The organism is Roseivivax halotolerans, from assembly GCF_900115815.1.
Classification (GTDB): domain Bacteria; phylum Pseudomonadota; class Alphaproteobacteria; order Rhodobacterales; family Rhodobacteraceae; genus Roseivivax; species Roseivivax halotolerans.
The window spans coordinates 1-57,671 of sequence record NZ_FOXV01000007.1; the positions used below are offsets into that span (position 1 = coordinate 1).

Below are 57,671 nucleotides of genomic sequence, written 5' to 3' on the forward strand. Positions count from 1 at the left end.
TAACATATAACAAATACCGCGGGATGGAGCAGTCCGGTAGCTCGTCAGGCTCATAACCTGAAGGTCGTAGGTTCAAATCCTACTCCCGCAACCAGTTCGAATTTAATCTAAGCCGATGCAAGTGCCGCCCTTTCCGGGCGGTTTTTTCACGTTCAATCATGACTTCCATACTCAGTCGGTTCGCCGGATTCCGGCAGACCTCGCGATGACCTCTCTGCCCAACGGACGTTACCCTGTTTCGGCCTTCGCGCACTTCCGGCCCAAGCCAGGACTTGCCGCCGCGGCAATCCAGCGCTTTCCTTGCGACTGCGGCGCGCTTCGTTATCATCGTAGGTTCAAACGGGGACAGGAAGCCCCGGAAAAGACACAGGGAGATATCCTATGAAATCGACCGGCATTCTTGCCGTGGCGCTTCTGGCGTCCACCGCCCTGACCGCGCAGGCCGAAACACTGCGTTGGGCGCGTGCGGGTGACAGCCTGACGCTCGACCCCCATGCTCAGAACGAAGGGCCGACGCACACCTTGTCGCACCAGATTTACGAGCCGCTCATCATCCGCGACACGTCGGGTGAATTCGAGGCGGCGCTGGCGACCGACTGGGCGCCGAGCGAGGACGACCCGAACATCTGGGTGTTCAACCTTCGCGAAGGCGTCAGCTTCCATGACGGTGCCGACTTCACCGCCGAGGATGTGGTCTTCTCGATCAACCGCGCGAAGTCCGAAGATTCGGACATGAAGGAGCTGCTGAACTCCATCACCGAAGTCCGCGCCGTGGATGACTACACCGTCGAGTTCGTGACCGATGGGCCGAACCCGATCCTGCCGGCGAACCTCACCAATCTGTTCATGATGGACAAAGGCTGGGCCGAGGCGAATGACGCCGTGGACGTTCAGGACATGGAGGGTGGCGAGACCACCTACGCCGCCACCAACGCGAACGGCACCGGCCCATTCACGCTCGTCAGCCGAGAGCCCGACGTCCGCACCGTGCTCGAGCAGAACCCTGACTATTGGGGGATGGACCAGTTCTCGATGGAAGTGACCGAGATCATTTACACTCCGATCCAGAACGCCGCGACCCGCGTTGCCGCGCTCTTGTCGGGCGAGGTTGACTTCATCCAGGATGTTCCGGTCCAGGATCTCGGCCGCGTGAACGACACCGATGGTCTCGTGGTGAAGACCGCGCCGCAGAACCGGACGATCTTTTTCGGGCTCAACCTGGGCGCGGACGATATCGCCAATGACGATGTCGAGGGCGAAAACCCGCTCGCGAACGTCAATGTGCGCCGCGCGATGAACCTCGCCATCAACCGCCAGGCCATCCAGCAGGTCGTGATGCGTGGCCAGAGCGAGCCTGCAGGCGTCATTGCACCACCCTTCGTCAATGGCTGGACCGAGGAGCTCGACGAGGTCACGACCGATCTCGAGGAAGCGCGCAGCCTGATGGAAGAGGCCGGCTACGGTGACGGTTTCTCGATCCAGCTCGACTGCCCGAACGACCGTTACGTCAACGACGAAGCGATCTGCCAGGCTTCGGTCGGCATGCTGGCGCAGATCGGCATCACTGTGAACCTCGATGCCAAGCCCAAGGCGCAGCACTTCCCGCTCATCACGAATGACGAGACCGATTTCTTCATGCTCGGCTGGGGCGTTCCGACCTACGACTCGGAATACGTGTTCAACTTCCTCGTGCACACGCGCGGCGACGAGCGTGGCAGCTGGAACGCGACCGGCTACTCGAACCCTGAGCTCGACGAGAAGATCGTCAGCCTGGCGTCGGAGACCGATCTCGAGGCGCGCAACGCGACCATCGCCGAAATCTGGAACACGGTTCAGGACGAGCAGCTTTACCTGCCGCTACACCACCAGGTTCTGAACTGGGGCATGACCGACAGCGTCGGCATCGAAGTGAGCCCCGAAGATGATCCGAAGTTCAAGTATTTCGAGATGAACTGATGGGCCGGTGCGCGCAGATACGCGCGCACCGACGCTAGATATAGCCCGGCGCGGAATTCCCGCGCCGGGCCTTCCCAATCAAGAGGATTGTCGCCATGAGGACCTCTCTCGTTATTGCTACGCTTGGCGTGTTGGCCGCTCCGGCTTCGGCCGAAACCTTCCGCTGGGCGGGGCAGACGGATCCCAACACGATGGATCCTCATGCCGGAAATTCCGCGCCTGTCCTGGGTTTTCTGAACAACGTCTACGAAGGGCTCGTTCGGCGCGATCGGAACATGGCGATCGAACCAGCGCTCGCGACCGAGTGGGAGCCGCTCGAGGACGGTGCCGGCTGGCGGTTCCATCTGCGCGAGGGCGTCACCTTCCACGACGGCGCGGACTTCACCGCCGATGACGTGATCTTCTCTTACGAGCGTGCGTCTTCCGCAGAGGCCGATACGGCAAGCTGGTTCGCCGGTGTGACCGAGGTCACCGCGCCGGACGAGTACACCGTCGAGATCCGCACCGACGCGCCGAACCCGATCTTCCCCGATTCCATCGCCAACTGGATGATGATGGATCGCGGTTGGGCCGAGGCGAACAACGCGACCCGGCCCAATATCGAGCAGGGCAGTTACGCGACTCTCAACACCAACGGCACCGGCGCCTACCGGATCACGGAGCGAGAGCCGGCTCTGCGTACGGTCCTTGCGCCGTTCGAAGAATGGTGGGGCGACGATCGCGGCAACGTCACCGAAGGGATCTTCACGCCCATCGAAAATTCCGCGACCGGCGTCGCGGCGCTTCTGTCGGGCGAAGTCGACATGATCGAACCCGTGCCGGTGCAGGACGCCGAGCGGATCGACAACGCAGAAGGTGTCGATCTTCAGCGCGGCGTCGAGGCTCGGGTGATGATGTATGGCTTCAGCCAGGACAAGGACAGCCTTGTCGGCGGCGACGGAGTAGAGGGAAATCCGTTCCAGGATCCGCTGGTCCGCCAGGCCGTGGCCCATGCGATCAACGTCGATGCCATCCGCCAGACGATCATGCGCGGCTCGGCCGAGCCCACGGCGCAGCTCGTGAGCGCGGCGATGCGCGGCTATTCCGAGGGTCTCTCCGAACGCCCAGCCTATGATCCCGAACGTGCCCGCGAACTCCTGGCCGAGGCGGGATACGAGGACGGTTTCTCGTTCCTTCTGAAATGCCCCAACGATCGTTACATCAACGATGAATCGGTGTGCCAGGCCACGGTCTCGATGCTCGCGCAGGTCGGCCTTGACGCGCAACTCGATGCGATCCCGGTGCGGAATTACTGGCCGGAACTCCGCGCCGACGAGTACGATATGTATTTCCTGGGCTGGTCGCCGGGCACCTTCGATGCGGAGCATCCGTTCCGCTTCCTCGTCCACACACCGCAGGAGAATATCGGCACCTGGAATTTCGGCGGCTATTCCAACCCGCGGGTCGACGAGTTGATCCCCGCGATCCAATCCGAGATCGACGAGTCGGCGCGGCAGGAGATGCTCGACGAGATCGCTGGCATCGTGCAGGACGAGATGGTTTACGTGCCGCTCTACGTGCAGCCGCTCCTCTGGGGGACGGCCGAAAATATCGAGCTCACCCAACGCGAGGATAACTTCTTCATCCTGCGCTGGGTCACGGTGAACTAGGGAAAACATGCTCGCCTACATCATCAGACGGGTCGCGCAATCTGTCCTCGTGCTTCTGGTCACGGGATTCGTTGCCTTTTCCATGTTCAGCTTCGTGGGCGATCCGATCGACAACATGCTCGGTCAGGAACGCACGCAGGCCGACGTGGAGCGGCTGCGAACCCAGCTTGGCCTCGATCAGCCGTTCCCGGTCCAGTACTACAAGTTCCTCGAACAGGCGGTGCAGGGCAATTTCGGGCTGAGCTACCGGCAAGGGCGGCCCGTCTCGGAGATCCTTGTCGAGCGCCTGCCCGCGACGCTGGAACTTGCAGCCGTGTCCGGACTTCTGGCGCTTGCTGGCGGGATCGGATTCGGCATCTTCACGGCGATCCGAAGGCGCGGCCCGTCGGCGAGCACGATCATGACGCTCTCGCTGATCGGGGTCTCGCTGCCGACCTTCCTGATCGGGATCCTGCTGATCTACCTTTTCTCGGTGGAGCTTGGCTGGCTGCCCTCCTTCGGACGGGGGCAAGTCGTCGATCTCGGCTGGTGGAGCACGGGTTTTCTGACCGAAAGCGGCCTCAAAGCCCTCATCCTTCCGGCGATCACGCTCGGCCTTTACCAGATGACGCTTATCATGCGGCTGGTGCGGACCGAGATGCTCGAGGTTCTCAGGATGGACTATATCCGCTTCGCCCGCGCGCGCGGCATCCGCGAGAAATCCATCAACTTCCGCCATGCGCTCAAGAACACGCTGGTGCCGGTCATCACGATCACGGGCTTGCAGCTCGGCTCGATCATCGCCTTTGCGATCATCACCGAGACGGTGTTCCAATGGCCGGGCGTCGGGCTTCTTTTCATCAACGCGATCCAGTTCGTCGATATCCCGGTGATGGCCGCCTATCTGATGATGATCTCGGTCATGTTCGTCGGCATCAACCTCATCGTCGACATGCTTTACTTCGCGATCGACCCGCGTCTGCGCGTCGACCGCACGGCAGGAGGACACTGAGATGTCCGAGCTTCAGACAGAAATCGAGACGAAAGCCAAGACGAGTCCCGGCCGGCTGGCCCGAGCCTGGGACAGCGATCTGGCCTATTCGTTCCGGAACAATCCCGTCGCGATGGTCTCTGCCTTCGTCGTGTCGCTCCTGATCCTCGCGGCGATTTTCGCGCCTTTGATTGCGCCGCACGATCCGTTCAATCCCGCGACGCTGAACCTGATGAACGGCTTCACACCACCGGGGCAGGCGAACCAGTTCACGCAAGAATATTTCCTCCTCGGCACCGACGATCAGGGCCGGGACGTGTTCTCAACAATCCTCTACGGGATGCGGATTTCGCTCTTCGTTGGCTTTGCCGCTGTCATGCTGGCGCTGGTTATCGGTGTGCTGCTGGGGCTTCTCGCAGGCTATCTCGGCGGCTGGGTCGAGACGATCATCATGCGGATCGCCGATATTCAGCTCACCTTCCCGGCGATCCTTGTCGCGATGCTGATCTTCGGTATCGCCAAAGGGATCACGCCGCCCGAATACCGCGACCAAATGGCGATCTGGGTTCTGATCCTCGCCATCGGCCTGTCGGACTGGGTGCAGTTCGCCCGCGTCGTGCGCGGTGCAACACTGGTCGAGAAGAACCGCGAATACGTTCAGGCCGCACGGCTGATCGGGCGTTCGCCCTTCTCGATCATGGTGCGGCATATCCTCCCGAACGTGCTCAACCCCGTGCTCGTGATCGCCACGATCAGCCTTGCGCTCGCGATCATCGCGGAGGCGACGCTGTCCTTCCTTGGGGTCGGCGCGCCGCCGACGAAGCCCTCGCTCGGCACGCTCATCCGGATCGGGCAGGAATTCATGTTCTCCGGCGAGTGGTGGATCCTCTTCTTCCCCGCCGTCACGCTTCTCGCGCTGGCCCTGTCGATCAACCTTCTGGGCGACTGGCTGCGCGATGCGCTCAATCCGAAACTGAGGTGATCCGATGACCACCCCCGTCCTGTCCGTCCGCGATCTCGTGGTGGAGATCCCGACCCGACGCGGTGTGCTGCGACCCGTCGACCAAGTGAGCTACGACATCCATGCCGGCGAGATTCTCGGCGTTGTCGGCGAGTCCGGCGCGGGCAAGTCGATGACCGGAAACGCGGTGATCGGACTGCTCGATCGGCCGGCCCGGATCGTCTCGGGCGAGGTGCTTCTGTCCGGCGAGCCGGTGCATGCGCTGAAAGGCGAGCGGCTGCGCAAGCTGCGGGGCAAGAAGATGGGCATGATCTTCCAGGATCCGCTGACCTCGCTCAATCCGCTGCTGACCATTGGCGAACAGCTCACGGAGACGATCCTCGAGCATCTCGACGTCACCCAGTCCGAAGCGCGCGAGCGTGCGATCGCCGCGCTCGACGAGGTGGGGATCCCGGCGGCGCGTCAGCGGATCGGCTCATACCCGCACGAGTTTTCCGGCGGCATGCGGCAGCGCGTGGTGATCGCGCTCGCCCTCTGCGCCGAGCCTGACCTCGTCATCGCCGATGAGCCGACCACCGCGCTCGACGTCTCGGTTCAGGCGCAAATCGTTGCGCTTCTGAAACGGCTTTGCCGCGAGAAAGGCGTCGCGGTGATGCTCGTGACGCATGATATGGGCGTGATCGCGGAGGCTGCCGACCGCGTCGCGGTGATGTATGCGGGCCGTCTTGCAGAGCTGGGCCCGGTCCGCGAGGTGATCACCAACGCGCGGCATCCCTATACGGCGGGGCTCATGGCCTCGACCCCGGTTGCGAGCCAGGGCCATCGCCGCCTACGGCAGATCCCCGGCGCGATGCCGCGTCTCGACAACCTGCCTTCGGGCTGCGCCTTCCATCCGCGCTGCGACCGCGCTGAGCCGCGCTGCCGCGAAGAGCCGGGGCCGAGCCTCGAAGCCTGCGACGGCCGCGCCGCCTGCTGGTTCCCCCTGACCGAAAAGACCGAGGTCTCCGCATGAGCGCCATCGTCAAGGTCGAGGATCTCACGCGCATCTTCGACGTCTCCAAACCCTGGCTGAACCGGGTGATCGAACGCAGCCCGCGCGCGCTTCTGACCGCCGTCTCGGAGGTCAGTTTCGAGATCGAGGAGAACTCCGTCTACGCGCTCGTGGGCGAGTCCGGCTCCGGCAAGTCGACCATAGGCAAGATCATGGTTGGGCTGGTCCCGCCAAGCCGCGGCCGCGTGGAAGTTGATGGCGTGGATCTTGCCACCGAGACCGACCGCGCCAAGGTCGATGCGGTTCGCGCAGATATCCAGATGATCTTCCAGGATCCCTACGCCTCGCTCAATCCTCGATGGACGGTCCGCGACATCATCAATGAGCCGGTCTCGATCAAGGGCGGCGACACCAAGGGGCTCGCCGAACGGCTGCTTGAACAGGTCGGCCTCTCGGCGGTCGATGCGGGCAAGTATCCCCACGAATTCTCGGGCGGGCAGCGTCAGCGTATCTGCATTGCGCGCGCGCTGGCGGCCGGACCGCGTATCATCGTCTGCGATGAGCCGACATCGGCGCTCGATGTCTCGGTGCAGAGCCAGGTTCTCAACCTCATGTCCGACTTGCGCGAAGAGCTGGGGCTGACCTATCTCTTCATCAGCCACGATCTAACCGTCGTGCATCACATGGCTGACAAGATTGGCGTGCTCTATCTCGGCGGTCTTGTCGAGGAGGCGCCGCGCGACCGGCTCTTCGATGCGCCGAAGCATCCCTACACCCAGATGCTCTTCGATGCCGCACCGCGCATGGACGCGTTCGGGCGTGAAGTCGATCCGCCGAAAGGCGAGATTCCGGACGCGATCAACCCGCCGCCCGGTTGCCCCTTTCATCCGCGCTGCCCTATCGCGGTCGACCGCTGCCGCGAAGAACGTCCCCGCCTGCGCCCCATCGGCGAGACCCGCGTGGCGTGCCACCTGGCGGAATAGACCTCTGCAACGCGCGGATTGATTAACGCGCGTTAACCACCGCACGCGAGCCTGATCCTCGATGTATCCGTCGATGAGGTCTCGCGCATGTTCACGTCCGCCGCTCTCGGGCTGCCTTTCATGGCACCCTCCCAGGCTCAGAAACACGTCACGTTCAACGAAGCGCTCCGGCGGCTTGATCTTGTCGTGCAGCTCTCCGTTCAAGGCCGCGACGACGCGCCTCCGGAAGCGCCTTCGGAGAATACGCGCTTTATCGTCGGTGCGTCCCCCTCGGGCGCATGGATCGGCCACGCGAATGACATCGCCATTTTCGAGCCAGGCGGTTGGACCTTCACCACGCCACAGGAAGGCTGGCAGGCTTGGATCGCGGGGGAAGGGCGCTTCGTCGTATGGACCGGCGGCACATGGCAGGCGCTCGAGCCCGAGCTTCAAAATCTGCCCGGTCTTGGCATCAACGCGACGAGCGATGCGAACAATCCGCTGATCGTGGCGGGGCCGGCCTCGTTGTTCAACAATGTGGGCGGCGGCCATCAGGTCAAGATCAACAAGGCGGCACCCGGCGAGACGGCGAGCCTCTTGTTCCAGACCGGTTGTGGCGGCCGCGCAGAGATGGGAACGACAGGGTCGGACGCATTCACCATCAAGGTCAGCGCCGATGGCGGCACGTGGCACGACGCGCTGGTCTTCGATCCGGCGACAGGCCATGCAGGCGGTGCGGCGGTTCAGTCACAGCCGGATGATACGACGCCGGGCAGACTGATGAGGGCCGATTGGGGATATGGTCCGGGCACTCTTCTGGGGCAGGTCGCGCAGGCCGCCGGCAAGCCGACTGGAGCGGTTCTTGAGGCAGGCGCGACCTACCTCCGTCTTGCCTGCGGCACGCAGATCGTCTGGGATACCATGGCCCTCACGCGGAGCGATGCCGCGACCCTCTCCGCGCACTGGACCTTTCCGCAGATGTTCGCCGGGTCGGCCTTCGTGTCCGGCAGCCTCGATCCGGGCACCGCGAACATCACTCCCGGTCTCGATGCACTTGGCGCTGTGACATGCACCGGCGGCGATGGCGCGGGCACCACGATTTCGCTGCGCCGCATTGCCGGACAGACCGATTTTGCCGCCGTCGATACCTGCACGCTGCGGATGACGGCGATTGGTCGCTGGTTCTGACTTCGTGGTAAACAAGCGCTTGCCGGACTCCTGACGATTGGCCCGAAACGCCCGGTTTCAGCCAGGATCGCGCCCCGCCGCTTCCCTCGTTCGACCAGAGCTTCAGAACTCGGGTTGAGTGGATAAAGGGTGCGCCGATGCAGGCGGTCTTTTCGCATGACGGTACGGTCTTCGCCTCCAGCGGGGGGCAACTCGATGGAGTGCGGAGCCTCGCGCTGCACCAAGGACCGGACGGGGTCACTGTCCAGGTCCTCTCCGGTGAAGATGTCGCAACCCGTTTGACGAGCTGGGATCTGCGGGGCGGCGCGCCGATAGCCGAGGCGACATCGGTGCTTACGGCCGGACCGGTGGCAGGCGTTGCGCCGGACATCACGCCTGCCGTGCTGCCATCAGGTCAGGAGGTTGCGCTCTTGACCGGTGTGGCCGGCGGTCTCGCGATGGTTCGCATCAATGCCGACGGCTCATTCGGGGCGCCCGTTGCGATCAACGCCGCCGCGGCTGGCGTGCCGGCTGACCTGTCCGATATCGCCGTCATGGACAGCGGGGAGGGGCTCTTTCTTTACGGGATCGCGCCGGGCAGCCGCAGTCCGATGGTCTGGGAAATCGGACCGACCGGGACGCTGACGGTGCTGTCCTCGGGGTCTCGCGGCAGCGCGGACGGGCCAGGTTTGACCGATATCGAGATCGCGAATGGCATGCTTGTCGCCGCTGGATCCGACGCGACATTCTTAACGATCTACGACATCCAGCCCGACGGGCGGCTTTCGATGGCGGCGCAGCTTGGTGAAGCCGACAACCCCGGCATCGCGGGGTCGATCACGCTCGAGACCTTGCAGATCGGAGAAACCTCCTTTGCCGTATTGGGGGCAGCCGGGTCGGGCACGCTCACTGTCTATGGCCTCGAGAGCGGGAGGCCTCGACTGACCGACCATGTCATTGACACGCGAGACAGTCGGTTCGCGAATGTGACCACACTCGACAGCGCCGTTTTGCAGAACGAGGCATTTCTCGCTGCTGCTGGCTCCGACGATGGCGTGAGCCTGTTTCGCCTGACCGCTGACGGCCAACTCGTTCACCTCGGCGTCGTGGCGGACAGCGTGTCGACGGCGGTGTCAGGCGTTTCGGATCTCGAGCTGTATATCGAAGGCGGCTCCCTGCATCTTGTGACGCTTGGCGTGTCCGACCAGGGCCTCAGCGCCTTTTCAATCGCGCTGAGCGGGATATCCCACATGGATGAGGCCGGTGCCGACACGCTGATCGGGCAGGCTGGAGCGGACCTGTTCGTGATGATCGCGGACGCCGATCCCGACCGTATCGTTGCTTTCGATGCGAGCGAGGACCGGCTCGATCTGTCCGGCTGGGCGTTTTACCGCGATCCGTCGCAACTTTCGATCAGCCCGACCGCAAGCGGTGCCGAGATCCGGTTCATGTCCCTTGTCGGCGAGGAGGTTCTCGTGCTGGAGAGCGCTGGGGGCGGCCCGCTTTCGGCTGATGCCGTGATCGCGGCGATCCTTCCTCAGCCGGACCGCTTCCTGCCTGACTGGCTGACGCCGGTTCTGACCCTCGAGCCCGCCGATCCGCCGCAGGATCTGGCCGGAACGCCCGGAAACGACAGCATCGAGGGCGGCTCTGGCAACGATACGATCATAGGGCGCGGCGGATCGGACCTGATTTCGGCTGGGGCGGGCAATGACACGATCAATGCCGGGATCGGGGCGGATACGATCTTCGGCGGAGCGGGGGCCGATACGGTCACGGCGCTCGACGGCCATGACTGGATCGAGGGAGGAGACGGCGATGATCACTTGTCCGGTAATGCGGGCTTCGACACGATCTTCGGTGATGCCGGAGACGATCACATTCTGGGTGGCAACGCGCCCGACTTACTGAACGGCGGCAGCGGCAATGACCGGATCTCCGGCGATGACGGCGCAGACACGCTGCACGGGGGGGAGGGCGACGACATTCTGACCGGCAATGCCGGCACGGACCTCGTAATGGGCGAGTCCGGATCCGATACGATCTGGGGCGGGATCAACCACGACACGCTGGATGGCGGTGAGGGCCGTGATTTGCTTTACGGCGAAGGCGGCAACGATGTCTTGCTGGGTTCGGGTGACGCGGATGAGCTTTGGGGGGGTGGCGGCCAGGATGACCTCAGCGGCGGAGGCGGTGACGACACGCTTGATGGCGGGCTCGGTCATGACACGCTTCAAGGCGATTCCGGCAACGACCGGCTGATCGGGAAAAACGGCTCTGACATTCTCGATGGTGGCGCTGGGGATGACACGCTTTTCGGAGGCTCCGGAAACGATACGCTGTCGGGTGGCGGCGGCAACGACATCCTCGACGGCGGCGACGGCGCCGATGTCTTCATCTTCGCCGAAGGTGTCGCGGTCGTGACCGCATTCCAGAACGACGTCGACATGCTGCTTCTGGATCCTGCGCTTTGGGGCGGAGCGGCGTATGATGCGGCGGCGATGCTGTCTTTTGCAGAGGCAGTCGATGGCGCAACGGTATTCACTTTTCCCGGCGGCGAACGCCTGGTGATCGAAGGTCTGGTCAATCCGGATGCGCTTCTGAACGACATCGGGCTTTTGTAAGCTAGCGCTCGAAGAGGTCCCGTTGCATGAGGCGCAGGAGCACAAGCCCGAAAAGACAAAGACACCCCGAGACCGCCAAGACGTAGCCCGGATTGACATAGGATGCACTGTAGCCGGGATAGGCCGCCTGCCGCGCAAGACCGGTCGCATGAACGAGCGGGTTCCATTCCAGCCAGCTGCGCCACGGATCGGGCAGTTTCTCGTGCAAGAGGATGACGCCCGAGACGATGACCAAGGGACGGGTCAGTACGGACCAGATGCTTTGCCACATGGGATGCGCGGTGACCGGCACCGCCAGCGCGACGCCGGTCGCAAGGCCGAAGCTCATCGCCAGAACGTAGGACATCGCGAGCGGTGGAATGTCGATCCGCGTCATCGGGGCGAGCGAGATGACGAGCGCGCCCAGGATAATCACGCCGACGATGAGCTGTGTCAGTGCGGCAAGGCAAGCTGCACTGACCAGCGGACCCAACAGGCTGACCCTCGGATAGCCGAGGAGCGGCCGCGAGCGGTTGAGTGCTTGTGCGACGGCGTTGCTGACCGTCAGGAATGCAAAGAACGGCAAGATGCCCGTCGCGTAGAATAACGCAAAGCTCGTTCCGAGCGGCGGCGCACGGAAGCCAGCCTGAAATACGAGGCAGAGAAACGCAATCCCGGCGGCTGGTTCGAGCACAGCCCAGAGATAGCCGCCCGGATTACGACCATATCGGGTTGCCATCTCGCGCAGCATGAGCGCGCCGATGGATCGGAACGTCGCGGAGAGAAGCGGTGGATGCGACCCAAGAGTGACTGTGGAGATCTGATCGACGCTTCGGTTCATGACTCGTTATCCACTGAAAATGCTAACGCTGGGTTGCCCAAGCCACGACAGCAGCATCAGATCAGCACGAAATCCGCTTCGATTTCGGTGAGCGTTCGTATCCCGTCAAAGGTGATTTCGCCGCCATCCGCGAGTATTATCACAAGATCATTGCCCACGGTTTCGGCATCAAGGCCGGCGACGCCGTCCGGTGCGAGGCTTGCCTCGAGGTGAATGACGTCGATGCCCGGCTGGTAATGCACGATCACGTCCTGTCCTCCACCCGGTGCGAAGACGAAGACATCGGTACCGATACCGCCGTGCAAAAGATCGTCGCCGTCACCGCCGACCAGCGTGTCGTTCCCTGCTTGCCCGAGAAGCGTGTCGTTGCCTTCACCGCCATCGAGTCGATCGAAGCCGTCCCCGCCTTCAAGCCGGTCGTTCCCCGCACCGCCCATCAGCACGTCGCGATTGATCCCGCCTTGCAGCAGATCGTGCCCCGGCCCGCCATCCAGCGTGTCTGCACCTGCCTGGCCCAAGAGCGTGTCCGAACCATCGTGACCTTGAAGAAAATCCGCTCCATCACCTGCCTCCAGCCAATCATCGCCGCTGCCGCCCATCAGCGCGTCCGGGCCTATGCCGCCTTTCAGCACGTCGTCCCCTGCGTCTCCCGATAATGAATCCGCACCTGCCTGCCCCAGGATCGTGTCATCGCCCGCGCCGCCCGAGACGGTGTCGAAGCCGCCCGCGGCCTCGATCCAGTCCGCCTCGTCGCCGCCGTGGATCTCGTCGAACCCTGTGCCGCCGAAGATCGTGTCATTCCCCCCTCCGCCCGAGAGGCTGTCATTTCCGCCGCGACCCTCGATCATCTCGGCGCGCGCATCGCCTGCCAACAGGTCCGCACCGCCACCGCCCATCAGGGCCGCGGGTCGCAGCACCGCATCGTCCGCTTCCACGTCGAGCCCTACATTGCTGGCCGCGATCGTGACCGTTTCGGTGATCTCGCCTTCGAGCCCGCCGCCTGAGAAGGTGACGACATAAGTTCCGGGCGGCAGCTGCATCTGGTAGCCGCCGGACGCCCAACTGGTCGTCACGTAGGTTTCGCCGCCGCCGCTGGCCGTAACGGTCACGCCGCCCAGTCCCTCTCCCGGATCGTAGAAGTCGTCACCGTCCCGATCGTCGATCACGACGCCGACGATCTGCGCCTCCGGCGACCAGGTCGTTCCGAAATGCTGGGTGACGATCTCGGTTTCGACGCGCGTGTCTGAATCGGCATCCGTCACGATCCCGATCCCGATCTCCGTATAGGTCGGGCTGAGGATCGCGATGCGATGTCCTGCGGGGGATTGCATGCCGCCCGGACCATAGCCCCAGTCGATCAGGAAGGCGGCATGCCCGTGAAGCGGCCCGTCAGAATAGGCATAGACATTTTCGGCCAAGGCGCGGGCATCGTTATAGCCCGCCTCCACGATCCGTTGATAAAGCCCGGGCTCCCCTGGCAGGTTGTGCGATTGCTCGTCGTATTCGACGATGAGAAGCGAATGCCGCTCAGCCGAGATGGCGAGCGATGCGTTCCAGGCCAAGGGCGGTACGGGAGGAAACGCGGCAAGCTGATCCTCGAGCAGTGACAGGGACACGCCGAAGTAAGCGAGCGCCGCCTCGGTACCGGGAGTCGCCTCTGCGAGGAGGCGGTCATAGGCGCCGGCGGGGTCGGCCCGATCGCGGTTGATCAGGCACAGGTAATATTGTTCCGCCACGCTGGGCGTCACGTCGGGTTGCGGAATGTAGATCGGCATCGCCTTCGCACCTGGACAGATCCCGCGAAGGCTAGCGCACTACGATCTAACGCCCGGTTGAGAAAACCGTTTCCGTTTTACTCAAGCCGTTTCAGTCCGGATAGCCGGGGCGGCCGATCGCGGAATAGGCCTCGAATCCCGCCTCTCGGGCATCCTCGGCCGAGTAGATGTTACGCAGATCGCCGAGGCGGGGCGTGTTCATGCCGTTCGCGATCTGCTTGAGATCGAGGGCGCGAAACTCGTTCCATTCCGTCAGGATCACCAGAAGATCGGCGTCTTTCGCGGCGACATAGGGATCGCTCTCCCAGGTGACGCCGGGCAGAAGCGCCTCGCCCTCGCGGCGGCCTTGCGGATCGACGACACTGACCTTGGCGCCGCCTCCGACCATCGCGGGGATGATCGTGAGCGACGGCGCATCGCGCATATCGTCCGTATTGGGTTTGAACGTCACGCCCAGAACGGCGATTTTCCGGTTGTTGAAGCTGCCATCCGACAGGTCCAGCAACTTGTCCACCATCCGCCGCTTGACCTCGTCATTGATCTTGATGACGGCTTCGGTGATCTGCATCGGCATGGCATGATCCTGGCCGATCCGTGCCAACGCCTTGGTATCCTTCGGAAAGCACGAGCCGCCATAGCCGGGACCCGCATGCAGGAACGTCTTGCCGATCCGCCCGTCGAGACCCATTCCCTTGGAGACCTGTTTCACATCCGCGCCGACCTTTTCGCACAGCGCGGCGATCTCGTTGATGAACGTGATCTTCGTCGCGAGAAACGCATTGGCCGCGTATTTGATCATCTCCGCGGATTCGAGATCCGTCACCACGATCGGGAAATCGCGCAGATAGAGCGGGCGGTAGATTTCTTCCATGACGCGGCCCGCGCGCTCGGACTCGACGCCGACGACAACGCGGTCGGGCTTCATGAAATCGTCGATTGCCGCGCCTTCGCGCAAAAATTCGGGGTTCGAGGCCACATCGAACTCAAGATCGGGATTCGCCGCGGCCATCGTGTCGCGAACCTTGGCGTTGGTCCCGACCGGCACGGTCGATTTGGTGACGACGACGATGTAGTGATCTGCCGCTTTCGCGATCTCCTCGGCAGCAGCCATGACGTAGGTCAGGTCCGCATGTCCGTCGCCGCGGCGCGTGGGCGTGCCCACGGCGATGAAGACCGCATCCGCGCCGTCGATGGCAACCGCGATGTCTCCGGTGAAGGACAGCCGTCCTGCATCGACGTTCTTGGCCAGAAGGGTTTCGAGGCCGGGCTCGTAAATCGGCACTTCGCCGCGCTCGAGCATCTCGATCTTGCGCGAATCCTTGTCGACACAGACGACTTCGTGTCCGAAATCCGAAAAACAAACCCCCGAGACCAGACCAACATATCCCGTCCCGATCATCGCGATTTTCATGTGCAATGCCCTTTGTCTAAAAGCTTTGAGGTCTTCCTTGCGGCAGCGGACCAGTGCTGTCAACGAAGGCACAGCGACTGCGCCGCGCTCACAAGCGATATGTCGCGTTCGCCACGCAGAGCTGCCATACGCCTTGGGCGGCTGGACGGGCTCGAGGCGCGCGCAGTAGCGTCCGGCCAATCTTTTGCTCGTCTGTCTCTCGCACGTCCAAGGAGTTTCCCATGCAGATCGATCATACCGCGCTCGACGGCGTTTTGATGCTGACGCCTCGGCGTTTCGGCGATCATCGCGGCTTTTTCGAGGAGACCTGGAACAGCCGGCTGCTGGAGGACGAGGGAATCACGACGAACTTCGTACAGGACAATCACTCGATGTCCGCGATGCCCGGAACGGTGCGGGGCCTGCATTTCCAGGGGCCGCCCTCCGCTCAGGCCAAGCTCGTGCGCTGCGGGCGCGGCGCGCTCTTTGACGTGGCCGTCGATATTCGTGAAGGCAGCGCGACCTACGGGCGATGGGTCGGCGTCGAGTTGACCTTCGAGAATGGCCGACAGCTCTTGATCCCTGAAGGCTTCGCTCACGGGTTCATGACACTGACCACTGATACCGAGATCGTCTACAAATGCTCCGATTACTATGCGCCCGAGACTGAGGGGAGCCTGCGATGGAACGATCCCGATATAGGCATCGACTGGCCGGATGCGGGTCATGCGCCCACGCTATCCGAGAAAGACGCGGTCGCACCGGGGCTTGCGGAGTTCGTTACACCCTTCAAGCGGTGAGCGGCGGTGTGTCTGCCGATGGCTCCTCATCCGTCACCGCGGCCACGTTGCGCCACGCGTTAGGTACGCGTGCGCCGAAACGTTCGCGAACAAAGGCATATTGCGGTGCGAACGCTTCGCGGAACGCGTGATCCAGATCGGGGGGGATCGCGATGGGGATACCTTCGTTGACACGGTGAGAGAGATCCGGGTCGATCCGGTCGATACCGAGGAATTCGGAAAGCGCGTGAATGGGCGCAGGGGACGAGACCATCTCTTCGTAGAACATGACGTGCAGACGGTCCGGGGCGACGGCTTGATCCAGGTTGCGAAAAGTCCGGGCGTAATCGGCGCGTTCGACCTTGGGGAGACGGCCGGTCGCGATGAGCGACTCCGCCTTGGCGCGCGCGAGCGCCAGTATTGCCTCGCCTGAAGCAGCGATCCCAGCCTCGACCTGCGCCGCCATGCGAAGCTGCGACCACATCCGCGAGACGGGGTCGCGAAGAATGAAGATGAAACGCGCGTCTGTGAACGCGGCCATATCGGCAAAATCGCGGGCGGGCAGGATGGCGTAGGCAGGGGTGACATCCGCGATGAGCGGCTCGCCCTGCCAGCCTTGAAGTAGGTACGTCGTGTAGGCTGAGTGCCGCGATGGTCCCGTGGCCCCGAGCGGTTCAGAGTTCTGCATCCCGACAAGATCGGTGGCACGGCGCAGGCGGGCGCAGCGATCGGGTGAAGGCCCATTTGTCGCCAGCGCTTCCGACGCGCGCGACACTTCCCGGCAGCGCGCAGCGAAGGCCATCTTTCCCACGCCGCGTCGAATATCGAAATAGTGCAGCTCTTTGACATTCGGCAGGAAAACCTCGGCACTTTTACCGAATGCCTTGTGCAGGAAGGTCGTCCCCGCCTTTTGCGCGCCGATCACGAAGACTATGCGCGCCGTTTTCGGAAACGCAACGGATGCAAATTCGGGCTGAGGCTGAGCTCTCATGCTGCCGCTCCTCTCTCATAGATCGCGATGGCATCCTCCAGATCGTCGTAGAGACGAAGCTGTCCGTTTTCGAGAACGGCACCCATGCTGCAGAGCTTGCGTACCTGACCCATTGCGTGACTGACGATGATCGCGCCGGCGCCCTGCAGCCGTGACGACAACAGCGCGCGCGATCTGCGGATGAACTCGGCATCCCCGGCTGCCAGCGCTTCGTCGAGCAGGTAGGTGTCGAACTCCATCGCCATGTTGATTCCGAAGGCGAGACGCGCCTTCATGCCGCTGGAATAGTGCCTGACAGGTTCATGAAATGCTGCACCCAGCTCTGCGAAATCGGCGACGAACGCGCAGACATCCTGACTGGAGGTGCCGTAAAGGCGTGCGACGAAACGGGCGTTCTGCGCGCCTGTCAGATCGCCGTGCAGCGCGCTCGCAAGGCCTACGGGATAGGAGATCCGGCCCGATGTCAGGATCCGTCCGCGATCGGGTCGCGCGGTACCGGCGATCATACGCAGAAGCGTCGACTTGCCGGCACCGTTTCTGCCCAGAAGCGCGATGGAAACACCCCCCGGCAAGGTCGCGTTCATGCAATTCGCCACTCTGACGCGGCAGTCTTTGCGCAGATAGGATTTCTCGACATTCTCGAGCACGATCATCAGCGGCGATCCCGTAAGGCCGCGACGACCATCGCGAGCAGCGACCAGATCAGACCAAGCCCCGAGGCGATGAGCGCGAGCGTTTCCCATCGGGCCGGGCGGAGCGCGGCCTCGGGCAAGGTGGGCGCGATATGCAAGGCGAGGTATCGGTCCCGGCGGTCCGCTTCAGCCAGTGCAGCTTCCAGATTGGCGCGGGCAAGCGTATAATTTTCCTCGGCAAAACGCAGATCCGTCGCCAAGGTCTCGAACATGCCCATAAGGTCCGCGAACGCCGGATCGGTGCCCAGCCCGTTTGCGCCTGCCCCAAGTCGGGCCTGCTCCTCCGAGATCCGCGCCGCGATCACCGCGACGCGGCCTTGTGCCGCCTCGATCCGGAAGCGTGCATCCGGGGCGGATTGGCGCAGAAGGTCGACTTCGATCAAGGCGTCGGCAAGTTGCTCCTGAAGCGATGTCATGACCCCCATCCGAACCGCCAGCGCGGTCACCGGGTCGACAATTTGCGTTTCGTTGCGAAACCGCGTGAGTGCGACCCGTGCCGCGACAAGCTGGGCCTTCGCGCGATCGCGTTCGGCCCGCGCCTGGCCGATCCGGTCCTCTCGCGCCAAGGCCGACAGGCGATTGATGAGATCGGAACTCTCCGCGACGATGGCGTTCGCGACCGCTTGTGCCTCCGCCGGAGAGAAGGCTTCGACCGTCAGCGACAGAAGGCCGGTGCCAGCCAGTCTGTCCACTCGAACACGCCTGTTCCAGTAGCGCGTCAGGGTCTCGATATCGCCCGGTCCGGCGAAGGCGAAGACCGGATCGCTATCGGGATCGGACCAATCCGCCCCCGGCCCCGCCCAGAGACGACGCAAGTCGAGCGCCTTGTCGACCCGGGCCACCAGGTCCGGGCTCGTGATGAAGTCATGCAGGATATCGGTATCCGAGGAGGATGCGGTCGACAGATCCGCCATACCGCCAAGGAGTTCAACGGCGCTGTTCGCCTCCTCGGTTCGTACCGAAAAGCCCGTCTCGGAGAGAAAGCGCGGCGCGGCGCGGTTCCAGAGATACGAGGACGCGAGCAGAACGGGTAAAGCGATCATCAGGGCGGCTGATAGGCCGAGGGCTGCCATTCGCGGAAATCTGCGCGGTGTGCTTGTCTTGGGACTCATGATCCGAGGGGCCGGCACGCCCTCGCTCTCGCTCTCGCGAAGCCGTGCGAACAGGGCGGCACGGCCTTCGTGTCTCGGCGTCAGGCTGATGTCGGATAGGGCGCTCATGCAGCGGCTCCTCTGGGCGTGGCGGAGATCTTTGGTGGCGCGAGGCCGAGGCGGGCCATCAACGCCTGGTCCGGCGCGACCCAATCGGCGAGCTGTGCTGCGCCATCCGGTGAGAGGACCGCGGCGAGATCCGGCCAGCGCGGACCCGTCCCCGGCCCGCGGTTGACCTCCGTGAGGCGAATTTCCCTGCCCAGCCAAATGGACAGATCGACCTCGAGGGTGCCGAGGTCGCGCTGATCGTAGACACCGTCGAGCTGCCGCGCCGCAAGCACTGCGCGGCTGATGAGATCGGGCCGAAGGAAATGCGCGATCTGAGAATGGCCCCGGATCCGCCGGGTCACGAGGTAGCTGCAATAGGGTGCGTGATAGTGATCGGCGATGAAGCGCCGCCATTCTTTGTCACCGCCGAAGAAATACGCCTCGGCCGACCAGCGCAGGGCGCGCGAGAGCCCCGTGTGCTGCCCCTGCTCAAGCGCGCTTGCGTCCATCTGCGATGCCTTACGCCGCAGGTAGAAATAGAAGGAGGCAATCCGTTCGAGCGGATCACGCAGAACCGTGAACGTGCGGGTCCCGGGCCCAAGCGTTTCCAGCGATTCCCAGTCGATATGGCCGCTATAGACCCGGTATCCGGGCGGAAACTGAGCCCGCCCGCGGCCCGCTTGGCTATGCACCCGCACTGGAGATATCGCGGGTGCGCCGACCGCCTGCGCGATCGCTTGATGAACGGCCTGTCCCGCCGTCTTCGGGATATGCAGAAAAACGAGTTTGCGCGCGGTCTGATCGGGGTGGAGGCTCATTCGGGTACCTTCGAAAGATCAAGGACATCGCAGTCGAACGGGGGCTCTGATGTCATTGCACCAAGCCCCTCAAGGAACGTGCGAGGATCCGAGGGGTCGAGGTGCGACAGCTGCCACGGCGCCCATTGCCACCATCGATGTTCGAGAAGACCTGCAACGATTTCCGGCGCGTGTCGCATCCGGATCAAGCGCGCAGGTGCGCCGGCGACAATGCCGTAGGCCGGAACGTCGCGGGTCACGACGGATCCGGCCCCGATCACCGCCCCGTCGCCAATCGTGACCCCTGCGGTGATGATCGCGCCATGTCCGATCCAGACATCATTGCCGATCATCGTGATCTCGAGGCGGGTCGGCGGGCCGTTGGAGCAGCGCGGCGGCGCGGAGCTGCGAAATTCTTCGGCACCGCTGAAGCCGCGCTTGAGGTCGAAGAGGCGAGATCCGAGATAGAAGGCAGGGCTCGTCGACACCCAATCCAGTGGATGATTCTGCCGGCCGATCTGAACGTCCTCGCCGATCGAACAATAACGGCCGATCCGAGCGGCGCAGGCATATCCCGACACTTGGTAGGAAAAGGCACCGAGTTCGAGCATCTGCTCGAACCGGGTCCATTTCAGGCTCGACGGCGCTTCGATCCGGCCGGTATCGGGAAGACGAACACGGCCGCCCGGTCGCGGCAGGGCCTCTATTCCGCGCGCGGCGAGCCAGTCTATGCCAACTTCGCTCATCCGTCTGTTCCGGTCGCTGCGGCACGTGGCAGCTTGTGCCGTAGCGCGGCGGGGGAGCGATGCATATGAGTAATGCCGGCGTGTCGTTCAGCGAGGGCGCAGGTCGCAAGCGCGGTCATAACAGCACGCGCCATCGCTTGGGGGTCATCCGGAAGGAACGGCAAGACATGGCCGTTCCAGGCAGAGGCGAGGGTCTCGCCCTGCGCTCCGAGGTCGAACCCGTAGACCGGGCGGCCCGTGGCAAGCGCCTCGTGCAAGGCGTAGCAGAACGTCTCCGGCCAGATCGACGGGATGAGCCAATGGGTCACGCCGTGCTGTTCGGCAAGACTTTGAATCTCTTCGGGTCGATAGGGGCCTGTCTGTAGAATGTCCGGCGGCAATGAGAAACCGGGTGCGATCCTGCCGATCACGACGAGACGCGGGTGCCCGGTTTCGGCACACAGACTCGCCAGGGCCGAGACGATGGCCGCACCTTTCTGCGGTCCGATCGCGCCGAGGATACCGAGCGTGGGCGGCCGGTTCGGATGCCTGACCACCGGCACTTGTGACGGCAGCCGAAGCCCGTGCGGTGCAACCGTGATCGCCGGTACCAGGTCCGGCCATGCGCCGCGCACAAGTTTTGCCGAGGCTTCGGAGAAACAGGTAATCGAAGCTTGTTTCGCAAATCCATGCCAGGCCGCGCGCCATGCGGCAAGCGACACGTCGCGACCGTCCGGCCGCCGACTGCGATGGGCGCGATCGCGGGAGGTGAGGCTCGGCAGGCCGTGAAAGACGCCGTGGCTGTCCAGAAGCGTGTAGGACGGCGAGAGAGGAAAGTAGTCGTGAACTTCGAGCTCGGCAGTATCTGCAGGCCCGATCAAACTCCGCAGGATGGTAGGCAGCTCCACCGGGTCGCGGTCGCCGACGCCGCAGGCATAGACGATGTGCTTGCGGGGCAGGATCGACAACAGTTCGGTGATGGTGGACGTGTCATCGCATGCACCCTCGCTCTCTCCCCAGGGGGTGATAAGCCGCAGCGTCCACCGCTGCGCGCCGCCGACGTCGAGCCGTATCACGGCCCGCCCCGACGCAAGACCGCGCGCCACCCGGTCTCTTATGGCGCGCTCGACGCCGCCGCCGAGGCTGTGCCCGAGGATGACCTCCACTGGCGCCATCGGTGTCGCTGCGCCCGCCCAAGCCAGCCCCAGCGCAAGCCGTGCCGTGCGTAGCGGATCTGTGCTTTTGAAGGCGGCGACCGCGGCTTCATAGCCTGGATAACGCGCACTTAGGCGGACATTGTTCCGCCTCAGCAGCGAGGCCTTTTCGGCGCCGAAGCTTGCGCCGCCCTGGTGTTCTACGAAGACCCCCATATGGCCGAGGTGCCGCCCCCCCATCGCGAGGATGCGGCGGCACCAATCGACTTCCTCGCCATAGCCGCGCCCGAAGGTTTCGTCGAAGCGCGGGCAACGCGACAGCCAGGCCCGTGAAATCGCCATGCAAAAGCCGATGCCGGTCGGCAGATCAGCCAGCGCCCCATCTGGGTCGAGCCGCGCGGCGACCTGGTCGATCGCCTCTGCCATGTCCGCGCGCAGGGGAACGTCGCGGCAGATGACGGGGGCCGACAGGATCTCCGCGGCATTCGAGGCGGGCGTCACGCTCGCGACGCGTCCATGGACGGCGAAGGGACGCAGCAGCCGTGTGGCCCAATGCGCCGGCAGCATCGCGTCCGAGTTCAGCAGGAGGATAGGTCCGGTCTCCTTCCGGGCCAAAGCCGCGCGGAAGCCGCGATTCACCGAGCGGATAAATCCGACATTCTCGCGGTTCTCCAGCAAAGTGACGCGTGAAAGGCGCGCTGGCTCCGTCGCCCAGTCCTGCAGAAACGGCCGCATGCGCGGATCGGTCGAGCAATCCTCGATCAAGATGAGATGCCAGGGAATGTCGGTATGCGCCTCGATTCGCGTCAGCACGTCGAGCAAGAGATCGAAGCCGTTATACACGGGCAGCACGACGGTCACGTCGGGCGCCGCCATCGGGGGATCATGCGGTTCGGACCGGATCATGCCGTGGAGAAGCGGCCCGGGGCGCGCCACCTCCGAGAACCCGAGCAACGCTTTCACGCGCGCACGCTGGTGGGGATTCCGGGTCAAACGCCAGCCGATCGCGGCGGGCATGGCGCGCAGAAGGCGCAGTGCAAAGCCTGGGATAAGGTGCCAACGTCCAAGCGGGGGCCTGGGCAAACTGAGATTATTGATGCCCGCCTCGGGCCCGCCGGTCTCGAAGATCAGGCCGGGCGGTGCGCTGCGCCGGAGATTACCCGGCATCGCCGGAACGGACAGGCAAAAGCCAGCCCCCGATAGACCGGAGGCGGCGACATCGGCCCGTTGCAACGTTGCCGGGCAGGACACGCTGGCTGCGCCGTGAACGAGCCGAACCGCTTCGGCTGCGACCCAGCCTTCCACCACGAGCCGCCCGTCCGCATAGGAAATTCTGTCGACATGTCCGACCCGTGTCCCACCGCGATCGTGTATTGCGGGTCCATCGCAGCTGGCTTGCAACTGCCGAGCCGCATAGAGATCGAACAAGGCCGCTAGTCGTCGCAACATGGCGTTCTGCCCCCGGCAAGAGAATCTGACCGGACCACCAAAACGCACGGAGCCTTAAGCCCCGGTTTATGCGGACCACATCGCCTGCAAAAACCGCCTGCGGCAGGTGGATTGGAACGTTCGCTTGGGCATCCTGTGCCAAGAACGGGTTGTCACGCAGCGAACGTCTACCAAACGCACCAGCGCGCCAGACACGCAAGAAGCGTGCAGCGCCGGTCTGCTGACGTTCCTCAGGGTCAATCCAGTGCGGGATTCCGTCCGAAGGGTCACCGGCGGTGCTGATCTTGGTCGCAACCCTGTGCGTCCGGTCTTCAACCGGGCGAAAACGGTGCCCTTGTACGGCTCAGCGCGCCTTGGTCAGCCGGTCGATCGCGGCGAGGCCCTCCAAAAGCGATTGCAGCTTGTCGATCGGGACCATGTTCGGCCCGTCGCTCGGGGCATTGTCAGGGTCTTCATGCGTTTCGATGAACACCGCCGCGCAGCCGACGGCGATGGCCGCGCGCGCCAGAGGCTCCACGAATTCGCGCTGTCCGCCCGTGGAGGTGCCTTGCCCGCCCGGAAGCTGAACCGAATGGGTCGCATCGAACACGACCGGGTAGCCGGTCTCGCCCATGATCGGCAGTGACCGCATGTCCGAGACCAGCATGTTGTAGCCGAAACTCGCCCCCCGCTCGCAGAGCATGATGCGCTCGTTGCCCGTCGAGGCGATCTTGTCGGCGACATTGCCCATGTCCCAAGGCGCAAGGAACTGGCCCTTCTTGACGTTGATCGCAGCGCCGGTCTCTCCTGCGGCGAGGAGAAGGTCGGTCTGCCGCGACAGGAAGGCGGGGATCTGGAGGATATCGACCACCTTGGCCGCCGGCGCGCAATGTTCGGGCGCATGAACGTCGGTCAGGACGGGCACGTCGAATTCCGCTTTGATAGTGCCTAATATCTCCAGCCCTGCCTCCATGCCGAGCCCGCGCTTGCCACCAAGCGAGGAGCGGTTCGCCTTGTCGTAGCTCGCCTTGAAGACCCAGGGCACGCCTGCCGCATCCGCCGCGTCGGCGATCCGGGCCGCCAGCATCCGCGCGTGATCGAGGCTCTCGAGCTGGCATGGCCCGGCGATCAGGGCGAACGGCGCCGAATTGGAGAGTGTTAGCTTGCCGACAGAGACGTCTTTCATGACAGACCTTCCTTGGCGAGCACGGCTTCGATCCGTGCCACGTCGATGGGGTTGTTGAGTTCCCAGAACACCCGGCCCCGCGCCTCGACCTCGACGCAGGTCACGGGCCAGCCATTCTCGAGGAATCGCAGTTGTTCGAGCCCTTCGGCTGCCTCGAGCGGGCCTTCCGGCCAGCCGGCATAGGCGTCGAGCGCGGCCGGGCGGTAGGCGTAGACGCCCACGTGATGCCAGACCTCGGGCGGTGCTTCGAGGCTGGCCACGTAGGGCAGCACCTCTTTGGAGAAATAAAGCGCGGTGCCGTCCGCGCGCATGACCGCCGTCGTGCCGCCGACGCGGCCCTCCTTGCGGTCGGTGACGAAATTGGCGAGCGTCTCGGCCTCCGTGCGCAGGACGGGCGTTGCCATCTGCACCCGCTCGTCCGCCATCGCCGCGATGAGCGCATCGAGGAACCAGACGGGCGTCAGCGGCGCGTCGCCTTGCAGGTTCACCACCACGTCAGGCGGCGTGCCAAGCTGGGCGAGACCCTCGGCGCAGCGTTCGGTGCCGTTCCGGGCAGCCGAGCTCGTCATCAGCACCTCGGCCCCGAACCCTTCCGCTGCATCGCGGATGCGCGCATCGTCGGTCAGGACATAGACCGCATCGACCCCGGCGACGCCCTGCGCGGCCTCCCAGCTGCGCTGGATCAGGGTCTTTTTCTCGCCCGTCGCACCCGTCAGCTCGACCAGCGGTTTGCCGGGATAGCGCGAGGAGGCGTAGCGCGCGGGAATGAAGACGACGGTCTTCATGCGACCCCCGCCCGCAGCGCGTCATGGATATGAACGAGACCCTGGAGTGCGCCGGTCTCATCGACCACGAACAGCGCCGAGATCTTGCGTGCGTTCATCACGCCCAAAGCCTCGACCAGAAGCGCGTCGGGCAGGATCGTGGTCGGCGTCTTGGTCGCCACCTCGCCGGCTTTGCGGGCCATCAGCCCGTCGAGATTGCGGCGCAAGTCGCCGTCGGTGATGACGCCCCTCAGAGCGCTTTCCTCGACGACGGCCGCAACGCCGAAGCCCTTCGCGGTCATCTCGATCAACGTCTCGCCCATATCCGTATCGGGCGCGACGACCGGCAGCTCGGTGCCTTTGTGCATGACCGCGGCCACGCTCAGAAGCTGCGCGCCGAGGGTACCGCCGGGATGGAAGGAGTGGAAACTGTCCCGGTCGAAGCCGCGCGCCTCCATCAGCGCCACCGCCAGCGCATCGCCGAGGGCCAGCGTCATGGTCGTCGAGGTGGTCGGGGCGAGCCGCAGCGAGCAGGCTTCAGGCGCGTCCGGCAGCACAAGCAGGAAATCCGATTGCCGCGCCAGCGTCGATTGCGCGTTGCGGGTGATCGCCACCATCGGCACGGCGAAGCGGCGCGTATGGGCGATGATGTCCACAAGCTCGCGCGTCTCGCCGGAATTGGAGATCAGGATCACCGCATCCTCGCGCGTGATCATGCCGAGATCGCCGTGACTGGCCTCTCCGGGATGCACGAATTGCGCGGGACTGCCCGTCGAGGCGAGTGTCGCGGCGATCTTCGCGGCGATATGGCCCGATTTGCCCATGCCGGAGACGATGATCCGGCCCGGTATCTCCAGAAGCCGCGCGACCGCCGGGGCGAAATCCGCCGACAGCTCGTCGGCAAGCAGCGACAGGCCGGCGCTTTCGGTTCGCAGCACGTCGCGCGCGATCTCCGCTGAGCCGCGGGTCAGGTCCGCCGGGTCTCGGGAAGCTGCTGTCATCTCGTGGCCTTTCGCGGTCCCGCTCTCTTGAGCTGGTGATAACCCTGCCGCACGCGGGTGTCCACGCGCGGGGCCCGATGCCTCATTCGTGATGCCTCGGCCCGATTGCGGCAGGGCGGGCGATCAGCCTAGAGTGCGGCTTGGTTTACTGCCAGTCTGGAGTTCCCTTTGTCCGTCTCGTCCCGTCTGATCGCCGCCCTTTGCCTGGCATTGCTGGCCGCGCCGTCCCTTGCCGCGCGCGACACTGTATTCGGACAGGAGTCGGGGCCGAACCTCGCGACCCTGTGGCTCGCACAGGCGCAGACCGAGACCCCCGGCGAGGTTGCCGCAGAGGCTGCGGCCCGGGCACCGGCGCTGGCGATGGGGCTCAACGGGATACACGATTGGTCGCCTCAGCAGCCCTTCCTCGACATCTTCAAGACCTCGCGTCCCTGGATCGGACATCTGCCCGGCCAATGGGGCGGGATCGAGACGGATGTCCTGCGGGCCGGTGGTCACATCGATGCGCGTGGCTGGCCGCTCTCCATCCCGGACGAGGCCGAGCGGATCGAGGCGCTTGTTCTCACTGACAGGCCCGAAGAGGCGCAGGAACTGCGCGGCGCCTACGTTCTGACTTACGAAGGGGAGGGCGAGATTTCCGTGACGGGTCTCGCACGCCGCGTCGATGCCGCGCCGGGGCGCATCCGCTTCTTCTACGAGCCGGGTCCGGGTGCGGTCGGCGTCTCGATTGCCGCCCTAAATGAGGACAACCCCATCCGTGAGATCCGGCTCTTTCGGGAAGAACACGAGCCGCTTCTCGAGGCCGGCGCGCTCTTCAACCCGGCCTGGCTTGCGCGGATCGCGGATATGCGCGTTCTGCGCTTCATGGACTGGATGGAGACGAACAATTCGCCCGTCACCGATTGGGACAGCCGCCCGCGCGTCGAGGATGCCACCTATGCCGCCTGGGGCGTGCCGCTGCCGGTGCTCCTGCGGCTGGCGAACGAGGTCGGCGCCGATCCCTGGTTCACGCTGCCGCACATGGCGGACGACGCTTACGTCCGCGCCTTTGCGGAGTCGGTTCGGGACGGGCTCGATCCGCGCCTGAAGGCCTATGCGGAATACTCGAACGAAATGTGGAACGATATTTTCGAGCAGGCGCGCTGGGCCGATCGGCAGGCCGAGGAGCTTTGGGGGCCAGGCGACGACCTGCGGATGCAGTTTTATGGAAAACGCGCCGCCGAGGTCATGGATATCTGGGCTGACGTCTTCGACGATGCCGCCGAGGCGCGGCTTGTCCGGGTCTTCGCGACCCATACCGGCTGGGCAGGCCGCGAGGCACGGGCCCTGGCCGCGCCGCTGGCGTTCCTGACGCTCGGCAAGATGCCGCAGGACAGTTTCGACGCTTATGCCGTGACAGGCTACTTCCTGTTCGACTTCGAGGCGCAGGGCGATGCGCTCCTCGCGGATCTCGACGACGCCGAGGCGGCGGCGCAAGAAGCGGGGGAAGCTCAGGGTCTTGCCCGCGTCGCCTTGCGCGAGCATGTGCGCGAGACGCGTTTCAACGAGGCTTTCGCGCCGTTCGCGGAGCGTCTGGAGCCCAATGTCGCGCGCCTCACCGACGAGGTATTCCCTTACCATGCCCAGGCTGCGGAACAGGCAGGGCTCGACCTCATCATGTATGAAGGCGGCGCGCATCTCGTGCCGGCAGGCCATCCCGAAGCCGAACGTCTGGCGGAATTCCTCAGCGCCTTCGGCTACTCGGATGCGATGGCGGGTCTCTATGATCAGCTTCTCTCCGGCTGGTCTGCGGCAGGCGGAACCCTCTTTAACGCCTTCGTCGACATGGGCCGGCCTTCGCAATGGGGCATCTGGGGCCATTTGCGCCATCCTTGGGACGACAATCCGCGCTGGCAAAGCCTCTTGTCCTACAATGACGCGGCTCCTGTACCGGATGCGCGCGGGGCCGCCGTCTTCGCGAACGGCGCTGTCGCGGCGGGAACCAACGGTGACGACGAAATTCGCGGATCTGGCGAGGAGGATCTCATCCTTGCCGGTCCGGGCGACGACCTGGTGATCTCGGGCGGCGGTGCCGACCTTCTGCACGGTGGGGCGGGCGAGGACGAGGCGCGTCTGCCGGGCGTTCAGAGCGACTGGACGATCAGCCGCGACGCAGCCGGGCGCACGCTGGTGCAGTCAGGCTGGCTGATCGTGCGCCTGACCGATTTCGAGCTTTTGAGCTTCGAGGGCACGACCGGCGAAACCATTTCCTTGCCGTGACGCGCAACCTTCTTTTGGCCATTTTTTCGTGCTTCTGGACGAGTAGCGCGGGACAAGACCCAATCGCCCGCGACCGAGCAGGACCATGAGTGCGACCGACCTGAGCATCATCATACCGGCCAGCAACGAGGCCGCACGTCTCGGCGCTTGCCTCACCGCACTGGCCCGTTCGGACTGGACGCGAGAGGCCCGGCCCGAGGTGATCGTGGTCGAGAACGGCTCCGTCGATGCCACGGCGGAGGTGGCGCGAACCTCCGGGGCGTCGCTGTCGGAAAGAGGCTGGTCGTTCGCGGTGATCGAAAGCGCACCGGCCGGAAAGCCGACAGCTCTCAACGCGGGCGATAGGGTCGCGGGGAGCGCCCGGCGCGTGTATCTCGATGCCGATGTCACGGTGTCGCCCGCGCTCCTGTCCGAGATCGCCGAGGCGCTCGATACCCCGGAGCCACGGTTCGTTACTGGCACTCTCAGGATCGCCGCGCCTGATGATGCGATCAGCCGGGCCTATGCGCGCTACTGGGCACGTGTGCCGTTCATGTCTGACGCTGTTCCGGGATGTGGTCTGTTCGCGGTCAACTCCGCGGGCCGCGCCCGCTGGGGCACCTTCCCCGACATCATCTCGGACGATACCTTCGTGCGGCTTTCCTTCGCGCCGCATGAACGGATCGCCGTCCCCGCGGCTTACGATTGGCCGGTTGTCCGCGGCTTTGGCGCGCTTGCGCGGGTCCGGGCCCGTCAGGATCGCGGGGTCGCCGAGGTGGCACGGCTCTACCCCGCACGCATGGACAACGACGATCATCGCCCGTTTCCCTTGACGCGTAAGCTGCGCCTCGCCTTGCGCGATCCTTTCGCCTTCGCCGTCTATTCCGCCGTGGCCGCCTCGGCACGGCTCAGGCCCGGACAGGGCTGGAGCCGCGGGCTATGACGACATTCGGCCTCTCCCGTCTGCGCGGCGCATCGCTTGGCGCGCGGGCGATCCGCTCTTCGATCTGGACGACGGCGGCCTTCGTGGCCGGTCAGGCCATCCGGCTTGGCGGCAATCTCGTCCTGACCCGGTTGCTCTTTCCCGAGGCCTTCGGCCTTATGGCGCTTGTGGCTGTCATCATGCAGGGCCTGACGAATTTCTCCGATACCGGCGTGCTGCAATCCATCATGCAGCATCGGCGGGCCGAAGATCGGCGGTTTCTCGACACGGCCTTTACCATTCAGGCGATCCGGGGCGTACTTCTCTGGCTCGCCTCCTGTCTTCTGGCCTGGCCCCTGTCGCTTCTCTTCGGCGCCCCACAACTGACCGCGATCCTGCCGGTCGCGGGGCTCTCACTGATTCTCCTGGGCCTCAATCCGATGCGGATCGCTTTGGCGCATCGCAACCTCTTGCTCGGGCGGGTCGCGGGACTTGAGCTCGCGGCGCAGACCGGAGGGCTGGTGATCGGCATCGTCCTTGCGTGGCTCACGGGTTCGGTCTGGGCGCTGGTCATCAGCGGGGTTCTCGGAACCGCGCTTCAGGTCGGTCTGAACTGGGCGCTTCTGCCCGGCGAAGGCGAGCGGCTGAGCTGGGACGCCGAAGCTGCGCGCGAGCTGACCTCCTTCGGAAAATGGATTTTCCTCGCCACGATATGCGGCTTCATCGCAGCGCAGGGCGACCGGATCCTGATCGGTCGTTTCCTCGCGCTGGGCGCGTTCGGCGTCTACAATATCGGCTACTTCCTTGCGTCATTTCCCAACATGCTGGGGCGGTTGGTGGCATCCAAGGTGCTGATCCCGATTTACCGCGAAGCGCCTCCGTCCGAGAGCCGCGCCAACTTTCTCAAACTGCGCCGGATGCGCATGATCGTCAGCGCGGCGCTTGTGGGCATGGTCGCGATCATGGGCCTCATCGTTGTCTGGCTCGTCGAGCTTCTATATGACGTGCGCTACGAGCAGGCCGGGCCGGTCACCGTGTTGCTCGCGATTATGTGGATTCCGCAAATCGTGACGCTGACCTACGATCAGGCGGCGCTCGCCCGGGGAGACAGCCGGAACTTCTTCGTGCTGACGCTCGTGCGCGCCGTCGCGATTCTCGTCTGCGTCAGTCTCGGGCTCGCTTTCGCGGGGCTGCCCGGTGCCATCGTCGGGCAGGGCGTTGCCGGACTTCTGACATACCCGGCCGAGGTCTGGCTGTCCCGGAAATCGGGCGCGTGGGATCCGGTGCATGATGTCGTCTTCGGCGGGGTCGGGCTTGCCGTTGCCGGAGGGGTGATATGGTTTCACGCCGGTGACATCGCCGCGCTTGCGAGCGCCACGATGTGACGCAGCCGGAAAGGCAATTTGACACGGGACATGTGATAAACTCCGTTTGCCTCAATTTGCCCCAATTCCGGGGCTACAGGATGAAGCCAGGAAAGAGCAGGACGATTCATGACAGACCCGGCCGATCTCCACGGAACCGGCGAAGCCGACATTGCGATTGTCGGCATGGCCGCGCATTTGCCCGGTGCGAACTCTGTCGAGCGGTACTGGTCGAACCTGCGCGCCGGCCTCTCGTCGATCCGCCGTCTCAGCGAGGATGAACTTCTCGAAGCGGGCGAAGCGCCCGGCATGATCCGCCGGAAGGACTACGTGCCATTCGCAGCCCCGCTCGACGGCTACACGATGTTCGATGCGGAGTTCTTCGGCTTCTCGCCGAAGGAGGCCGCGATTCTCGATCCTCAGCACCGCCGCTTCCTCGAGGTCGCATGGGAGGCGATGGAAAGTGCCGGCCACGTTCCGCAGAATTTCCCCGGCGCGGTCGGCGTCTATGGCGGCTGCGGGATGGGGTCGTATTTCTATTTCAACATCTGTTCGAACCCGGATCTCGTCGATCAGACCGGCATGTTCCTTCTGCGCCATACCGGCAATGACAAGGATTTCCTGTCCACCCGCGCCAGCCATGTCTTCGACCTGAAGGGTCCGTCGATGTCGTTGCAGACGGCCTGCTCGACCTCGCTCGTGGCCACCCACTACGCGGCGCAGGCTCTTTTGGCGGGCGAGTGCGACATGGCGCTCGCGGGGGGCGTGACGATCGAGCTGCCGCAGGGTCGCGGCTATGTCTTCAAGGAAAACGAAATCCTGTCACCCGACGGTGAATGCCACGCCTTTGACCATCGTGCCGCGGGCACGGTCTTCGGATCGGGCGCGGGCGTCGTGGTGCTGCGCCGCCTCGAGGATGCGCTGGCCGACGGCGATCACATCTGGGCGGTCATCAAGGGCACGGCCGTCAACAATGACGGGGCGGACAAGGCCGGCTATCTCGCGCCTTCCGTGGGAGGGCAGGCCGCAGCGATCTCCGAGGCGCAGGCCATCGCGGATATCGACGCGCGCAGCATCGGCTACGTCGAATGCCACGGCACGGGCACCTATCTTGGCGATCCGATCGAGGTGTCGGCCCTTACGCAAGCGTTCCGCGAGACGACGGATGAAACCGGCTTCTGCCGGATCGGTTCGGTCAAGACCAATATCGGCCATCTCGATACCGCAGCGGGCGTCGCGAGCCTGATCAAGGCCTCCCTTGTGCTGCACCATGCCGAGATCCCGCCCAGCCTTGGCTACGAGGCGCCGAACCCGGCCATCGATTTCGATCACTCGCCGTTCCGCGTCAACGACCGCCTGACCCCGTGGCCCGAAACCGGGCATCCGCGCCGCGCCGGGGTCAATTCGCTGGGCGTCGGCGGCACGAATGCCCATGTCGTGCTGGAAGCTGCACCGGAACGTCCGCCCTCGGACGAGGCGGAGTTCCCGTTCCAAATCCTGACTTTCTCGGCGCGGAAGAAAGCATCGCTCGACGGCAATGCCGCACGTTTGATGGAGTGGTTGCGGACCCATCCCGAGGTGCCGCTCGCCGATGTGGCCTACACGCTCAAGGAAGGCCGCGCGGCTTTCGCAGAGCGGCGCATCGTCGTCGCCGAGAGCCACGAAGAGGCAGCCCGACTTCTCGAAAGCGGTGACCGTCGGCGCGTTCATAGCCACAAGGCACTGAGCGATCCCGACGTCGCTTTCCTTCTGCCGGGTGGTGGCGCGCAATATCCGCAGATGGCAAAGGGTCTCTATGAAACAGAGCCGGTCTTTGCCGAATGGATGGACCGGGGTCTCGATCATCTCGCTGCACTTACCGGCAGCGATCCGCGCGCCGCGTGGCTTGCCGCGCCGGGCGCTGAGGCGGAGAAGACCCTTCTTGTCCCGTCGGTGCAGCTGCCTCTTATCCTCGTGACCGAGATCGCCCTCGCGCGGCTCTGGGAAAGCTGGGGCGTCGTACCCTCGGCGCTGATCGGCCATTCGATGGGTGAGAACGCGGCGGCTTGCCTCGCGGGCGTCATGACTTTCGAAGAGGCCATCGGCCTCGTTCACAAGCGCGGCTCGCTCTTCGATACGGTGCCCCGCGGGGGAATGCTTTCGGTCGCGCTCTCCGAGGCGGCGCTTGTCCCGCATCTCGGAGGAGATCTCGATATCGCCTCGATCAATGGCGCGCAGCTCACGGTGGCAACCGGCCCCGATGCCGCGCTTGACGCGCTTGAGAAACGACTGACGACCCAAGGTATCGAATGCCGGCGTATCGGGATCGACATCGCAGCGCACAGCCGGATGCTAGACCCGATCCTGCCGGAGTTTCGCGCGCATCTTGAGACGCTCGACCTCCGCCCGCCCGAGATTCCGATCCTGTCGAACCGCACCGGAACCTGGCTCACCGACGAAGAGGCGACGGACCCTGAATATTGGGTCGGTCATCTGCGAAATACGGTGCGCTTCGCCGATGGCGTCGCGCGCGTGGCAGAGACCGAGAACCGTGTCCTTTTGGAAGTCGGGCCGGGTCATGCGCTCTCCGCGCTCGCCCGCCAGCAACCCCAGATCGGCGGCAACCGCGTCGTTGCCAGCTTGCGTCATCCCGACGACGCCATCGCCGATGACCGCTATTTCCACGAAGTGCTCGGCCGCCTCTGGGCGCTCGGTGTCGAGGTCGATTGGGATCAGGTCTGGGGCGAGGCACGGCGGCACCGCGTGCCATTGCCGACCTACGCCTTCCAGCATGCCTCCTACTTCATCGAACCGGGGCAGGCGGCTTCGGCCGATATCGCGGATCGCTATCCCGCACGCCGGGACGATATGGCCGAGTGGGGCGCGGCCCCTGTCTGGCAGCCGCGCGCGGCGGAAGTGCCGGTCGATCCGCACTACGATCTGCACCTACTCGACCCCGAAACCTGGCTCGTCTTCGTGGACGATGCAGGTCTCGCGGCGGCGTCGCTGGCGCCGCTTCGCGCTGCGGGCCATACGGTCGTGGAGGTTCGCCCCGGTGACACCTTCGCAAGACGGGGCGAGCATGAGTACATCCTCGCGCCGGAACGCGGGCGGGAGGGGTATGATCTTCTCCTGGCCGACCTCTCCGCGCGTGGCCTTGTCCCGACGCGCATCGCGCATTTCTGGCTGGTGACCAACGACGAGGCGCACCGTCCCGGTTCCAGCTTCTTCCACCGGCTGCAGGAGCAGGGCTTCTATTCGCTGTTGTTCCTCTCGCAGGCGCTCGTCGATGAAGGCATGTCGGGCCTGCATCTGCAGATTTTCACGAACGGGGCGGTGCAAGTGCGCGATGAGCCCGTGCCATGCCCGGTCAAGGCGACCATCGCGGGCCCTGTCCGAGTGATCCCGCGCGAAGTGCCGGGGCTGACCTTCGGCACGCTTGACGTGACACTTCCCGCCGCTGGCGGAAGTCGCGCCATGTTCGGGCGCCGAAAGGTGGATCAGAACAGCATCGCGACGCTTGCAAATTTTGTCACCGAGGAGCTTCTGATCCCGCCGGGCGCCCGCGAAGCCGCCCTGCGCGGCGGTCGCCGGTTCGAGCGCGCCCTCGCGGACAGGCTCTTGCCTCATACGCCGGACGTGAGCCTGCAAGGCACCATCCTGATCACGGGCGGCTTTGGCGGGATCGCGCGAACGCTTGGCCTGGCTGCCGCGAAGAACGGCGCGAAGCTGGTGCTGGTCTCGCGCACCGCATTGCCGGAACGGTCTGACTGGTCCGAATACCGCCGCCGGCACGCGCCGCACGATCCCGTGAGCCGCGCTATCGCGCATGTGGAGGCGCTCGAAGCGGTCGGGGCCGAAGTCATGGTCGCGACCGCCGATATCTGCGACCTCGCGGCGATGCAGGATCTCCTGCGATCGGCCGAAGACCGGTTCGGCCGCATCAACGGCGTGATCCATGCCGCCGGCCGCCTGTCTGACCAGCCCTTTCTGGCGCTTGGTCCCGCGGATGTGGAAGACACCTTCGCGCCCAAGCTTCACGGGGCCAACGCGGTCGATACGCTGTTTCCGGACGGCTCGGTCGATTGGATCGCGCTCTTCTCCTCGGTCTCGACGATGGCCGCGGCGGCGGGCCAGCTCGATTACGTGGCGGCGAACGAGTATCTCAACGCGATGGCGGCCGCGCGGTCGGGCGGTGCAACGCGCGTCGTGGCGCTGAACTGGGGGATATGGGCGGAAACCGGTATGGCCGCCGACGCCCTGGCCCGACGAACCGGAGAGACCGAAGAAAGCGCGCCCGAGCCTGCGAACAGACCGCTCCTCGACACGATGCGCTTCGATGCAGCTGGTCGGCGCGTCTTCGCGAAGACATTCTCGACATCGGATTGGATCATCGACGAGCACCGCACCCGCAATGGCACGGCGCTTTTGCCGGGTTCTGCCGTCGTCACGCTCGCCGCTCATGCGCTCGATGCGGTGGGCGAGGGGCACAGTTTCGAGATCCGGGATCTCGCCTTCCTGCGCCCCTTCATCGTGACATCCGGCCAGGGTCGCAAGATGACGTTGCGCCTGTCCCGGACCGAGGCAGGCTATGAGATGGACCTTCTCGAAGATGCGCGCGTGCAGGGCAAGGAGGGGATGCTTCGCTTTGCCGAAGCGGACATCGCGCTCCGTGCGCCCGGGTCTGCGCCGCGTCTCGACCCGGCGGCAATCCGGGCCCGCCTGCCGAAGCGCGAGACCGCAGCACCCGGCGAAACGCTCGTCACCGGCCAGGAGACGCATCTTGAGTTTGGTGCCCGCTGGCGGGTCCTTGAGGCGCGCGCGCTCTCGTCGGAGGAAGGACTTGCGGAGCTTGCGCTCTCGCCCTCGGCCTCAGAGGATGGATGCCTCGTTCATCCCGCGCTCTTCGACATCGCCACTGGCTGGGCGATGGATCTCATCTCGGGCTACGAGGCGCGCCACCTCTGGGTGCCGCTGTCCTATGCGAGCATCAAGGTTTATGGTCCCTTGTCGGACAAGGTTCTGAGCTGGGTCCGGCCCAGCGGCGAGGCCCGCGCCGACAGCGAGAGTGCCAGTTTCGACATCTCGCTCGCGTCGCCGGACGGCACGGTGTTGGTCGACATCCGGGGCTTCGCGATCCGCCGGCTCGACGATCCCGCGCAGCTTGCACGCGCGCCCCGCGCGACCGCGGCGGAGCTGATTTCCGAGGAAGGCGAGGCAGCCGCGCCGCTGTCTCCGGGCGAAGAGCTGTTGCAGCACAATCTCTCCCAGGGGATCCGGCCGGAAGAGGGCGCGGAGGCGTTCTTGCGCGCGATGGCGGCAGGCGTCCCCGTTCTGGCGGTGAGCCCGATCCCGGTCCATGCGCTGAAGGCGCAAGCCGATACCGCCGCGCGGGCGGAGACGAGCAACCAAAGCTTCGAGCGCCCGGATATGGATGGCGAGTTCGCAGCGCCCGAGACCGAGGTTGAAAAGCGACTTGCCGGGTTCTGGGCCGAGCTTCTGGGCGTGCGGAATGTCGGGATCGACGACAGCTTCTTCGATCTTGGGGGGCATTCGCTGATCGCGGTGCGGCTGTTCTCGATGGTCAAGAAGGCCTACCGCGTCGATTTTCCGATCTCGATCCTCTTCGAGGCACCGACAATCCGGCAATGCGCGGCGTTGATCGCGGAACGTGCGGGCATCTCGGACGGCCCGGTGGCGGACGTGCCGGACCGCCCCACGCAAACGCGGCCGGAGCGGCGCTTTTCGCATATCGTCCAGATGCACGAAGGCGGGGCAGGGTCAAAGACGCCGTTCTTCCTCGTGGCCGGCATGTTCGGCAACGTGCTGAACCTGCGCCACCTGGCCTTGCTGCTTGGACGGGACCGGCCGTTCTACGGCCTCCAGGCCAAGGGTCTCTACGGTGATGAGGCCCCGCATGGCACCATCGAGGACGCCGCGCGTGACTACATCGCGGAGATGAAGCAGGTGCAGCCGGACGGCCCGTATCTGGTTGGCGGCTTCTCGGGCGGCGGCATCACCGCCTACGAGATCGCCCGGCAATTGACCGCTCTCGGTGACGAGGTCGCGCTGGTGGCGATGCTCGACACGCCGCTGCCGCAGAAGCGCCCGCTCGCGGCGATCGACCGCGCGGTGATCCAGCTGCACGAAGCGCGGCGCAAGGGGCCCCTCTATCCGGTGATCTGGGCGCGCAACCGTGTGCGGTGGGAGATCGAGAAACGCCGCGACAAGGGCGCGACCGAAAGCGCGGAGACGTTCCACAACGTCGAGATCGAAGCGGCGTTCATCGAGGCGATCGGCCGCTACCAAGTCGCACCATATGACGGGCGCGTCGCGCTCTTCCGTCCGCCGCTCATGGCCAAATGGCGCGTCGCCGGTGGCCGCCTCGTGAACCATGAACGCGCCTATCTCACCCATGACAATGAATGGGGCGGCTGGGCATCTGAGCTCGAGGTCGTCGAGGTGCCGGGCGATCACGATTCGATGGTGTTGGAGCCCAATGTCCGGGTGCTGGCCGCGGCACTGAAAAGGATCATCGAGGATGCGGAACGCGGAAGCAGGACCAGTCATGTGACACCTTTCAAGCGCACCGAGGCCGCGGAATGAGCCGGCCGATCGAGACGGTTCTCGCTGTCGTCCTGAACTGGCGCAGCGCCAAGATGACGGAGCGCGCCATGCGTGCCCTGGCCGAGGCGCTGGACGGTCTCGATGCGGAGATCGTCGTGGTCGACAACGACAGCCGGGACGGCTCCGAAGATGCGCTGCGCCGAGCGGTTGAAACCGGGCAGTGGCCGGTTCCCGTGCGCGTCGTGCAGTCGGGCCATAATGGTGGCTACGGCTTCGGGAACAATGTCGGTATCCGCGCGGGTCGCAGTGACGGCAAGCGCCCGGATGCGGTGTATATCCTCAATTCCGATGCGTTTCCCGACAAAGACGCGGTCCGCGCGCTCATCCACTATCTCGACGCACATCCCGAGGTTGGCCTTGCGGGATCTCAGCTTTACAACGATGAAGATCCGCATCATTCGAGCGCGTTCCGGTTCCCGACCCTCGCGGGCGAGTTCGAGCAGACCGCGCGCACGGGTCCGATCTCGAAGCTCCTACGGGAAAAGCGGATCGTGATCGCCGATCTCACGCGGACGCGGCAGGTCGACTGGCTGGCCGGCGCCTCGGCCATGATCCGGCAGGACGTTCTCGATCAGATCGGCCTCTTCGACGAGGATTTCTTTCTCTATTACGAGGAAACCGAGCTTTTTCTGAGGGCGCGACGGGCCGGCTGGACGACGATGTACGTCACCGAGAGCCGTGTGCGGCACCTCGGGTCGGTCTCGACCGGCATGAAGGACTGGCACGAGTTCCCGGATTACTGGTTCGAAAGCCGCTGGATGTATTTCGAGAAGGCACATGGGCGCGGTTATGCCGCCGCCGCGACGCTGGCGCGTGGCGCGGGCCTTCTGGTCTGGAAACTGCGCCGCCTTCTGGGTGCGCCGCGTCTCGATGCGCCGGGCATGTTTCGGCGCCTCATGGGGCACGGTCTGCGCCGGTTCTTCGGCACCAGCGCGCGCGCCACCCATCCCCTTACCGCAGAACCTCGAAGGAGCGAGCCATGAGCTTCACGGCGATCCTGATCGGCAACGACCGTCTCACCCGCGAGGCCGGGGTCAAGTTGCGCGCTGCGGGTCACACGCTCACCGCCTGCGTGACGCGCGATGGGGATGTCGCGGACTGGGCGTCGAAGGAAGGCGTGCGGGTTGTCGCACCCGGTCCAGGTCTTGCCGAGCGGCTCGAGGGTTGCGCGGCGGACTGGCTACTGAGCGTCGCCAACCTTGATCTTCTGCCTCCCGAGATCCTGCGGCTCGGACGCAAGGGCGGCGTCAATTTCCACGATGGCCCGCTGCCCGCCTATGCCGGCGTCAACGCGCCTGTCTGGGCTATCCTGAACGGCGAGACGCGGCATGGCATCACGTGGCACATGCTCGACGAAGGCGTCGATCGCGGTGACATCCTCGTCGCGCGCTCGGTCGAGATCGCGCCCGAGGATACCGCGCTGACGCTCAACACCAAGTGCTTCGCCGCCGCGCTGGACAGTTTCGACACGGTGATCTCCGAACTCGAGGCGGGTGCCCAGAACCGCGCGCCGCAAACCTCGGACAAACGGAGCTATTTCGGGCTGAAGGATCGCCCCGCGCATCACGGAACGCTCGATTTCTCGCAAACCTCGGCGCAAATTCTGCGGCTCGTCCGGGCGCTCGACCACGGCGGCTATCCCAACCCCGTCGCTCTGCCGAAGCTCTGGACGAATGGTGCGCTCTTCGCCATCGGGCAAGCGCAGACTGCCGAAGGGCGCGGCCAGCCAGGCGAGGTTCTCTCGGTCGCTGACGAAACGATCACCATTGCCACAAGCGACGGCGCAGTGCGGCTCTCGGGCCTGCAGCGCCTCGACGGATCAGGCGAGCTGCCCAACGCTGGCACGGTTCTGCCTGAGCCGCCTGAGGACGATTTGTCCGACCTCGCGCGCGGAGAGTTTCACTGGCGGCGTGCGTTGAGCGGCTACATTCCGGCGCGGCTGCCGGGCTTCGGAGCGCCGACCGGGGAGACGGCGCAGATGACGGTGTCGGACATCCCGCCTCATGCGCTGGCGGCGCTCGCGGCGCGCCTTGCTCCCGAAGGACGGGCGGACATCGCTCTCGTGACCCTCGAGAGCGTGCAGCGCGCCGCTTCGGGCCTCGCGCTGCCTTGGATGCCGATTGCCGCGCATGTCGAAGGACCGGCGGATGCGTTCCGGGAGCAGATGACGGCCAAATTCAACGCGGCGCGCAACGCCGGTCCGCTTGCACGCGATCTGGGGCACCGCCTGGCGCCAGCCATGTCGCTCGCGACGCCCGCGTTTGCGATAAGCGAAGGCGCCGGGCCTCTGCCGGGTGCGCTTTTGACGTTGGAGACCGGCGCGACGCAACGCTTGCATTATGACGCCGGGGCGATGACCGCGTCTATGGCGGAGCTCCTCGCGGCGCGTCTGAACCAGCTTGCCGAATGGTCCGGCGACATGGCCGATGCGCCGCTCCTGAGCGAAGCGGAGCGCGCGCTCACGCTGGAGACTTGGAACGCGACGGAGACGCCGCTTGCCGACCGGACGATGCTCGACCGCTTCGAGGCAGCGGCGCAGGAGCACCCCGAACGCGTGGCCGTTGTCTTCGAAGATCAGTCGCTGAGCTATGCCGACCTCGACGGGCTCGCCAACCGGATCGCGCACCTGTTGCAGGGTGCAGGCGCCGCAGCGGGCGCAATTGTCGGGCTGCATCTGGAACGCGGACCGCGCCTCGTGGCTGCGGCTCTCGGCGTTCTGAAGGCCGGCGCGGCATATTTGCCAATCGACCCCGCCTATCCCGCGGAGCGGCAGGCGCATTACCTCTCCGACAGTGGCGCGGCGATCGTTCTGACCGAAAGCGCGATCGCGCGGTCACTCCCTCGCCATGCCGCGAAGGAAATCCGTCTCGATATCGAGCCCAAGCTGTTCTCGGTCCCCGCCACGCGGCCCGATCCCGGCCCGGACGCCGAGGCGCTCGCTTATCTCATCTACACATCCGGCTCTACCGGCACGCCAAAAGGCGTGATGGTCGAACACGCGCAGGTCGCCAATTTCTTCACCGGCATGGATGCCGTCGTGCCGGACGCGGGCAACACATGGCTCGCGGTGACGAGCCTCAACTTCGATATCTCGGTGCTGGAGCTCTTCTATGCGCTCTCGCGCGGCTACAAGGTGGTCATGGCCTCCGAGAACGTGGCGAGCGGCGTATCCTCCGGCGCGCGGCGCGCCTCGGGCATGGCGATGTCGCTCTACTACTGGGGCAACGACGACGGGACAGGACGCGATAAATACCGCACGCTCCTCGAAGGCGCGAAATTCGCGGACGCGCACGGGTTTACCGCCGTCTGGACGCCAGAGCGGCACTTTCACGCGTTCGGCGGTCCCTATCCGAACCCCTCGGTGACAGGCGCGGCGGTGGCCGGCGTCACCAGCCGGATCGGCGTGCGTGCCGGCTCCTGCGTCGCACCGCTGCACCATCCTGCCCGCGTGGCCGAGGAATGGGCGGTGATCGACAACCTCACCGAAGGCCGCGCGGGCCTGGCCATCGCGAGCGGCTGGCAGCCCGATGATTTCGTGCTCCGCCCCGAGAACGCGCCGCCGGACAACAAGCGCGCGATGATAGAGTCGATCGACCAGATCCGCCGGCTCTGGCGCGGTGAAGCGGTGGCCTTCCCGCGGGCCGATGGCTCCCTGCACGAGGTCGTGACGCAGCCGCGTCCGATGTCGAAGGAGCTGCCGCTCTGGATCACGACGGCGGGCAATCCCGAGACCTGGAAAGAGGCTGGGCGTCTCGGCGCGAACGTGTTGACGCACCTTCTGGGGCAAAGCATCGACGAGGTCGCCGAGAAGATCGCGCTCTACCGACAAGCGCGGGCAGAGGCAGGGTTCGATCCGAAAACAGGTGAAGTGGCCCTGATGCTGCATACCTACCTTGCCGAGACGCGAGACGCGGCCCGCGAGATCGCGCGTGAGCCGATGAAGGATTACCTGCGTTCGGCGGCGGGTCTCATCAAGCAATATGCCTGGGCTTTCCCGGCCTTCAAGAAGCCGGCGGGCGTCACGAACCCGATGCAGCTCGACCTTGGCGCGCTCGAGCCGGATGAGCTCGAGGCGATCCTCGATCATGCCTTCGAGCGCTATTTCAATGAAAGCGGCCTTTTCGGCACGATCGAGGATGCCGAGGTGCGTGTCGCCGAAGTGCAGGCCATCGGCGTGAGCGAGATCGCCTGCCTCATCGATTACGGCATCGCGCCGGACACGATCCTAGAAGGGCTGCATCCTCTGGCCGAAGTCGTCTCGCGCGTGACGGGGCCGGACCTTCCGGCGGAGGACGATTTCTCCGTCGCGGCGCAGATCCGGCGGCACGATGCGACGCATCTGCAATGCACGCCGTCGCTGATGCGGCTGATGCTGGCAGATGACGGCGCCCGGGCGGCGCTCGGCAGCCTCAGCCATGTCTTCCTCGGCGGTGAGGCGCTTCCCGGACCGTTGGTTGCGGCGCTGGGCAAAGCGACGGATGCGCGCGTCACGAACATGTATGGCCCGACCGAGACGACGATCTGGTCGGCTTGCGGCCCTGCATCACCTGGGGATGGTGTGGTGCCTGTAGGCGCGGCCATCGCCAATACGCGGCTTTACGTTCTCGACGACGCGATGGAGCCGCAGCCTATAGGCGCGCCCGGCGAGCTTTGGATCGGTGGCGCCGGCGTTGCGCGCGGCTACTGGAAACGCGCGGCGCTGACCGAAGAGCGCTTCCGCCCGGACCCGTTTCACGGGGGACGCATGTATCGCACCGGCGATCTCGTCGCGCGCCGGGCCGATGGATGTCTCGACTTCCTCGGCCGCGCCGATGGCCAGGTCAAGCTGCGCGGCATGCGGATCGAACTTGGCGAAGTCGAGGCCCGTCTCGAGGCATTGGAGGGCGTGCGGCAGGCCGCCGCCGTGGTCCGCGACAACCGGCTTCTGGCGTTCGTCACGGGGGATGCGGGCGATGAAACGCAGATGAAGGCGACGCTGGAAGCACGGCTGCCTGCCCATATGGTCCCGGCGCGGATCGTAACGCTCGACGAGCTGCCGCTCACCCCGAACAAGAAAGTGGATCGCGCGCGGCTACCCGAACCGACAGAGCCCAAAACGACCCGGCCCGCGCCGATACCGAAAGACGCACGCCCCGTGCGCCCCGCTCAGGCGGGAGACGCGGCAACGCTGGCAGAGCTGGGCGAGGTCTGGTCAGCAGTGCTCGGTGTCTCGCAGATCGGCGGGTCCGACAATTTCTTCGCCCTTGGTGGTCATTCGCTCCTGGCGGTCGAGCTCTTTCGCGCGGTCCGGGACCGTTTCGGCGTGACCAGCTTCGCGATCACCGATGTCTTCCGGTTCCCGACGCTGGGCGGCATGGCCGGACGCATCGGCGAGTTGCGGGGCGATGTTCCGGCACCGGCGGAGCGGGCCGCTGAGACGCCCGCAAGCCCCGCCCGGAACGCGCGGGCGGAAGCTCGCCGCGCGGCGATGGCGCGGCGACGGCAGATGCGCGCGCGGCAGGACAGCTGACCCCATGCCCGCAGCGGTTCTGGAGAAGATGATCGCGGGGCTCGGCTCCGCATGGCCGGCCGGAGTGGCTGTGGCGATCTGTCCGCCGCAGTCCGAGCCCGGCGATCTCTACCCGGTCGAGGAAGCAGCGGTCAGCCGGGCTGTCACCGGGCGGCGCGCGGAATTTGCGGGCGGGCGCCGAGCTGCCCGCCGCGCCCTTGCCGCACTCGGCCACCCGGAGGTGGCAATTCCCATGGCGGAGGACCGCAGCCCGATCTGGCCCGAGGGCATTGTCGGCAGCGTCTCGCATTGCGATACGGCCTGCATCGCCGTGGTCGCGCGGCAATCCGATTACATGGCGCTTGGTGTCGACATCGAGCCTTTCAACCCGCTGCCCGAGGACATCCTGCCAGAGATCGGTCTCGCATCCGAGCTCGACGCGGTCGGTCCGGACCGCAGGCTTGCCGGACGTCAGCTCTTCTCGGCCAAGGAGGCGGCCTACAAGGCGCAATATCCGCTTTCGCGGACGCTCTTCGGGTTCGATGCGCTGCGCTATGACGGGGCCGTGCGGGCGCTGCGTTTCGCCCGTCCGGTGCCCCCCTTCGCGAAGGGCCAGACGATCCCGGTCAGTCAATGGACCGGCGACGGCCTCTGCCTGTCGCTATCGGCATTATCCCGCACCTGACCTGCCCAATTGCGGCGAAAACATGGCCGTGATTTCCGAAATCGGGACGGTTTGTTTCGCCACCTGAGGGGTCGCAAAAGTGGCAACATTCGGGCGAAGCGTCTAGATTGTGTCGAGGACGGGCCGCACTCCAAGTGCGATTCGTCTCTGTGCAGTGGGGGCCCAACTGCCGGAGTGACGACATGTTGCAGATCCAGAGCAAGGACGAGCTGTTCGCAGCGTTGCGTCGCCGTATGCCGATCATGGCGGGCATCATCCTCCTCGGCTGCGTGCTGTCGGTGCTGTTCGCGCTGGGTCAGCAGAAGCTTTATATGGCGACGGCAGTCGTTCAGGTCGAAAATGCACGCATCTCCGCGCCCGAGGAGGGGATCGGCGTCACGTCCGACGCCGTGCGCCGGATCGAGCTGATCAAGCAGCGGATGACCTCCTCCGAAAGCCTACTTCGCATCGGCGAGCAGATCGGTATGTTCAACGTCGAGGACTCCTCCGAGGAGCTCAACCGTACTTCGCGGCTGATCATCATGCGTGAGGCGATCCAGATCCGTGAGATCGCCGACGACCGGATCAACCAGCCGCGCACCGCGCCTTATGCCCTCGTCATCGAGGCGACAACGGACGATCCGGTTCGCGCCGCGGCGCTTGCCAATGAGGTGATGCTGGCGGGAATAGAAGAAGCGCGCCAGCAGAACCTGTCGCGCGCCGAGGACGCCTTGGCTTTCTTCGACGAGGAAGCCGCGCGGCTCGAAGCGGCCATCGAAGAAAAAGAGGCTGAGCTTGCTGTCTTTCGCCGGGAGAACGACCAGGCGCTTCCCTCCTCTGTCGGAGCGCTTCGTACGCGGCTGACCTCTCTGGAGGAAACAGCCTTCGGCATCGACCGCGATATCGCCGAGTTGCAAACCACGAGCACGCGCCAGCGCGATGAGGTGCGCCAGCAGGAAATCGCCCTTCTCGAGGACCAGAAAGCGCTCGTGGAGACGCGCATGGCCGAGATCGAAGAGGCAATCGCGCGTGCGCCGCAAGTGGCGCAGGAGCTGGCGCTGATCGAACGGCAGATCGGCAACCTGCAGGAGCAGTACCGCACGGTCGTGAGCCAACGCTCCGATGCGGAGCTCGAACAGGTGCTGGAGGCGCGCGATCAATCCGACCGGCTGACCGTTCTGGAAAGAGCCGTGCCTGCGGACGAGTCGATCTCGCGCAGCCGCCGCTCGATCGCGACCATCGGCGCAGCGCTCAGCGTGGTTCTTGCACTTGGCGTCGCCTATGCGGCAGAGGCGTTCAATCCCGCGATCCGCACCGCCGCGCAGCTCGAGCGTCGCCTTGGCATCACGCCTGTCATCACGGTTCCGGTGGTCGAGCGCCGCAAATCGGGTTGGGGCAGCCGCCTCGGCATTCTCGCCGCGCTTGCAGCCCTGGCAGCCGCCGTCGCGGCGGCGGTTCAGTTCTTCGGAACTCGGCTGCTCGACCCGGCGCTCTGGGAGCGGTTTCTGCCCCGAAGCTTCGCGGACTAATCTCTAGTAGGTGTATTTTCGCGCGGTGGAGCCTTCCGCGCGATTGAGTACGACGCCAAGCAGCGGGGTCTCGGTCCCGAGGCGCGCTTCGACTTCGCGGATCTCGCGCTCGCTTGTCAGGCCGCCGCCGACCACAAGGATCACCGCGTCGATATGCGGCCGCATTGCGATCACGTCGTCACCATAAAGGGCAGGCGGCATGTCGAACAGCATCACGTCGGGCCTGTAACGTTCCTGAACGTGGTTCAGCGCACGACCCGTGCGCGGATCCTGCAAGAGCTCCGACGCGTAGGTCTCCGGCGCATCGTTGAACGCGATGGCGAGGTTCTGCGAAGCGTGGATGGCGTTCGGTCCGAGCCGCAGCAGATGATCTTCGGGGCCGCTCGCGCCCCGCAAAAGGTTGCCGATCGGACCCATCCCGCTCAGTCCGAACACCTTCGACAGAGAGGGATTCCGCAAATCAGTGTCAAACAGGATCGTGCGGCAGTTTTCCTGTCGCGCGAGGCTGATCGCGAGGTTCGCGGCGGTGAACGTCTTGCCGCATCCCTGTGTCGGTGAGGTGATGGCGATACGGGTCCATCCACGCTCCGCAAGCGCCTGCAGGAGCCGTGTACGGAGAACGTCGAACGAGGAATGCGCCGGGTCGTAGCGGCTTGCCGTAATGATCCGGTTGCGATCGAGAAGGCGCTCGTCCACGCGGAACGTGTCGAGCGCGCGCCAGTTGGCGTCCTGATCCGCGGCGCTCTCGGAAAGGCTTGGCGTCACGGGCGTTGCCGTCCGTTCCGCCGGAGGTGCCATCGCCGGAGCGGTTGCCGGACCGTCTTTCGGCTCGTCAGCGCGCATCAAGGCAGCCGGCTCCTGAGCCTCGGCCATAGGCGGCGGCGTCTCTTCCGGCGCTGCGTCTGTCGGCGCGTCCTGGCGCATCTCGGGCTCGAGGCGGACCGGCGGTTCGGTCAGCGTTTTCCGGGGAACGTCCGGTTCCTTGTCAGCCGGGTCCGGCCGCGCTTCGGGCGGACCCGCCGGGCGCTGTGCCTCCGGCGTTCGGCGCGGCGGATTCTTGCGGCGGAAGGTGCGCGGCTTGTCCCTTGCCTCGCCACTCTCCAGGGCGGCGGGGGGCGCCGCATCTTGCGGGACACGATCCTTCGGACGCTCCAGTGGCGCGACGGGGCGCATGTCATCCTCTTCGCGGGCGCGCACCGGGCGGTTCTTCCGGCGGAAGGTCCGGTCAGCACTCATCGCGCGCTCCATTCGGGACGGAACGCGGTGCTCGGTGGCTGCTGCCACGCGGAGGATGGGCCTGCCTGCATCAATATGCCTGGTCTCAAGTTTGGTGTCTTCTGCTCCACGTTGGTTAAAGACGACGATTCTGTCGAAAATTGGGTCGAAAAGCGGGGATTGTTTACGGGCCGCATTGGCCGCGGGTGCCGCTAAGCCCGATCTTTTCGGTACTCGATCAGCCGCATCTCTCGCCGCAGCATAGACCGAAGATAAAAACGGAGCATTCCGATCAGAACCGGCGCTTTCGCCAACGTGAAGAGCGTGGCGAAGGCGCGGGCGTCGGCAGGTCGTGTCCCGGTGTTGCGGAGTGTGCGATAGCCGCTCAGCCAGCTGCGTCCGTAGATCGCGAGCGGGAGGATGACGAGCGGCCACCAGAGCACCGCGAGAACCAGAGTTGCGACGGGGAGCGCCAATCCGTAGAGCCATGCGCGCAAGCGTTCAGTGTGCCTGCGGCCCGGATGTTTCGCGCCCAGCTGCGCGAGCCCGTGCCCCGCTCGTTCGGTGCGCCGCCACCATTCCGAAAGCCGGGTCATGCCGGCGTCGTGTGTGACCATCTCTTCGGGCAGCCGCTCTAGGGCCCACCCATCGCTGGCAAGCCGGGCACAGAGGTCTTCCTCCTCCGAGGCGATGAAGCCCCCATCGAAGCCGCCGACCGCATCGAAGGTCGACCGGCGCACCATCAGGTTTCCAGAACAGGCGTCGATAGGGCCGGCCGGCGCGCGCCATTCCCAGTCGATGAGACGGTTGAAGACAGAGTGGTCCGGCTGCTCTTCCCGTGCCCACCCGGTCACGAGGGCGTGGCGCTGGTGCTGAGCGAGAAAGTCCTTCGCAGTCTCGATCCAGCCTGGCGCCAACACGCAATCGGCATCGACGAATTGCAGATACGGGGCGGGATCGTGAAAAGCGGCTGCGCCGGTATTGCGCGCGCGGGCGGCGGTGAAGGGACGGGACATGTCGAGCCGCACAACCTCCGCCCCCATGTCCTCCGCGATCTCCGGGCTGCCGTCGCTGGAGCCCGAATCCACGTAGACAAGCCGCGCGCCGCTCCTCTTGGCGGCAGCAAGTGCCGCCGGCAGGCGTTGGGCTTCGTTGCGCCCGATCAGAACGATATCCACGTCGCTCATCGGGCGGCCTCGATATGCGCCGAAAGCTTGCGTGCTTCGATACGCGCGTCGAACTCCGCCGCGACGCGCGCACGTGCGGCCTCTCCCACGCGGCGTGCTGCATCCCGATCCGAGAGGCACGCCTCCAGCGCATCCGTCAACGCGCCGAGATCGCCCGGCGGCACCAGCCGGCCGCTGACACCGTCCTCGATAAGCTCTGGGATACCCGCGATGCGCGAGGTGACGACTGCACGCCCGGCGGCCATCGCCTCCATGAGCACGACGGGCACGCCCTCGGCGAAGCTCGGCAGACAGAAGACATCCGCGTCCGCCAGTGCCTCGGCCACCTTCTCGGGCGGCTGATATCCCAGAAACCGAACACGCTCCGCGAGGCGCGTCTCGCGCGCCAGCGTCTCGAGCGCCACGCGGTCAGGGCCATCGCCCACATAAGTCAGTGTCGCGTCCGGATGCGTCCCGGACAGCTGCGTCAGCGCGCGCAGCAAAAGGCGCGGCCCTTTCACCCCGACAAGTCTGCCGACGAAGAGGAGGCGGGCCCCTTCTGTCGCTGGAGCCGTGTAAGCCTCTGGATAGACGCCGCAATGCACGATCTTCAGCTTGTCCCAGTCGGCGGGATCGGCAAAGCACATCAGCTGCGAGCGCGCGAAATGCGAAATGCACGAGACGAAGGCCGCGCGGCGCGTCTTCTCGGCAAGATGCCAACGGGGCGCTTCGAAGAACGTATCCGGCCCATGGATCGTGAATGAGTAGGGGATGCCGGATAGCGCCGAGGTAAGCATTGCCACGTTGCAGGATTGCGATGCGAGGTGGTTGTGCAGATGTGCCACCTTTTCGCGTTCGAGATGCCGGGCAAGAACGGCAGCCTCAAGGAAATAGAACAGCTGCCAGAGCAGGGCGCGCGGTCCGTCGGCGGAGGTGCGGACTGCGAGGCGGAGCGTCTGCCACCAGCGTCTCGGATGATGTCTCAGGTAGTGCCAGTGCGCACCGAGAAGCGTTGCAGGGCGCTTTGCAGCTTCGATCACATGCCAGGTTCGCGCTTGCTCGGCCTCTTGTGCGGGGCCGGACAGCTCCGACCGGGCGGTGCGCCGTATGGAGCAGGTCTGGACCTCGTGTCCGAGCGCGCGCAAACCCTCGACCTCGCGCTCGATGAAGGTATGCGAGACGCGCGGATAGTGTCCGGTGAGGTAGGCCACGCGCTTCATCTTGGGCACCTCGCGGGCAGACAGGACACGGGCCGTATGCACCGAAGTCGAGCGACGCGTATTTGTCCTGCACGCCGCGCGCCACTGATGCTATGAGCGCAGCGATGGGACAGGACATGACATTCGAATACGCGGGCACGCGCGTTGCCGTGAATGTCGCGGATCACGACGCGCTGTCGGCCGCCGTCCGCGGCCGTCTCTCCCAGGGACGGGGCTTTGCCGTGGCGACGCTCAATCTCGATCACATGGTCAAGCTCCGAAGCGATCCCGAATTCCGCGCGGCCTATGCGCGCCATGATTTCGTGACGGCCGACGGCAACCCTGTCGTTTGGCTCTCGCGTCTTGCCTCGCGTCCCGTCGACTTGGTGCCTGGCTCGGATGCGATCCTGCCGCTCTGCCGTGTCGCGGCCGAGCTTGGCGCGGCAATCGGCCTTTATGGCAGTACGGAAGAAACGCTCGGTCGCGCAAAAACCTATCTCGAAGCCGAGGTGCCGGGCCTCAGGGTCGCCTTTGCCGAAGCCCCGCCGATGGGGTTCGATCCTGATGGCGACGCCGCACGCGATGCGCTCGGTCGTATGCAAGCCGAAGGTGCGCGCCTTGTCTTCCTGGCTCTTGGCGCCCCGCGTCAGGAGTGCCTCGCTGCACGCGGACGCGAGATCGCGCCGGATATCGGCTTCGTCTCCATCGGCGCGGGTCTCGATTTCTTCGCGGGGCACCAGAGACGCGCGCCGAGACTCGTCCGGAAGCTGGCGCTCGAATGGCTCTGGCGAATGCTGAGTGACCCGCGACGTTTGGCCCCGCGCTACGCGAAATGCGGCGCGATCCTGCCCCTGGAGGTCATACGCGCGCTCAGGCAACGCCACTCTCCGTAATCCAGTGCGGGCGCAGAGTTTGGCAAGGGCGGGGCCGCCATCCATCTTGCCGGTGTGTAGGCATTCGCGCCCGCCTTCAATCAGCGCGCGTTCGAACGTGCAGCCGACCACCACCGCGTCCCGGTCTTCCTGCAATGCGGGATAGGTCATGACCCTGCCTCGTAGGATGAACGCGTCTCTGCGAAAAGGTTCGGCGCCGGGCCTTCTCTGCCAGCCAGCACCCAGCGATAGACCTCGTCGATCTGTCGCGCCTTCGCCGGCCAGGTGAAATGCCGCGCGACCTTCGCCGCAGCCCGAGCGCCCTTGGCGGCGAGGACGTCAGGCTCTGCGACGATGCGTTCGAGCGTTTCGCGCAGCGCAGGCACCAAGCCCTCGGGCGGAAGGCAGGGCACCTTGTAACCGGTGGTCTCGTCCACGAGCTCTCCGGGCCCGGCATAATCGACTACGAGCGGTGGCAATCCGAGGGCCATCGCCTCAAGTACCACGCCGCCGCCGAACTCACGGATCGACGGGAAGGCGAGGACGTCGCCTCCGAGCAGGATGTCCTGCACCGCGCCATGCGCCTGCCAGCCGTGGAAGGTGATGCCAGCCCCGAGAGGGTCGGCAAGGGTTTTGAGGCGGGGCATTTCGGGGCCGTCACCGACGATATCGATGACCAGCTCTCCGCGTTCGATCAGGGGGCGTGCGGCCTCGATCAGCATGTCGACACCCTTGAGCGCGACGAGTCGCCCGACAAACACCGCGCGGAAGGGCGCACCACGCTTGCCCGGGCTCGCGCGACCCGAGAAGCGTGTCGTGTCGATCGCGTTCTCGGGCAACCAGACCGTCTTGTTCGCAACCGACTTCGGCAGCTCCGCCGCGGTCAGGCGCGAGCCCGTGAGGATGACGCTGGCATGTTTGAGCGTGGCGGACCGGCCCGGCACGAGCTTGTGCACCTCGCGGATGTAACCCAGCCATTCGCGTTCCGCGCGGCGCACATGGCCGTAGCCTTCCGGCCAGGGCACGCCGCCATTGATGGGTCCGACGACGAACGGCACGTCGATCGCTGCGAGCTTGGCAGCCAGGGGCGATGTCGCGGTCGGCGACAATGGCGTGATCCTGTGCACGAGGTCATAGTGCCCCGCCTTGAGATCCGCGCCGAACCGCTCCCAAACCTTGCGCTCGAACCATGGGTAGGTGAGCGCCTGCGCGGCCTGGATCATCGTCCAGCCTTTGCCCTCGCCCATGCGAAGCATCTCGGCGGCGCGGTAGGCGGGGCGGGCGAGCGCCTCTGTGTCGATGGCGGTGAACTCGTCACCTTCGACCATGCCTGCCCGCAGGATCGCCTCCCGGTTGCGGATCTGCGTGACGAGGTGGACATCAGCGACCTCCCGCAGCGCCTGGGCCATCGACCAGCCGACAAGCGGCACCGACACCCATTCGGGATTCGCCGCCTCGGCGATAGCGAGGACGCGCGGGCGGGATGCTTCAACGCTCAAAGGATCGGCTTCCAGCGCAACGGCGCAGGCCCTCTTGGCGTCGCATCAGGTGAATCGGTTGTACTCCGCCGCTCGGGCCGCTCCGCATGCGCGAGGAGCACACCGGCCAAAAGCCACGTGATCGGTGTAAGCGTGGCGTTGGGAATGAGGTCGAAGATATTGAGCGATAGCAAGAGCGCGAGCGGCGGCGCGTAGGGTGAGAAGCGCTCGGGGTCACGCGCGATGCCAGCGGAAAGGAGCAGGAAGATCGGCATGAGCAAGAGGCCGAATTCCGCAACCAGTCCGACCGCGCCCAGCACGCCCAGGGTTAGAACCCAGCGGCCATCGGTGATCGTCTCCCATTCGCCGCTGGCGGAGTTCATCACGTGATTGCGCCCCCAGCTGCCCCACCCGAAAAACGGCCGCTCGAGCGCGCGTTCCATCAGCACATTTTCGTTCGCCATCCGGAATTCAAGCGAATACGCGCGTTCGGCATCGATCTCGGCTATATTGGCGAGAAGCTGTTCTTCCGGCACGATGCCGCTCGTCTTCGAGAGTGGATAGGCCAGCGCGAGACAGGCAATGAGGATCGCAGCGCCCGTCTGGATGCGCCGGCCGGTCAGGACAAGAAGCGGGACCACCGTGAGCGCCATAAGAAGCGCGCCGAAGGATTTCATTGCCAGAAGTGTTCCCAGAAGAAGAAGCGCGGCGAACAGCCATTTCGTGCGCCCGCTCGACTCGCTCCGCCAAAGCGTGAAGGCACAAAGCGTGGCCGACAGCGTGAAGAACGCCACCCAAAGCCCGTGCTGTAGAAAGACGACGGGCCGATACGTGTCTCCACGTTCCGCCTGGCTCTCGAGCGCCTGCTGGAATCCGTAGAACCCTTCGTTGAGGATCGGGCCGAGCGGCACCTCGACCAGCATCAAAGGCACGTAGGCGAGGCCGCCAAGCGTCACCACCAAGGCGACGTCCCGCAGCGCGCCGCCTGAGGCGAGATGCTGACGCGCCAGCAGGAATGGCAGGATGGTGAGCGCATGTCGGAGAGCTAACCCCACTCCGTCCTTCAGGCTCATTGCCGGTACCTCGAAGCGGCCCCAGCGCACGGGATCGAGGTTCATCACGGCGGTCATGAGCGGGGTCGCGAGATAGAGGGTCAGCAGAAGGCCAACCAGGGGCGATTCAGGCCAGAAGGATCGGGCCGATTGATTGCGGAACGCGACGAGGCAGGCCAGGCACGCCACGCCGGGCAAGGTGACCTTGTCGAGACCCGGCAGAAGCGGCAGATCGAATGCGGCGGGTTCGGGAGGCAGCAGAAGGTATCCGCCGATCACAGACACCAGCAGCGCCCGGCCCGGCGGAAGGAGCCGGAACGCCGCAAGCGTGACAATCGGCCAGAAGCCGAGCATCAGATATGCGATGGCGTTGGGCATGTTGCGTTCTGCCGACCTCGATCTTCTGCGCCTGCGCCGCGAGCTTACCAGCCGCGTCCTAGCCTGTCGCGCGCTGCCGCGCCATCGTGATACCGGACCCCGTCAGAGGCCAAGCTGCGCGCGGGCCTCGCTTTCGGACATGAAGTCAAAATTGGCGGCGTCCATCTCACCCGGCGCGACTTCGGGCAGGAAACAGACGCAGCGCTCGCCCTCGGGAGTCTTCAAGGTCACCTCGGTCTCATCGTGCTCTTCGTCATAGGCAAAGCTCAGATCCGAAAGGCTGGCGCTGCCCATGCTGTCCGGGAAAACGACGACGACCTGGTCGACCATCGGGTCGAAGTTCTCGAACCAGGGCTCCTCGGCGCTGATGACCGGAAGTCGTGGCACGTCGGCGGGATCCGCCGCGGCCGCTGCCTCGGGGCCGGCCTCCTCGAGGTCGTCAGCCTCGTCCAGACCGGGAAGAAACGCACTGAGCGTCCCGCCCAAAACGGCGACGCCCAGGGCCGCAATCGTCTCAAACATCGAAACTGCCCTCTTGCTGACCGTTGCGGCCCCGGTCTGATCGCCAGGGTCCACACTTGAGCAGAGTAGAGGGGGATTTCGGCCCGTTTATGGCAGAATTGGCAACAAAAGCGGCGCGGTCAGCGCCCGCGCACCCAGTCCGTCACCCGCTTGCGCCGGGATTTGAGGCCGTGTGCCGCGTCGTCGAAACTGTCCGCGGCTTCGCTCAGGACCGGATCGATCCGCGCCGCGCGAAAGCGCCGCCAGCGAACCCAGATGGCCCAGAATACCGCGAAGAGGACGATGAGAATGAAGATCGAGCGCCAGGGAATGATGCGGACATCCGGGCCCTCCACCGACTTCAGCGCAACGGCGTTCGGGAAGATCGACAGGAACTCCGCGCGCCAGCCGTAATGGCGGATCGCGACCCAGTTGGGCTCGCTTCCGGTCGAGCGCAGATCGGCGGCCTCGGCTTGCAGGTTCGAGCTGTTGAACTTGAAATAGGGCGGCCAGCCCCAGCCGGTATCCTCATTGCGATAGACCATGATGTCGTCGCCCGCGCGCCGCGTCTGGATGAAGAACACATCCCGGCTGTCATTCGGGCTCGCCCCGGCATCGCCGCGCGTCCAGAACAGGCTGTTCGCGCCGATATCCTCGCGTTTCTCGTAGGTATCGGTGATCCGCACGATATCGTTCTGCGGCAACGTATAGTGCAGGAAGGACAGAAGAACCGCCCAGAAGAGGATGATGAAGGTCCATTTCACATAGGCCATCGGGCGGGCACCTCGTTACCTTGTTCTGCGCGGTGACATTGCCCCAACCGCGGGGGCGATCCAAGGCCTCACTCTGTCTTCGGAAGAAGCGCCGAGCGCAACTGCCTAAGGCCATTTTGCAATTCGCCGATCTCCCGCTGCGACATGCCGAGCGCCTCGGTGATGCAGGCAGGCACATGCGCGGCCTTGGCACGAAGCGCGCGACCCTCCGGCGTCAGGTACAACAGAACGCGCCGGTCATCCGCCGCGTCCCGGTCGCGCCGGATGCGCCCGGCGTCTTCCAACCGTTTCAGCAGAGGCGTGACCGTGTTCGTCTCGAGCCCCAGTCGCTGCCCGATCTGTCCGACGCTGAGCGGCTCTCCGGCCCAGAGCGTCGTCATGACCAGATACTGCGGATAGGTCAGGCCCAGAGGTTCCAGCAGCGACTTGTAGAACCGCCCCATCGCGTTCTGCGCGGCGTAAAGATCGAAGCAGAGCAGGGCCTCGAGCCCCGTTTCCGGAAGCGTATCGGTCATTCCTTTGAGGTAGGAGCGCGATAGGGGAACGGCAAGCGCACTCTCCTTAGCCCAAAAGCGCTTCGGTTATCCGGCTGTCCTCGCTCTCGAGCCCCGCGATCACATCGAAGTGATGCTTGCCGGGTTCGATCACGTGCTCGGCATCCCAGGCTTCGGCAAGCCAGCGCGCCTGATCGAGGAAGGCGGGCCGCTCGTCCGCGCCGACCCAGACGGTCACGCGGGCGCTCGGTTTCGGCTGATGAACCGGGCTTTCGGCGCGAGCCATCTCTGCATCGAGTTTGAGATCCTCGTTGATCGAGGTTCGCAGAAGCGGCTCCAGGTCGGACACCGGTGAGATCGGCATGACGTGATCGATCCGGCTTGCGACATCCTCCGGCAGCCGGCCGGGCTCCAGCATCCGGGCCACGAGATGCCCGCCTGCCGAATGTCCTGCGAGTCGGATCGGCACCTCCGTCACTTCCCGCGCGGCCGTGGTCACCGCATCGGTGATCTGCCGGGTGATGTCCGCCACGCTGACACGCGGGCACAGATCATAGGACGGCATGGCGACCGCCCAATGCCGCCGCAGCGCGCCTTCGGACAGATGCGACCAGTCTCCGCGGCCGAAGCGGCGCCAATAGCCGCCGTGAACGAAGATCAAGAGCCCCTCGGCCCGCCTCAGCGGCAGGAACAGATCGAAGACGTTTCGCGTTCCGTGTCCGTACATGAGACCTAGCCGTGCCCGGTTCGCCGCCCCCAGTCTTTTACGCAAGTCTTGCGCCTTCTCCGCCCAAAACGGCGGGAAGCTCGCGGCGTCGGGAATGTGGTCCTGATTGTTGTAGTCGTCGTCCAGATCCATAAGCTCTCTCCGGGGCGTTTCTGGCGACAATATCGAGATGAATCCGCGGGTCCAACCGGATTGCCCGCATCAGACAGGAGAGAGACATGCTGGATCGGACGACGGATCTGAAGGCGATGCTGAGCGACCCGTCGCTACTCGAGGCACGCGCCTATGTGAACGGGCAGTTCATCGACGGCGACGACGGGACGTTCGAAGTGACGAACCCCGCGCGCGGCGACGTCATCGCGAAGGTGGCTGACCTGTCGCGCGCGCAGATCGGCAAGGCCGTGGACCACGCTTTCGAAGCTCAGAAAGAATGGGCCCGCTGGACCGGCAAGGAGCGTTCGCAGGTGCTGCGCAAATGGTTCGACCTGATGATGGAGAACCAGGACGACCTCGGGAAGATCATGACCGCAGAACAGGGCAAGCCGCTGGCCGAAGCCAAGGGCGAGATTGCATATGGCGCGTCCTTCGTCGAATTCTTCGCGGAAGAGGCCAAGCGCGTTCTCGGTGAGCAGATTCCGGGTCATGCGCGCGACAAGCGCATCCTGGTGATGAAGCAGCCCATCGGGGTCGCAGCCTCGATCACGCCGTGGAATTTCCCGAATGCGATGATCACCCGCAAGGCCGGACCTGCACTGGCAGCGGGCTGTTCCTTCGTCGCGCGTCCCGCCTCCGAAACACCGCTATCGGCGATCGCACTCGGCGTTCTGGCAGAGCGGGCCGGACTTCCGGCGGGTGTCTTCAACGTGGTGCCGACCTCGTCTTCCTCCGAGGCGGGCAAGGAGTTCTGCGAGAACCCCAAAGTCCGCAAGCTGACCTTCACCGGATCCACCGAGGTGGGCCGGATCCTATTGCGTCAGGCCGCGGACCAGGTGATGAAATGCTCGATGGAGCTGGGTGGCAACGCGCCCTTCATCGTCTTCGATGACGCCGATATCGACGCGGCCGTGGAAGGGGCGATCGCCTGCAAGTTCCGCAACAATGGCCAGACCTGTGTCTGCGCGAACCGTCTCTACGTGCAGGACGGCGTGTATGACGAGTTCGCCGAGAAGCTGAAGGCGCGGGTGCAGCAGCTCAAGGTGGGCGACGGTCTTGCCGAGGACGATGTCGATCTCGGCCCGATGATCACCCGCGATGCCATAGACAAGGTGCAAGCGCATATCCGCGACGCCAAATCCAAGGGTGCGAAAGTCATTCTCGGCTCCGATCAGGAAGATCTCGAAGGCAATTTCTTCAAGCCCGCCATCGTCACCGGCGCGACGCAGGAGATGGATTTTGCCACCGAAGAGACATTCGGTCCCCTCGCGCCGCTCTTCCGGTTCACGGATGTCGACGACGTGATCGCAATGGCGAACGACACGATCTTCGGGCTAGCCTCGTATTTCTACGCCAAGGATCTGAGCCGGGTCTGGAAGGTCGCCGAAGAGCTCGAATACGGGATCGTCGGCGTGAATACCGGCCTCATTTCGACCGAAGTCGCGCCCTTCGGCGGCGTCAAGCAATCCGGTCTCGGTCGCGAGGGGTCGCATCACGGGATCGATGAATATCTCGAGATGAAATACGTCTGCCTGACGGTATAAGACGAAAAACGCCCCGGCCATCGGGCCGGGGCGTTCGCGAGGTCATCCTGTCTTGGCAGGCAGGATCAGTTCACCTTGTCAGCATCGACGACGTCTTTCGCCTTCGCTGAGTTCTCGATCTTGCGGATCTCGACCCGGCGCGGTTTCAACGCTTCGGGGATTTCGCGCTCGAGATCGATATGCAGCATTCCGTCTGCATAGCTCGCTCCGATCACGCGCACATGGTCAGCGAGATGGAAGCGACGCTCGAACGCGCGGGTTGCGATGCCGCGATGGAGGTAAGTGCGGCCATCATCTTCGTCGGCCTTGCGAGCCGAGACGACGAGCGCATGGTCCTTGACGTCGACGGACAGGTCGTTTTCCGAGAAACCGGCGACCGCGATCGAGATGCGATATGCATCATCGGCGGTCTTCTCGATGTTGTAGGGCGGATAGGTGGGCTGGGTGACATCATTGGCGAGCACCCGGTCCATCATGTCGGCGATTTGGTCGAAGCCGACGGTGGCTCGGTAGAGCGGTGCGAGATCGAAACTACGCATGGATTATCCTCCTTTGAGCGATACCATATGTTGTATGCCTTCCCGTTTCGGGACAGACAGCGTTCAGTCAATCGGGACCCATAGAGGCGTCCCAGTCAGAAATTTGGGGAGCGTGTTCAGCGCTTTCAAGATCTCTCAGGGCCGGACGAATTTCGCCCCTCCGGCACGCGCGCCGTCGCTGACCCGCAGCCGCCGCGCGCCTTCGGAAACCGGCGGTCGAGCGCCCTCGTTCCGCAGCTCGCGCATCAGGTCCGGCACCTTGGCCGACAGGTCCATCCCGTAGGCGGCGCCGCCGCCCCCGCCCGAGACGAGCGAGACGATATGCCGACTGCCGAAGCTCGTTTCGAAAACAGGCGCGCCCGATGAGCCGAAGGTCACGTCGCAATCGAAGGCGAAGATGCCGCCGCGATACGCCTCGGTCATCTGGCAAATGGCTTGCCGAGAGAGGGTTGTCTCCCGGCCTCGCCCGTAGGACAGGACGCTGAGGTCTGTGCCGCGTCCGGGCGGCGCGCCCACGCGGAAGGGGCTGGCCTCGGCCGACGTGATGGGCGTTTCAAGTTGAAGCAGGGCAATATCGCTGCTGATCTTTTCGGCGCTTTGCCCGCCATCCCCGGCCCCCGGATAGGCGGGATCGAGCGCCATACGCGAGATCCGTCGCGCGGCGATCGCGTGATTTCCCGTGAGACCGGCGCGGAACGTGACGCCAGCGGACGAGGCAAGCTCGGAGACGCAATGCGCGGCGGTCAGGACAATGTCGGAGGCGATGAGGGTCGCGGTGCAGAACCCCT

The 57,671-nt window shown here is 65.0% G+C and carries 42 protein-coding genes and 1 tRNA gene (1 of these 43 running past the window's edge); 20 read left to right on the forward strand and 23 right to left on the reverse strand.

Going from position 1 to position 57,671, the window contains the following annotated elements:
* The first annotated feature begins 17 nt into the window (after positions 1-17).
* The 9 genes from BM171_RS10760 to BM171_RS10800 all read left to right on the forward strand — a co-directional run bounded on the left by BM171_RS10760 (position 18) and on the right by BM171_RS10800 (position 11,280).
* A tRNA-Met gene (locus tag BM171_RS10760) sits at positions 18-94 on the forward strand.
* A gap of 287 nt (positions 95-381) precedes the next feature.
* Positions 382-1,956 carry an ABC transporter substrate-binding protein gene (locus BM171_RS10765; RefSeq protein WP_093011836.1) on the forward strand — a complete coding sequence of 525 codons (1,575 nt, stop codon included), beginning with the start codon at positions 382-384 and terminating at the stop codon, positions 1,954-1,956.
* Positions 1,957-2,051: 95 nt separating this feature from the next.
* Positions 2,052-3,605 carry an ABC transporter substrate-binding protein gene (locus tag BM171_RS10770; RefSeq protein ID WP_093011839.1) on the forward strand — a complete coding sequence of 518 codons (1,554 nt, stop codon included), beginning with the start codon at positions 2,052-2,054 and terminating at the stop codon, positions 3,603-3,605.
* A 7-nt stretch (positions 3,606-3,612) separates the two neighbouring features.
* Positions 3,613-4,596, forward strand: coding sequence for an ABC transporter permease (locus tag BM171_RS10775; RefSeq protein ID WP_093011842.1), 984 nt, complete (start codon positions 3,613-3,615; stop codon positions 4,594-4,596).
* A 1-nt stretch (position 4,597) separates the two neighbouring features.
* Positions 4,598-5,557 (forward strand): ABC transporter permease, encoded by a 960-nt coding sequence (locus BM171_RS10780; RefSeq protein ID WP_093011845.1) that lies wholly within the window; start codon positions 4,598-4,600, stop codon positions 5,555-5,557.
* A gap of 4 nt (positions 5,558-5,561) precedes the next feature.
* Positions 5,562-6,548: an ABC transporter ATP-binding protein gene (locus BM171_RS10785; protein WP_093011848.1), complete on the forward strand. Its 987-nt coding sequence runs from the start codon at positions 5,562-5,564 to the stop codon at positions 6,546-6,548.
* A complete protein-coding gene (locus BM171_RS10790) occupies positions 6,545-7,510 on the forward strand; it encodes an ABC transporter ATP-binding protein (RefSeq protein ID WP_093011851.1) in 966 nt (321 codons plus the stop codon). The genes BM171_RS10785 and BM171_RS10790 overlap by 4 nt, the downstream gene beginning before the upstream one ends.
* A gap of 120 nt (positions 7,511-7,630) precedes the next feature.
* Positions 7,631-8,677: a DUF2793 domain-containing protein gene (locus tag BM171_RS10795; RefSeq protein ID WP_175497538.1), complete on the forward strand. Its 1,047-nt coding sequence runs from the start codon at positions 7,631-7,633 to the stop codon at positions 8,675-8,677.
* Between the two features lie 137 nt (positions 8,678-8,814).
* Positions 8,815-11,280 carry a calcium-binding protein gene (locus BM171_RS10800; RefSeq protein ID WP_093011857.1) on the forward strand — a complete coding sequence of 822 codons (2,466 nt, stop codon included), beginning with the start codon at positions 8,815-8,817 and terminating at the stop codon, positions 11,278-11,280.
* A gap of 1 nt (position 11,281) precedes the next feature.
* On the opposite strand, the gene BM171_RS10805 is transcribed toward BM171_RS10800, so the two are convergent.
* The 3 genes from BM171_RS10805 to BM171_RS10815 all read right to left on the reverse strand — a co-directional run bounded on the left by BM171_RS10805 (position 11,282) and on the right by BM171_RS10815 (position 15,286).
* Positions 11,282-12,100, reverse strand: coding sequence for an ABC transporter permease (locus tag BM171_RS10805; protein WP_093011860.1), 819 nt, complete (start codon positions 12,098-12,100; stop codon positions 11,282-11,284).
* A 56-nt stretch (positions 12,101-12,156) separates the two neighbouring features.
* Positions 12,157-13,875 (reverse strand): CAP domain-containing protein, encoded by a 1,719-nt coding sequence (locus BM171_RS10810; RefSeq protein WP_093011863.1) that lies wholly within the window; start codon positions 13,873-13,875, stop codon positions 12,157-12,159.
* 91 nt (positions 13,876-13,966) lie between these two features.
* Positions 13,967-15,286 carry a UDP-glucose dehydrogenase family protein gene (locus BM171_RS10815; protein WP_093011866.1) on the reverse strand — a complete coding sequence of 440 codons (1,320 nt, stop codon included), beginning with the start codon at positions 15,284-15,286 and terminating at the stop codon, positions 13,967-13,969.
* Between the two features lie 221 nt (positions 15,287-15,507).
* Between BM171_RS10815 and rfbC the strand changes: the two genes are divergently transcribed.
* Entirely contained in the window at positions 15,508-16,065 is a 558-nt protein-coding gene (gene rfbC, locus BM171_RS10820) for a dTDP-4-dehydrorhamnose 3,5-epimerase (protein WP_093011869.1), read from the forward strand.
* Here the strand turns inward: rfbC and BM171_RS10825 are convergent.
* The 9 genes from BM171_RS10825 to BM171_RS10865 form a co-directional block, all read right to left on the reverse strand.
* On the reverse strand, positions 16,055-17,035 hold the full coding sequence (locus tag BM171_RS10825) for a sulfotransferase (protein ID WP_093011872.1): 981 nt from the start codon (positions 17,033-17,035) through the stop codon (positions 16,055-16,057). The two genes, rfbC and BM171_RS10825, sit on opposite strands and share 11 nt — an antisense overlap.
* Entirely contained in the window at positions 17,032-17,688 is a 657-nt protein-coding gene (locus BM171_RS10830) for an ABC transporter ATP-binding protein (protein ID WP_093011875.1), read from the reverse strand. The genes BM171_RS10825 and BM171_RS10830 overlap by 4 nt, the downstream gene beginning before the upstream one ends.
* Positions 17,688-18,947 (reverse strand): KpsE/RkpR family capsule polysaccharide export protein, encoded by a 1,260-nt coding sequence (locus BM171_RS10835; RefSeq protein ID WP_093011878.1) that lies wholly within the window; start codon positions 18,945-18,947, stop codon positions 17,688-17,690. The genes BM171_RS10830 and BM171_RS10835 overlap by 1 nt, the downstream gene beginning before the upstream one ends.
* Entirely contained in the window at positions 18,944-19,744 is an 801-nt protein-coding gene (locus BM171_RS10840; protein WP_093011881.1) for a sulfotransferase family 2 domain-containing protein, read from the reverse strand. The genes BM171_RS10835 and BM171_RS10840 overlap by 4 nt, the downstream gene beginning before the upstream one ends.
* On the reverse strand, positions 19,741-20,469 hold the full coding sequence (locus tag BM171_RS10845; protein WP_093011884.1) for a CatB-related O-acetyltransferase: 729 nt from the start codon (positions 20,467-20,469) through the stop codon (positions 19,741-19,743). Before BM171_RS10845 ends, BM171_RS10840 begins: the two co-directional genes overlap by 4 nt.
* Entirely contained in the window at positions 20,466-23,051 is a 2,586-nt protein-coding gene (locus BM171_RS10850) for a glycosyltransferase (RefSeq protein WP_093011887.1), read from the reverse strand. Before BM171_RS10850 ends, BM171_RS10845 begins: the two co-directional genes overlap by 4 nt.
* Before the next feature lie 343 nt (positions 23,052-23,394).
* Complete coding sequence (gene kdsA / locus BM171_RS10855; protein ID WP_093011889.1) at positions 23,395-24,216, reverse strand: 3-deoxy-8-phosphooctulonate synthase; 822 nt, start codon at positions 24,214-24,216, stop codon at positions 23,395-23,397.
* A complete protein-coding gene (locus BM171_RS10860) occupies positions 24,213-25,001 on the reverse strand; it encodes a 3-deoxy-manno-octulosonate cytidylyltransferase (RefSeq protein ID WP_093011892.1) in 789 nt (262 codons plus the stop codon). Before BM171_RS10860 ends, kdsA begins: the two co-directional genes overlap by 4 nt.
* Complete coding sequence (locus BM171_RS10865; protein ID WP_093011895.1) at positions 24,998-25,981, reverse strand: KpsF/GutQ family sugar-phosphate isomerase; 984 nt, start codon at positions 25,979-25,981, stop codon at positions 24,998-25,000. Before BM171_RS10865 ends, BM171_RS10860 begins: the two co-directional genes overlap by 4 nt.
* Positions 25,982-26,149: 168 nt before the next feature.
* Between BM171_RS10865 and BM171_RS10870 the strand changes: the two genes are divergently transcribed.
* The 8 genes from BM171_RS10870 (at position 26,150) to BM171_RS10905 (ending at position 44,792) form a co-directional block, all read left to right on the forward strand.
* On the forward strand, positions 26,150-28,240 hold the full coding sequence (locus tag BM171_RS10870; RefSeq protein WP_093011898.1) for a calcium-binding protein: 2,091 nt from the start codon (positions 26,150-26,152) through the stop codon (positions 28,238-28,240).
* Between the two features lie 85 nt (positions 28,241-28,325).
* On the forward strand, positions 28,326-29,162 hold the full coding sequence (locus tag BM171_RS10875) for a glycosyltransferase family 2 protein (protein ID WP_093011901.1): 837 nt from the start codon (positions 28,326-28,328) through the stop codon (positions 29,160-29,162).
* A complete protein-coding gene (locus BM171_RS10880) occupies positions 29,159-30,526 on the forward strand; it encodes an oligosaccharide flippase family protein (protein ID WP_093011904.1) in 1,368 nt (455 codons plus the stop codon). Before BM171_RS10875 ends, BM171_RS10880 begins: the two co-directional genes overlap by 4 nt.
* Before the next feature lie 108 nt (positions 30,527-30,634).
* Entirely contained in the window at positions 30,635-37,090 is a 6,456-nt protein-coding gene (locus tag BM171_RS10885; protein WP_093011907.1) for a type I polyketide synthase, read from the forward strand.
* Complete coding sequence (locus tag BM171_RS10890; protein WP_093011910.1) at positions 37,087-38,094, forward strand: glycosyltransferase family 2 protein; 1,008 nt, start codon at positions 37,087-37,089, stop codon at positions 38,092-38,094. The genes BM171_RS10885 and BM171_RS10890 overlap by 4 nt, the downstream gene beginning before the upstream one ends.
* The gene (locus BM171_RS10895) at positions 38,091-42,620 is read left to right on the forward strand and encodes a MupA/Atu3671 family FMN-dependent luciferase-like monooxygenase (RefSeq protein WP_093011913.1); all 4,530 of its coding nucleotides are present in this window, start codon (positions 38,091-38,093) and stop codon (positions 42,618-42,620) included. Before BM171_RS10890 ends, BM171_RS10895 begins: the two co-directional genes overlap by 4 nt.
* Positions 42,621-42,624: 4 nt before the next feature.
* Positions 42,625-43,284 (forward strand): 4'-phosphopantetheinyl transferase family protein, encoded by a 660-nt coding sequence (locus BM171_RS10900; protein ID WP_093011916.1) that lies wholly within the window; start codon positions 42,625-42,627, stop codon positions 43,282-43,284.
* Positions 43,285-43,466: 182 nt separating this feature from the next.
* Complete coding sequence (locus tag BM171_RS10905) at positions 43,467-44,792, forward strand: GumC domain-containing protein (RefSeq protein ID WP_093011919.1); 1,326 nt, start codon at positions 43,467-43,469, stop codon at positions 44,790-44,792.
* A gap of 3 nt (positions 44,793-44,795) precedes the next feature.
* On the opposite strand, the gene BM171_RS10910 is transcribed toward BM171_RS10905, so the two are convergent.
* The 3 genes from BM171_RS10910 to BM171_RS10920 all read right to left on the reverse strand — a co-directional run bounded on the left by BM171_RS10910 (position 44,796) and on the right by BM171_RS10920 (position 48,393).
* Positions 44,796-46,028, reverse strand: a complete 1,233-nt coding sequence (locus tag BM171_RS10910) for a CpsD/CapB family tyrosine-protein kinase (RefSeq protein ID WP_093011922.1) — start codon at positions 46,026-46,028, stop codon at positions 44,796-44,798.
* Between the two features lie 191 nt (positions 46,029-46,219).
* Positions 46,220-47,194, reverse strand: a complete 975-nt coding sequence (locus tag BM171_RS10915; RefSeq protein WP_093011924.1) for a glycosyltransferase family 2 protein — start codon at positions 47,192-47,194, stop codon at positions 46,220-46,222.
* On the reverse strand, positions 47,191-48,393 hold the full coding sequence (locus BM171_RS10920; RefSeq protein ID WP_093012334.1) for a glycosyltransferase family 4 protein: 1,203 nt from the start codon (positions 48,391-48,393) through the stop codon (positions 47,191-47,193). Before BM171_RS10920 ends, BM171_RS10915 begins: the two co-directional genes overlap by 4 nt.
* A gap of 116 nt (positions 48,394-48,509) precedes the next feature.
* On the opposite strand from BM171_RS10920, the gene BM171_RS10925 reads away from it, so the two are divergent.
* The gene (locus tag BM171_RS10925; RefSeq protein WP_093011926.1) at positions 48,510-49,265 is read left to right on the forward strand and encodes a WecB/TagA/CpsF family glycosyltransferase; all 756 of its coding nucleotides are present in this window, start codon (positions 48,510-48,512) and stop codon (positions 49,263-49,265) included.
* Between the two features lie 146 nt (positions 49,266-49,411).
* Here the strand turns inward: BM171_RS10925 and BM171_RS10930 are convergent, their stop codons facing one another.
* The 6 genes from BM171_RS10930 to BM171_RS10955 all read right to left on the reverse strand — a co-directional run bounded on the left by BM171_RS10930 (position 49,412) and on the right by BM171_RS10955 (position 54,779).
* Positions 49,412-50,743 carry a glycosyltransferase family 4 protein gene (locus BM171_RS10930; RefSeq protein ID WP_245760236.1) on the reverse strand — a complete coding sequence of 444 codons (1,332 nt, stop codon included), beginning with the start codon at positions 50,741-50,743 and terminating at the stop codon, positions 49,412-49,414.
* Positions 50,740-52,152, reverse strand: a complete 1,413-nt coding sequence (locus BM171_RS10935) for a hypothetical protein (RefSeq protein WP_093011928.1) — start codon at positions 52,150-52,152, stop codon at positions 50,740-50,742. The genes BM171_RS10930 and BM171_RS10935 overlap by 4 nt, the downstream gene beginning before the upstream one ends.
* A 102-nt stretch (positions 52,153-52,254) precedes the next feature.
* Positions 52,255-52,674, reverse strand: a complete 420-nt coding sequence (locus BM171_RS10940; RefSeq protein ID WP_093011930.1) for a hypothetical protein — start codon at positions 52,672-52,674, stop codon at positions 52,255-52,257.
* 119 nt (positions 52,675-52,793) lie between these two features.
* Complete coding sequence (locus BM171_RS10945; protein ID WP_093011932.1) at positions 52,794-53,426, reverse strand: DUF1523 family protein; 633 nt, start codon at positions 53,424-53,426, stop codon at positions 52,794-52,796.
* A 68-nt stretch (positions 53,427-53,494) separates the two neighbouring features.
* A complete protein-coding gene (locus BM171_RS10950; protein ID WP_093011934.1) occupies positions 53,495-53,941 on the reverse strand; it encodes a MarR family winged helix-turn-helix transcriptional regulator in 447 nt (148 codons plus the stop codon).
* A gap of 46 nt (positions 53,942-53,987) precedes the next feature.
* Positions 53,988-54,779 carry an alpha/beta hydrolase gene (locus BM171_RS10955; RefSeq protein WP_093011936.1) on the reverse strand — a complete coding sequence of 264 codons (792 nt, stop codon included), beginning with the start codon at positions 54,777-54,779 and terminating at the stop codon, positions 53,988-53,990.
* A gap of 86 nt (positions 54,780-54,865) precedes the next feature.
* On the opposite strand from BM171_RS10955, the gene BM171_RS10960 reads away from it, so the two are divergent.
* Positions 54,866-56,344 (forward strand): NAD-dependent succinate-semialdehyde dehydrogenase, encoded by a 1,479-nt coding sequence (locus BM171_RS10960; protein WP_093011938.1) that lies wholly within the window; start codon positions 54,866-54,868, stop codon positions 56,342-56,344.
* A 65-nt stretch (positions 56,345-56,409) separates the two neighbouring features.
* Here the strand turns inward: BM171_RS10960 and BM171_RS10965 are convergent, their stop codons facing one another.
* Together BM171_RS10965 and BM171_RS10970 are read right to left on the reverse strand one after the other, a co-directional pair.
* Positions 56,410-56,883, reverse strand: coding sequence for an Hsp20 family protein (locus BM171_RS10965; protein WP_093011940.1), 474 nt, complete (start codon positions 56,881-56,883; stop codon positions 56,410-56,412).
* Positions 56,884-57,018: 135 nt separating this feature from the next.
* On the reverse strand, positions 57,019-57,671 hold the 3' portion of the coding sequence (locus BM171_RS10970; protein WP_093011942.1) for a trypsin-like serine peptidase. 133 nt of this gene lie beyond the right edge of the window; 653 of the gene's 786 nt are visible here — the last part of the coding sequence; its start codon lies off the right edge, out of view; the stop codon is at positions 57,019-57,021.

What these genes read in the sequence shown, in the direction of transcription:
- BM171_RS10940 (WP_093011930.1), bottom strand. Translation starts at nt 52,674, where the DNA reads ATGTTTGAGACGATTGCGGCCCTGGGCGTCGCCGTTTTGGGCGGGACG.
- BM171_RS10865 (WP_093011895.1), bottom strand. Translation starts at nt 25,981, where the DNA reads ATGACAGCAGCTTCCCGAGACCCGGCGGACCTGACCCGCGGCTCAGCG.
- BM171_RS10765 (WP_093011836.1), top strand. Translation starts at nt 382, where the DNA reads ATGAAATCGACCGGCATTCTTGCCGTGGCGCTTCTGGCGTCCACCGCC.
- BM171_RS10900 (WP_093011916.1), top strand. Translation starts at nt 42,625, where the DNA reads ATGCCCGCAGCGGTTCTGGAGAAGATGATCGCGGGGCTCGGCTCCGCA.
- BM171_RS10825 (WP_093011872.1), bottom strand. Translation starts at nt 17,035, where the DNA reads ATGAGAGCTCAGCCTCAGCCCGAATTTGCATCCGTTGCGTTTCCGAAA.
- BM171_RS10925 (WP_093011926.1), top strand. Translation starts at nt 48,510, where the DNA reads ATGACATTCGAATACGCGGGCACGCGCGTTGCCGTGAATGTCGCGGAT.
- BM171_RS10815 (WP_093011866.1), bottom strand. Translation starts at nt 15,286, where the DNA reads ATGAAAATCGCGATGATCGGGACGGGATATGTTGGTCTGGTCTCGGGG.
- BM171_RS10835 (WP_093011878.1), bottom strand. Translation starts at nt 18,947, where the DNA reads ATGAGCGCCCTATCCGACATCAGCCTGACGCCGAGACACGAAGGCCGT.
- BM171_RS10795 (WP_175497538.1), top strand. Translation starts at nt 7,631, where the DNA reads ATGGCACCCTCCCAGGCTCAGAAACACGTCACGTTCAACGAAGCGCTC.
- BM171_RS10905 (WP_093011919.1), top strand. Translation starts at nt 43,467, where the DNA reads ATGTTGCAGATCCAGAGCAAGGACGAGCTGTTCGCAGCGTTGCGTCGC.
- BM171_RS10885 (WP_093011907.1), top strand. Translation starts at nt 30,635, where the DNA reads ATGACAGACCCGGCCGATCTCCACGGAACCGGCGAAGCCGACATTGCG.
- BM171_RS10850 (WP_093011887.1), bottom strand. Translation starts at nt 23,051, where the DNA reads ATGTTGCGACGACTAGCGGCCTTGTTCGATCTCTATGCGGCTCGGCAG.
- BM171_RS10950 (WP_093011934.1), bottom strand. Translation starts at nt 53,941, where the DNA reads ATGACCGATACGCTTCCGGAAACGGGGCTCGAGGCCCTGCTCTGCTTC.
- BM171_RS10775 (WP_093011842.1), top strand. Translation starts at nt 3,613, where the DNA reads ATGCTCGCCTACATCATCAGACGGGTCGCGCAATCTGTCCTCGTGCTT.
- BM171_RS10780 (WP_093011845.1), top strand. Translation starts at nt 4,598, where the DNA reads ATGTCCGAGCTTCAGACAGAAATCGAGACGAAAGCCAAGACGAGTCCC.
- BM171_RS10890 (WP_093011910.1), top strand. Translation starts at nt 37,087, where the DNA reads ATGAGCCGGCCGATCGAGACGGTTCTCGCTGTCGTCCTGAACTGGCGC.
- BM171_RS10810 (WP_093011863.1), bottom strand. Translation starts at nt 13,875, where the DNA reads ATGCCGATCTACATTCCGCAACCCGACGTGACGCCCAGCGTGGCGGAA.
- BM171_RS10935 (WP_093011928.1), bottom strand. Translation starts at nt 52,152, where the DNA reads ATGCCCAACGCCATCGCATATCTGATGCTCGGCTTCTGGCCGATTGTC.
- BM171_RS10895 (WP_093011913.1), top strand. Translation starts at nt 38,091, where the DNA reads ATGAGCTTCACGGCGATCCTGATCGGCAACGACCGTCTCACCCGCGAG.
- BM171_RS10875 (WP_093011901.1), top strand. Translation starts at nt 28,326, where the DNA reads ATGAGTGCGACCGACCTGAGCATCATCATACCGGCCAGCAACGAGGCC.
- BM171_RS10860 (WP_093011892.1), bottom strand. Translation starts at nt 25,001, where the DNA reads ATGAAGACCGTCGTCTTCATTCCCGCGCGCTACGCCTCCTCGCGCTAT.
- BM171_RS10915 (WP_093011924.1), bottom strand. Translation starts at nt 47,194, where the DNA reads ATGAGCGACGTGGATATCGTTCTGATCGGGCGCAACGAAGCCCAACGC.
- BM171_RS10805 (WP_093011860.1), bottom strand. Translation starts at nt 12,100, where the DNA reads ATGAACCGAAGCGTCGATCAGATCTCCACAGTCACTCTTGGGTCGCAT.
- BM171_RS10965 (WP_093011940.1), bottom strand. Translation starts at nt 56,883, where the DNA reads ATGCGTAGTTTCGATCTCGCACCGCTCTACCGAGCCACCGTCGGCTTC.
- BM171_RS10770 (WP_093011839.1), top strand. Translation starts at nt 2,052, where the DNA reads ATGAGGACCTCTCTCGTTATTGCTACGCTTGGCGTGTTGGCCGCTCCG.
- BM171_RS10880 (WP_093011904.1), top strand. Translation starts at nt 29,159, where the DNA reads ATGACGACATTCGGCCTCTCCCGTCTGCGCGGCGCATCGCTTGGCGCG.
- BM171_RS10840 (WP_093011881.1), bottom strand. Translation starts at nt 19,744, where the DNA reads ATGAGCCTCCACCCCGATCAGACCGCGCGCAAACTCGTTTTTCTGCAT.
- BM171_RS10785 (WP_093011848.1), top strand. Translation starts at nt 5,562, where the DNA reads ATGACCACCCCCGTCCTGTCCGTCCGCGATCTCGTGGTGGAGATCCCG.
- kdsA (WP_093011889.1), bottom strand. Translation starts at nt 24,216, where the DNA reads ATGAAAGACGTCTCTGTCGGCAAGCTAACACTCTCCAATTCGGCGCCG.
- BM171_RS10920 (WP_093012334.1), bottom strand. Translation starts at nt 48,393, where the DNA reads ATGAAGCGCGTGGCCTACCTCACCGGACACTATCCGCGCGTCTCGCAT.
- BM171_RS10955 (WP_093011936.1), bottom strand. Translation starts at nt 54,779, where the DNA reads ATGGATCTGGACGACGACTACAACAATCAGGACCACATTCCCGACGCC.
- BM171_RS10830 (WP_093011875.1), bottom strand. Translation starts at nt 17,688, where the DNA reads ATGATCGTGCTCGAGAATGTCGAGAAATCCTATCTGCGCAAAGACTGC.
- BM171_RS10800 (WP_093011857.1), top strand. Translation starts at nt 8,815, where the DNA reads ATGCAGGCGGTCTTTTCGCATGACGGTACGGTCTTCGCCTCCAGCGGG.
- BM171_RS10960 (WP_093011938.1), top strand. Translation starts at nt 54,866, where the DNA reads ATGCTGGATCGGACGACGGATCTGAAGGCGATGCTGAGCGACCCGTCG.
- BM171_RS10910 (WP_093011922.1), bottom strand. Translation starts at nt 46,028, where the DNA reads ATGAGTGCTGACCGGACCTTCCGCCGGAAGAACCGCCCGGTGCGCGCC.
- BM171_RS10790 (WP_093011851.1), top strand. Translation starts at nt 6,545, where the DNA reads ATGAGCGCCATCGTCAAGGTCGAGGATCTCACGCGCATCTTCGACGTC.
- rfbC (WP_093011869.1), top strand. Translation starts at nt 15,508, where the DNA reads ATGCAGATCGATCATACCGCGCTCGACGGCGTTTTGATGCTGACGCCT.
- BM171_RS10845 (WP_093011884.1), bottom strand. Translation starts at nt 20,469, where the DNA reads ATGAGCGAAGTTGGCATAGACTGGCTCGCCGCGCGCGGAATAGAGGCC.
- BM171_RS10945 (WP_093011932.1), bottom strand. Translation starts at nt 53,426, where the DNA reads ATGGCCTATGTGAAATGGACCTTCATCATCCTCTTCTGGGCGGTTCTT.